50 protein-coding genes (2 of these 50 cut by a window edge) are annotated in these 57671 nt (G+C 57.6%); 34 read left to right on the top strand and 16 right to left on the bottom strand.

The genetic code is table 11. The annotated features are described in order from the left end of the window. On the top strand, positions 1–808 hold the 3' portion of the coding sequence (locus L463_RS03650) for a transketolase (RefSeq protein WP_015572264.1). It extends 23 nt beyond the left edge of the window; only the last 808 of its 831 coding nucleotides appear in the window; the start codon falls outside the window, past its left edge; it ends in the stop codon at positions 806–808. Next, on the top strand, positions 801–1754 hold the full coding sequence (locus L463_RS03655; RefSeq protein WP_015572265.1) for a transketolase family protein: 954 nt from the start codon (positions 801–803) through the stop codon (positions 1752–1754). Before L463_RS03650 ends, L463_RS03655 begins: the two co-directional genes overlap by 8 nt. Positions 1755–1862: 108 nt before the next feature. On the opposite strand, the gene pta is transcribed toward L463_RS03655, so the two are convergent. Together pta and ackA are read right to left on the bottom strand one after the other, a co-directional pair. Then, positions 1863–4004 carry a phosphate acetyltransferase gene (gene pta / locus L463_RS03660; RefSeq protein WP_032102735.1) on the bottom strand — a complete coding sequence of 714 codons (2142 nt, stop codon included), beginning with the start codon at positions 4002–4004 and terminating at the stop codon, positions 1863–1865. A gap of 75 nt (positions 4005–4079) precedes the next feature. Further along, positions 4080–5282, bottom strand: coding sequence for an acetate kinase (gene ackA, locus L463_RS03665; protein ID WP_015572267.1), 1203 nt, complete (start codon positions 5280–5282; stop codon positions 4080–4082). A gap of 337 nt (positions 5283–5619) precedes the next feature. On the opposite strand from ackA, the gene yfbV reads away from it, so the two are divergent. The 4 genes from yfbV to L463_RS03685 all read left to right on the top strand — a co-directional run bounded on the left by yfbV (position 5620) and on the right by L463_RS03685 (position 9241). Next, the gene (yfbV, locus tag L463_RS03670; RefSeq protein WP_017383434.1) at positions 5620–6075 is read left to right on the top strand and encodes a terminus macrodomain insulation protein YfbV; all 456 of its coding nucleotides are present in this window, start codon (positions 5620–5622) and stop codon (positions 6073–6075) included. 92 nt (positions 6076–6167) lie between these two features. Continuing rightward, positions 6168–6662: a YfbU family protein gene (locus tag L463_RS03675; protein WP_003861461.1), complete on the top strand. Its 495-nt coding sequence runs from the start codon at positions 6168–6170 to the stop codon at positions 6660–6662. Between the two features lie 11 nt (positions 6663–6673). Next, a complete protein-coding gene (locus L463_RS03680) occupies positions 6674–7333 on the top strand; it encodes a sugar phosphatase (protein WP_003861463.1) in 660 nt (219 codons plus the stop codon). Between the two features lie 75 nt (positions 7334–7408). Then, entirely contained in the window at positions 7409–9241 is a 1833-nt protein-coding gene (locus tag L463_RS03685) for an SLC13 family permease (protein WP_017693001.1), read from the top strand. Between the two features lie 80 nt (positions 9242–9321). Here the strand turns inward: L463_RS03685 and yfbR are convergent, their stop codons facing one another. After that, positions 9322–9921 carry a 5'-deoxynucleotidase gene (gene yfbR / locus L463_RS03690; protein ID WP_003861468.1) on the bottom strand — a complete coding sequence of 200 codons (600 nt, stop codon included), beginning with the start codon at positions 9919–9921 and terminating at the stop codon, positions 9322–9324. 116 nt (positions 9922–10037) lie between these two features. Then, on the bottom strand, positions 10038–11252 hold the full coding sequence (gene alaA / locus L463_RS03695) for an alanine transaminase AlaA (protein WP_003861471.1): 1215 nt from the start codon (positions 11250–11252) through the stop codon (positions 10038–10040). A 937-nt stretch (positions 11253–12189) separates the two neighbouring features. Here alaA and lrhA point away from each other — a divergent pair. The 14 genes from lrhA to nuoN all read left to right on the top strand — a co-directional run bounded on the left by lrhA (position 12190) and on the right by nuoN (position 28794). Next, positions 12190–13128, top strand: a complete 939-nt coding sequence (gene lrhA / locus L463_RS03700; protein WP_032102733.1) for a transcriptional regulator LrhA — start codon at positions 12190–12192, stop codon at positions 13126–13128. Positions 13129–13759: 631 nt separating this feature from the next. Next, the gene (gene nuoA / locus L463_RS03705; protein ID WP_003861475.1) at positions 13760–14200 is read left to right on the top strand and encodes an NADH-quinone oxidoreductase subunit NuoA; all 441 of its coding nucleotides are present in this window, start codon (positions 13760–13762) and stop codon (positions 14198–14200) included. A 15-nt stretch (positions 14201–14215) separates the two neighbouring features. Continuing rightward, positions 14216–14890, top strand: coding sequence for an NADH-quinone oxidoreductase subunit NuoB (gene nuoB, locus L463_RS03710; protein ID WP_003861482.1), 675 nt, complete (start codon positions 14216–14218; stop codon positions 14888–14890). A gap of 89 nt (positions 14891–14979) precedes the next feature. Continuing rightward, the gene (gene nuoC, locus L463_RS03715; protein ID WP_003861484.1) at positions 14980–16782 is read left to right on the top strand and encodes an NADH-quinone oxidoreductase subunit C/D; all 1803 of its coding nucleotides are present in this window, start codon (positions 14980–14982) and stop codon (positions 16780–16782) included. A 2-nt stretch (positions 16783–16784) separates the two neighbouring features. Next, on the top strand, positions 16785–17285 hold the full coding sequence (gene nuoE, locus L463_RS03720) for an NADH-quinone oxidoreductase subunit NuoE (protein WP_006176513.1): 501 nt from the start codon (positions 16785–16787) through the stop codon (positions 17283–17285). Next, positions 17282–18619, top strand: coding sequence for an NADH-quinone oxidoreductase subunit NuoF (gene nuoF / locus L463_RS03725; protein WP_003861487.1), 1338 nt, complete (start codon positions 17282–17284; stop codon positions 18617–18619). Before nuoE ends, nuoF begins: the two co-directional genes overlap by 4 nt. 54 nt (positions 18620–18673) lie before the next feature. Beyond that, a complete protein-coding gene (nuoG, locus tag L463_RS03730; RefSeq protein ID WP_032102731.1) occupies positions 18674–21397 on the top strand; it encodes an NADH-quinone oxidoreductase subunit NuoG in 2724 nt (907 codons plus the stop codon). After that, positions 21394–22371: an NADH-quinone oxidoreductase subunit NuoH gene (nuoH, locus tag L463_RS03735; protein WP_003861490.1), complete on the top strand. Its 978-nt coding sequence runs from the start codon at positions 21394–21396 to the stop codon at positions 22369–22371. The genes nuoG and nuoH overlap by 4 nt, the downstream gene beginning before the upstream one ends. A 14-nt stretch (positions 22372–22385) precedes the next feature. Beyond that, positions 22386–22928, top strand: a complete 543-nt coding sequence (gene nuoI, locus L463_RS03740; RefSeq protein WP_003861491.1) for an NADH-quinone oxidoreductase subunit NuoI — start codon at positions 22386–22388, stop codon at positions 22926–22928. Positions 22929–22938: 10 nt separating this feature from the next. Then, positions 22939–23493: an NADH-quinone oxidoreductase subunit J gene (gene nuoJ, locus L463_RS03745; protein ID WP_003861493.1), complete on the top strand. Its 555-nt coding sequence runs from the start codon at positions 22939–22941 to the stop codon at positions 23491–23493. Beyond that, on the top strand, positions 23490–23792 hold the full coding sequence (gene nuoK / locus L463_RS03750) for an NADH-quinone oxidoreductase subunit NuoK (protein ID WP_003861496.1): 303 nt from the start codon (positions 23490–23492) through the stop codon (positions 23790–23792). Before nuoJ ends, nuoK begins: the two co-directional genes overlap by 4 nt. Further along, positions 23789–25630 (top strand): NADH-quinone oxidoreductase subunit L, encoded by a 1842-nt coding sequence (gene nuoL, locus L463_RS03755; RefSeq protein WP_003861497.1) that lies wholly within the window; start codon positions 23789–23791, stop codon positions 25628–25630. Before nuoK ends, nuoL begins: the two co-directional genes overlap by 4 nt. Before the next feature lie 170 nt (positions 25631–25800). Beyond that, complete coding sequence (nuoM, locus tag L463_RS03760) at positions 25801–27330, top strand: NADH-quinone oxidoreductase subunit M (protein WP_003861498.1); 1530 nt, start codon at positions 25801–25803, stop codon at positions 27328–27330. 6 nt (positions 27331–27336) lie between these two features. Then, positions 27337–28794 (top strand): NADH-quinone oxidoreductase subunit NuoN, encoded by a 1458-nt coding sequence (gene nuoN, locus L463_RS03765; RefSeq protein ID WP_015572273.1) that lies wholly within the window; start codon positions 27337–27339, stop codon positions 28792–28794. Positions 28795–28958: 164 nt separating this feature from the next. Here nuoN and L463_RS03770 read toward each other — a convergent pair whose 3' ends face one another. Together L463_RS03770 and rbn are read right to left on the bottom strand one after the other, a co-directional pair. Beyond that, complete coding sequence (locus L463_RS03770; RefSeq protein WP_023295085.1) at positions 28959–29963, bottom strand: chemotaxis protein; 1005 nt, start codon at positions 29961–29963, stop codon at positions 28959–28961. Between the two features lie 64 nt (positions 29964–30027). Next, complete coding sequence (rbn, locus tag L463_RS03775) at positions 30028–30945, bottom strand: ribonuclease BN (protein WP_015572275.1); 918 nt, start codon at positions 30943–30945, stop codon at positions 30028–30030. 71 nt (positions 30946–31016) lie between these two features. Here rbn and L463_RS03780 point away from each other — a divergent pair, with 71 nt between their 5' ends. The 8 genes from L463_RS03780 to menE all read left to right on the top strand — a co-directional run bounded on the left by L463_RS03780 (position 31017) and on the right by menE (position 38928). Continuing rightward, positions 31017–31481: a GNAT family N-acetyltransferase gene (locus L463_RS03780; protein WP_017383427.1), complete on the top strand. Its 465-nt coding sequence runs from the start codon at positions 31017–31019 to the stop codon at positions 31479–31481. A gap of 50 nt (positions 31482–31531) precedes the next feature. Beyond that, positions 31532–31837: a stress response protein ElaB gene (gene elaB / locus L463_RS03785; RefSeq protein WP_017693006.1), complete on the top strand. Its 306-nt coding sequence runs from the start codon at positions 31532–31534 to the stop codon at positions 31835–31837. Between the two features lie 86 nt (positions 31838–31923). Continuing rightward, the gene (gene menF / locus L463_RS03790) at positions 31924–33219 is read left to right on the top strand and encodes an isochorismate synthase MenF (protein ID WP_032102729.1); all 1296 of its coding nucleotides are present in this window, start codon (positions 31924–31926) and stop codon (positions 33217–33219) included. Positions 33220–33307: 88 nt separating this feature from the next. Continuing rightward, on the top strand, positions 33308–34978 hold the full coding sequence (gene menD, locus L463_RS03795) for a 2-succinyl-5-enolpyruvyl-6-hydroxy-3-cyclohexene-1-carboxylic-acid synthase (RefSeq protein ID WP_023304148.1): 1671 nt from the start codon (positions 33308–33310) through the stop codon (positions 34976–34978). Continuing rightward, positions 34975–35751, top strand: coding sequence for a 2-succinyl-6-hydroxy-2,4-cyclohexadiene-1-carboxylate synthase (menH, locus tag L463_RS03800; protein ID WP_023304147.1), 777 nt, complete (start codon positions 34975–34977; stop codon positions 35749–35751). Before menD ends, menH begins: the two co-directional genes overlap by 4 nt. Next, positions 35748–36605: a 1,4-dihydroxy-2-naphthoyl-CoA synthase gene (menB, locus tag L463_RS03805; RefSeq protein ID WP_003859452.1), complete on the top strand. Its 858-nt coding sequence runs from the start codon at positions 35748–35750 to the stop codon at positions 36603–36605. The genes menH and menB overlap by 4 nt, the downstream gene beginning before the upstream one ends. Further along, complete coding sequence (gene menC / locus L463_RS03810) at positions 36605–37570, top strand: o-succinylbenzoate synthase (RefSeq protein WP_032102727.1); 966 nt, start codon at positions 36605–36607, stop codon at positions 37568–37570. Before menB ends, menC begins: the two co-directional genes overlap by 1 nt. After that, a complete protein-coding gene (gene menE, locus L463_RS03815; RefSeq protein ID WP_032102726.1) occupies positions 37567–38928 on the top strand; it encodes an o-succinylbenzoate--CoA ligase in 1362 nt (453 codons plus the stop codon). The genes menC and menE overlap by 4 nt, the downstream gene beginning before the upstream one ends. On the opposite strand, the gene L463_RS03820 is transcribed toward menE, so the two are convergent. From L463_RS03820 to L463_RS03830, 3 genes are read right to left on the bottom strand one after another with little or no spacing between them, the layout of a single operon-like run. Next, on the bottom strand, positions 38929–40443 hold the full coding sequence (locus tag L463_RS03820) for a tripartite tricarboxylate transporter permease (RefSeq protein WP_006811365.1): 1515 nt from the start codon (positions 40441–40443) through the stop codon (positions 38929–38931). Between the two features lie 11 nt (positions 40444–40454). Continuing rightward, complete coding sequence (locus L463_RS03825) at positions 40455–40886, bottom strand: tripartite tricarboxylate transporter TctB family protein (protein ID WP_003859443.1); 432 nt, start codon at positions 40884–40886, stop codon at positions 40455–40457. 11 nt (positions 40887–40897) lie between these two features. Then, positions 40898–41878 carry a Bug family tripartite tricarboxylate transporter substrate binding protein gene (locus L463_RS03830; protein WP_006811363.1) on the bottom strand — a complete coding sequence of 327 codons (981 nt, stop codon included), beginning with the start codon at positions 41876–41878 and terminating at the stop codon, positions 40898–40900. A 152-nt stretch (positions 41879–42030) separates the two neighbouring features. On the opposite strand from L463_RS03830, the gene tctD reads away from it, so the two are divergent. The 4 genes from tctD to L463_RS03850 all read left to right on the top strand — a co-directional run bounded on the left by tctD (position 42031) and on the right by L463_RS03850 (position 46067). Beyond that, positions 42031–42705, top strand: a complete 675-nt coding sequence (gene tctD / locus L463_RS03835; RefSeq protein ID WP_017693014.1) for a transcriptional regulator TctD — start codon at positions 42031–42033, stop codon at positions 42703–42705. Next, positions 42692–44101 carry a sensor histidine kinase gene (locus L463_RS03840; protein WP_032102724.1) on the top strand — a complete coding sequence of 470 codons (1410 nt, stop codon included), beginning with the start codon at positions 42692–42694 and terminating at the stop codon, positions 44099–44101. Before tctD ends, L463_RS03840 begins: the two co-directional genes overlap by 14 nt. A 129-nt stretch (positions 44102–44230) precedes the next feature. Further along, positions 44231–44773, top strand: coding sequence for a YfaZ family outer membrane protein (locus tag L463_RS03845; protein ID WP_017383419.1), 543 nt, complete (start codon positions 44231–44233; stop codon positions 44771–44773). A gap of 94 nt (positions 44774–44867) precedes the next feature. Next, positions 44868–46067 carry a nicotinamide mononucleotide deamidase-related protein YfaY gene (locus tag L463_RS03850; RefSeq protein WP_032673261.1) on the top strand — a complete coding sequence of 400 codons (1200 nt, stop codon included), beginning with the start codon at positions 44868–44870 and terminating at the stop codon, positions 46065–46067. Between the two features lie 31 nt (positions 46068–46098). Here L463_RS03850 and glpC read toward each other — a convergent pair whose 3' ends face one another. Genes glpC through glpA form a run of 3 tightly spaced genes read right to left on the bottom strand, consistent with a single transcriptional unit; the run spans position 46099 to position 50121 of the window. Further along, a complete protein-coding gene (gene glpC / locus L463_RS03855) occupies positions 46099–47289 on the bottom strand; it encodes an anaerobic glycerol-3-phosphate dehydrogenase subunit GlpC (RefSeq protein ID WP_032102722.1) in 1191 nt (396 codons plus the stop codon). Next, positions 47286–48503 (bottom strand): glycerol-3-phosphate dehydrogenase subunit GlpB, encoded by a 1218-nt coding sequence (glpB, locus tag L463_RS03860; protein ID WP_032102721.1) that lies wholly within the window; start codon positions 48501–48503, stop codon positions 47286–47288. The genes glpC and glpB overlap by 4 nt, the downstream gene beginning before the upstream one ends. Next, a complete protein-coding gene (gene glpA / locus L463_RS03865) occupies positions 48493–50121 on the bottom strand; it encodes an anaerobic glycerol-3-phosphate dehydrogenase subunit A (RefSeq protein ID WP_015572285.1) in 1629 nt (542 codons plus the stop codon). Before glpA ends, glpB begins: the two co-directional genes overlap by 11 nt. A 250-nt stretch (positions 50122–50371) precedes the next feature. On the opposite strand from glpA, the gene glpT reads away from it, so the two are divergent. Both glpT and glpQ read left to right on the top strand, forming a co-directional pair. Beyond that, a complete protein-coding gene (glpT, locus tag L463_RS03870) occupies positions 50372–51724 on the top strand; it encodes a glycerol-3-phosphate transporter (protein WP_003859423.1) in 1353 nt (450 codons plus the stop codon). A gap of 11 nt (positions 51725–51735) precedes the next feature. Continuing rightward, positions 51736–52797, top strand: a complete 1062-nt coding sequence (gene glpQ, locus L463_RS03875; RefSeq protein WP_032102719.1) for a glycerophosphodiester phosphodiesterase — start codon at positions 51736–51738, stop codon at positions 52795–52797. 83 nt (positions 52798–52880) lie between these two features. Here glpQ and yfaE read toward each other — a convergent pair whose 3' ends face one another. The 4 genes from yfaE to ubiG form a co-directional block, all read right to left on the bottom strand. After that, positions 52881–53135, bottom strand: coding sequence for a class I ribonucleotide reductase maintenance protein YfaE (yfaE, locus tag L463_RS03880; protein WP_003859419.1), 255 nt, complete (start codon positions 53133–53135; stop codon positions 52881–52883). Next, positions 53135–54265 carry a class Ia ribonucleoside-diphosphate reductase subunit beta gene (gene nrdB, locus L463_RS03885; RefSeq protein WP_026080618.1) on the bottom strand — a complete coding sequence of 377 codons (1131 nt, stop codon included), beginning with the start codon at positions 54263–54265 and terminating at the stop codon, positions 53135–53137. Before nrdB ends, yfaE begins: the two co-directional genes overlap by 1 nt. A 108-nt stretch (positions 54266–54373) precedes the next feature. After that, the gene (gene nrdA, locus L463_RS03890) at positions 54374–56659 is read right to left on the bottom strand and encodes a class 1a ribonucleoside-diphosphate reductase subunit alpha (RefSeq protein ID WP_023295072.1); all 2286 of its coding nucleotides are present in this window, start codon (positions 56657–56659) and stop codon (positions 54374–54376) included. Positions 56660–57008: 349 nt separating this feature from the next. Continuing rightward, positions 57009–57671 carry the 3' portion of a bifunctional 2-polyprenyl-6-hydroxyphenol methylase/3-demethylubiquinol 3-O-methyltransferase UbiG gene (gene ubiG, locus L463_RS03895; protein ID WP_006811346.1) on the bottom strand. It continues 66 nt past the right edge of the window, so the window shows 663 of its 729 coding nt (coding positions 67–729); its start codon lies beyond the right edge, outside the window; its stop codon occupies positions 57009–57011.

Here is a 57671-nt window from a genome sequence, read left to right as displayed (position 1 = left end):
CCTGGCGCGTCAGATCCGCCTTGAGACGCTGAAATCCCTTACGCAGCTGGGTTTTGGGCACTACGGTGGCAGCATGTCAGTCGTTGAAACGCTGGCCGTTCTGTACGGCGCGGTGATGAAAATTGACCCGGCCGATCCGGACTGGCCAGAGCGCGATTACTTTGTGCTGTCGAAAGGCCATGCGGGGCCGGCGCTGTACAGCACGCTGGCGATTAAGGGCTACTTCCCGATTGAAGAGCTGAGCACGCTGAACCAGAACGGGACGCGTCTGCCAAGTCACCCGGATCGCCTGAAAACACGCGGCGTGGATGCCACCACCGGTTCACTGGGGCAGGGGATCTCCATCGCTGGCGGCATGGCGCTGTCGCACAAGCTGGCAGGAAGGCCAAACCGGGTGTTTTGCATCGTTGGCGACGGAGAACTGAATGAAGGGCAGTGCTGGGAAGCCTTCCAGTTTATCGCTCACCATCGACTGAACAACCTGACGGTATTCGTGGACTGGAACAAACAGCAGCTCGACGGCGAGCTGGACGAAATCATCAGCGCCTTCGACCTGGAAGGCAAATTCCGCGCCTTTGGTTTTGACGTGGTGACGGTGAAAGGGGATGACATTCCGGCGCTGCTGGAGGTGACCGCGCCGATTCCTGAGGCTGATGCGCGTCCGCGGGTGGTGATCCTCGACAGCATTAAAGGGCAGGGGGTGCCATACCTTGAACAGCTCAGCAACTCGCATCACCTGCGATTAACCGAGGAGAGCAAAGCGGCGCTTAACGAGACGATTCGCCAACTGGAGGCTTCACATGATTAAGGTTGCACCGACAGGACAGAAAGATGCCGTTGAGATGCGTAAGGTCTACGCGGGTTTTGTGGCAAAACAGATTGAGGCCGGGAGCGAGATCATTGCGCTCGAAGCGGATCTGATGAGTTCGATGGCGATGGACGGCGTAGCGCGTGATTATCCACAGCACGTCATCAACTGCGGAATTATGGAGGCCAACGTGATTGGGACGGCCGCCGGGCTGTCGCTCACCGGACGTAAGCCGTTCGTTCATACCTTTACCGCTTTTGCCAGCCGTCGCTGCTTTGACCAGCTGTTTATGTCCCTGGACTACCAGCGCAATAACGTGAAGGTGATTGCCTCGGATGCGGGCGTGACGGCCTGTCACAACGGCGGGACGCATATGTCGTTTGAGGATATGGGCATCGTGCGCGGTCTGGCGCATTCAGTGGTGCTGGAGGTGACCGATGCGGTGATGTTCGAAGATGTGCTGCGTCAGCTCATCGACCTGGAAGGCTTCTACTGGGTAAGGACCATCCGTAAACAGGCGCCGAGCGTGTATGCCCCGGGGTCAACCTTCACCATCGGCAAGGGCAACGTGCTGCGCGAGGGAACCGATATTACCCTGATTGCTAACGGCATTATGGTGGCGGAAGCGCTGGAGGCGGCGCGCCAGCTGGAGCAGGAGGGGGTAAGCGCAGCGGTCATCGACATGTTTACCCTGAAGCCCATCGATCGGATGCTGGTGAAAAACTATGCCGAGAAAACCGGGCGTATTGTGACCTGCGAAAATCACAGCATTCACAACGGGCTGGGGTCGGCGGTGGCGGAAGTGCTGGTGGAAACCTGTCCGGTGCCTATGCGGCGGGTGGGGGTGAAGGAACGGTATGGTCAGGTGGGTACGCAGGACTTCTTGCAGAAGGAGTATGGCCTGACGGCACATGACATTGTGTCGGCGGCGCGGGAGCTGCTGTAATAAAAAAGGCGACCATTTGTGGTCGCCTCTCTTGCCGGATGGCGCTTCGCTTATCCGGCCTACAAAACCGTAGGCCCGGTAAGCGCTAGCGCCACCGGGCTTTTTAGCTTACTGCTGCTGCGAAGACTGGATCGCGGTCAGCGCGATGGTGTAGACGATATCGTCAACCAGCGCACCACGGGACAGGTCGTTCACAGGTTTGCGCATGCCTTGCAGCATTGGCCCGATGGAGATCAGGTCTGCTGAACGCTGTACCGCTTTATAGGTGGTGTTACCGGTGTTCAGATCCGGGAAGATGAACACGGTAGCGCGACCTGCAACCGGCGAGTTCGGCGCTTTGGATTTCGCCACGTCAGCCATTACCGCGGCATCGTACTGGAGCGGGCCGTCGATCATCAGATCCGGACGTTTTTCCTGTGCAATGCGGGTCGCTTCACGGACTTTCTCTACGTCACTACCTGCACCAGAGGTGCCGGTGGAGTAGGAGAGCATCGCGACGCGTGGTTCGATACCGAAGGCAATCGCGGAGTCCGCAGACTGGATAGCGATTTCTGCCAGCTGCTCTGCGGTTGGGTCCGGGTTGATCGCGCAGTCGCCGTAAACGTAAACCTGTTCAGGCAGCAGCATGAAGAACACGGAGGAGACCAGAGAGCTGCCCGGTGCAGTTTTGATCAGCTGCAACGGTGGACGGATGGTGTTCGCGGTGGTGTGAACCGCACCGGAAACCAGACCGTCAACTTCGTCCTGCTCCAGCATCAGCGTACCCAGCACCACGTTGTCTTCCAGCTGCTCGCGCGCAACGGCTTCGGTCATGCCTTTGTTCTTACGCAGCTCAACCAGACGGGCAACGTAGCTTTCGCGGACCACGTCAGGATCAACGATTTCGATGCCCGCGCCGAGCTCAACGCCCTGAGACGCCGCAACGCGGTTGATCTCACCCGGGTTACCCAGCAGCACACAGGTCGCGATACCGCGCTCTGCACAGATGGCTGCCGCTTTAACGGTACGTGGTTCGTCGCCTTCTGGCAGAACCACGCGTTTGCCCGCTTTACGCGCCAGCTCGGTCAGCTGGTAACGGAAGGCTGGAGGAGACAGACGACGGCTGCGCTCGGAGGTCGCCGTCAGGGATTCGATCCAGTCTGCGTTGATGTAGCCCGCAACGTATTCCTGAACTTTCTCGATACGCTCGTGGTCATCAACCGGCACTTCGAGGTTGAAGCTTTGCAGGCTCAGGGAGGTCTGCCAGGTGTTAGTGTTCACCATGAAGACTGGCAGGCCAGTGGCGAACGCACGTTCGCACAGCTTGCTTACGCGTGGGTCCATCTCGTAGGCACCGGTCAGCAGGATCGCGCCGATCTCCACGCCGTTCATCGCGGCCAGACAGGCTGCAACCAGCACGTCCGGACGGTCTGCGGAGGTTACCAGCAGGGAACCTGCACGGAAGTGCTCCAGCATGTGTGGAATGCTACGTGCGCAGAAAGTTACGGACTTCACGCGGCGGGTGTTGATATCGCCTTCGTTGATCACGGTGGCGTTCAGGTGGCGCGCCATATCGATTGCACGGGTGGCAATCAGATCGAAGCTCCATGGCACCGCGCCCAGAACTGGCAGCGGGCTGGAATCCTGCAACTTAGCCGGGTCAACTTTAATGACTTTCGCTTTGGAAGAGTCGTCAAAAATTTCGGACAGGTCAGGACGCGTACGGCCCTGCTCATCTACTGGCGCGTTCAGCTTGTTAACAATCACGCCGGTGATGCTGGTGTTTTTCGCACCGCCGAAGCTGCTGCGCGTCAGTTCGATACGCTCTTTCAGCTGCTCTGGGGTATCCGTGCCCTGAGACATCACGAAAACAATCTCTGCGTTGAGGGTTTTCGCGATTTCAAAGTTCAGAGACTGGGCAAACTGGTGTTTACGGGTCGGGACCAGGCCTTCAACCAGCACCACTTCCGCGTCCTGCGCGTTTGCGTGGTAGTTGGCAATGATCTCTTCCATCAGCACGTCTTTCTGGTTGCTGGAGAGCAGAGATTCAACGTGGCTCATCTTCAGCGGTTCAGCCGCTGGCAGATTGGAGTTCTTGCGAACGATGGTGGTGGTCTGGTCTGGCGCATCGCCACCGGCACGTGGCTGGGCGATAGGCTTAAAGACGCTCAGACGAACGCCTTTGCGTTCCATAGCGCGGATCACGCCGAGGCTGACGCTGGTCAGGCCGACGCTGGTTCCGGTAGGGATCAGCATAATAGTACGGGACACGGTTTATCCTCTTTCGTTACCGCCGCGTTGGGCGGGTTACAAAACAGCACCGCCAGCATTGCTGGCGGTGTGGAATCAGGCAGTCAGGCGGTGCGCGTCTTGCGCGATGACCAGCTCTTCGTTAGTTGGGATAACGATAGCAGGGCGGGTGCCTTCTTTGTTGATGAAGCCAGACTTGCCGAAGCGGGCAGCCAGGTTACGCTCATGATCAACTTCGAAGCCCAGAACGCCCAGTTTGCCCAGGGACAGTTCACGTACCATTGCCGCGTTCTCACCGATACCGCCGGTGAAGATAACAGCATCCAGACGGCCTTCCATCAGCGCGGTGTAAGAACCGATGTACTTCGCCAGACGGTGGCAATAAACGTCCATTGCACGTTTAGCGTCAGCTTTTTCTGCGTAGTTGTCTTCAACGTAACGGCAGTCGCTGGTGACCTCGGTCAGGCCCAGCAGGCCAGACTCTTTGGTCAGCATTTTGTTGATGTCGTCAACGCTCATGCCCAGGGTGTCGTGCAGGTGGAAGATGATCGCCGGGTCGATATCACCGGAACGGGTACCCATCACCAGACCTTCCAGCGGGGTCAGACCCATAGAGGTGTCAACACACTTCCCGTTGCGGATAGCGGAAACAGAACCACCGTTGCCCAGGTGGCAGGTGATGATGTTGACTTCTTCAACCGGCTTGTTCAGCACTTTTGCGGCTTCCTGAGTCACATAGAAGTGGCTGGTACCGTGAGCGCCGTAACGACGGACGCCGTGCTCTTTGTACAGGCTGTATGGCAGAGCATAGAGGTAAGACTCTTCCGGCATGGTCTGATGGAACGCGGTATCAAACACGGCCACGTTTTTATCTTTCAGACTCGGGAAGGATTTCAGTGCTTCAGCGATACCGATCAGGTGAGCCGGGTTATGCAGCGGTGCGAAAGACGCAGAGTCTTTGATACCCTGGATCACGGAGTCGTCGATTACCACGGAACTGGTGTATTTTTCGCCGCCGTGGACGATACGGTGACCAATTGCGGTCAGCTGAGCAGACAGTTCTGGTTTTTGTGCCAGAATAGTGTTAACGATAAAGTTCAGCGCTTCACTGTGAGCGGCGCCTGCACCTAAAGCCGCTTCTTGTTTGCTGCCGTCCATCTTCCACTTGATACGTGCTTCAGGCAGATGGAAACATTCGGCCAAACCAGAGAGGTACTCGTCACCGTTGAGCGCATCGATGATGGCGAATTTCAGTGAGGAGCTACCGCAGTTCAGAACCAGTACTAACTTACTCGACATGGAAGTACCTATTATTGATACGTGGCTAAAAAAACGTCAGTGAGTCTAAAAGCGTAACGCATGCTGACCCAGACATTTATGATTAACATCATGCCAAACAAACATTCTGGCAGGATGGAAGAAATACCTATGATTTTAAGCCATTTTGAACATTTTTCAGACAATGGCATAATATGCGATAATTTGACGAGTTAACGCTTATCGTCTACGGCCCTATCAGGCTGGCACAGGATACCCGATACGGGGTAGCGATGACAAAATATTTTGAACGTTGTCATAGCCTGTTGTGGTTTTGCACGAAAATTTTAATTTTTATATGTGAAGTTGAGGTACAGCCATGTCGACACCCGAAATCCCGTCCGTGAACTTTTTTAGTCTGTTTCGTCGGGGACAGCATTACGCAAAGACATGGCCGATGGAAAAGCGCCTCGCGCCCATGTTTATTGAAAATCGCACTATTCGCGCCACGCGCTATGCGATTCGCTTTATGCCCCCGATTGCCGTTTTTACCCTGTGCTGGCAGATAGCGTTAGGTGGACAGCTTGGCCCTGCCGTCGCGACGGCGCTTTTTGCGTTAAGCCTGCCGATGCAGGGGCTATGGTGGTTAGGCAAACGTTCCGTCACGCCACTTCCGCCTTCTGTTTTACACTGGTTTTATGAAGTGCGTGGAAAACTGGAGGAGGCGGGCCAGGCGCTGGCACCGGTTGAAGGCAAGCCAGACTATCAGGCGCTGGCGGATACCCTCAAGCGTGCGTTTAAACAGCTTGATAAAACATTCCTCGATGACTTGTGATTGATCATCGAAACGACGACCAAAAGAAGGCACAGTAACAATCAGTTACCGTGTCTTTTTTTTACAGTGCAATGCGCTACAGGAGTCGAAAGATGGAAATGACCCATGCTCAACGTCTGATTTTGTCTAACCAGTACAAGATGATGACTATGCTTGATCCCGATAACGCTGCGCGCTACAGCCGCCTGCAAACCATTGTTGAACGTGGTTTTGGCTTGCAGATGCGCGAACTGGATCGCGAATTTGGCGAACTGAAAGAGGAAACCTGCCGTATCGTTATCGACATCATGGAGATGTACCATGCGCTGCATGTGTCCTGGACCAATCTGAAGGACCAGCAGACCATTGACGAGCGCCGCGTGACGTTCCTGGGCTTTGATGCTGCGACGGAAGCGCGCTATCTGAGCTATGTACGCTTTATGGTGAATACCGAAGGGCGTTACACCCATTTTGATGCGGGTACGCACGGCTTCAACGCCCAGACCCCGATGTGGGATAAGTATCAACGTATGCTGAGCGCGTGGCACGCCTGTCCGCGTCAGTACCATTTAAGCAGCAACGAAATTCAACAAATCATTAATGCCTGACGGAGGTGTGTGTGCAGTGTAAAGGTTTTCTGTTTGATCTGGACGGTACGCTGGTGGATTCGCTACCGGTGGTGGAGCGCTCGTGGTGCCACTGGGCCGACCGGCATGGCATCGACCATCAGGACGTACTGAATTTCATCCATGGCAAACAGGCCATTACCTCATTGCGGCACTTCCTTGCGGGACGTTCTGAGGAAGAGATTCAGGCGGAGTTCCGCTATCTTGAGCAGATTGAAGCTACCGATACCGAAGGCATCACCGCGCTGCCCGGTGCGCGTGAACTGCTTGAGCACCTGAATGAAGCGCAGATCCCGTGGGCTATCGTCACCTCCGGCTCGGTTCCCGTCGCGCATGCCCGTCATAAGGCGGCAGGTTTACCGACGCCGGACGTCTTCATTACCGCTGAGCGCGTGAAGCGCGGCAAGCCTGAACCGGATGCGTTTCTGCTCGGCGCAGAACTGCTTGGCCTTGCGCCAGCGGAGTGCGTGGTGGTGGAAGACGCGGCGGCAGGCGTGCTGGCCGGGCTGAACGCCGGAAGCCACGTCATTGCCGTTAACGTCCCGGCGGGTTCCCCCCGGCTGGAAGAGGCGGATTTCGTGCTTAACACCCTGACCGCCATCGACGTCTCGAAGGCGTCAGACGGAGTTGTAACCGTCTCGCTAAAAATGTAATCCCATGATATAGCCCCGCATTACCGGGGCTTTTTTATGGCAGAATTGCTTCTCCTCCACTGACAAGGACATGTTGTGAACGGTGAACTGATTTGGGTCCTGAGCCTGCTGTTAATCGCCATCATTCTTTTTGCCACGGGCAAGGTGCGCATGGATGCCGTCGCCCTGTTTGTGATTGTCGCATTCGTTCTGAGCGGTACCCTTTCCCTGCCGGAAGCCTTTTCCGGGTTTAGCGATCCCAACGTTATTTTGATTGCCGCCCTGTTTATTATTGGCGACGGGCTGGTACGCACCGGCGTGGCGACGATGATGGGGTCGTGGTTGGTTAAGGTGGCGGGCAGCAGCGAAACCAAAATGCTGATTTACCTGATGCTGACGGTCGCCGGGCTGGGCGCGTTTATGAGCTCTACGGGCGTCGTGGCCATCTTTATTCCGGTCGTGCTGAGCGTCTGCATGAGGATGCAGATCTCCCCGTCGCGGCTGATGATGCCGTTGAGCTTCGCCGGGCTCATCAGCGGCATGATGACGCTGGTCGCAACGCCGCCGAACCTCGTCGTGAACAGCGAACTGATCCGTGAGGGGCTTGAGGGGTTTAGCTTTTTCAGCGTTACGCCGATCGGGCTGGTGGTACTGGTGATGGGCATTATCTATATGCTATTGACCCGTTTCGCGCTGAAAGGGGAGAAGCAGGATAAAGCCAAAGAGGGCTGGAAGCGGCGCTCTTTCCGCGATCTGATTAAAGAGTATCGTCTGACCGGGCGTGCCCGACGTCTGGCTATCCGCCCGGGATCGCCCATGGTGGGGCAGCGGCTGGATGACCTTAAGCTACGCGAACGCTATGGCGCGAACGTCATCGGGGTTGAGCGCTGGCGTCGTTTTCGTCGGGTGATCGTTAACGTGAACGGGGTGTCAGAGTTTCGCGCGCGTGACGTCCTGCTGATTGATATGTCCACCGCAGACGTGGATCTGCGGGAGTTTTGTAGCGAGCAGCTGCTGGAGCCGATGGTCCTGCGCGGCGAGTATTTCTCTGACCAGGCGCTGGATGTGGGAATGGCCGAGGTGTCGCTGATCCCGGAATCGGAGTTATTGGGTAAAACCGTGCGTGAAATCGGCTTTCGTACCCGCTATGGCCTCAACGTGGTGGGCCTGAAGCGCGATGGCGTAGCCCTTGAAGGGGCGGTGGTGGATGAGCCGATCCTGCTGGGGGATATCTTCCTCGTGGTCGGCAACTGGAAACTGATTAGCCAGCTCGGGCAGAAAGGCCGCGATTTTGTGGTGCTGAATATGCCGATTGAAGAGAACGATGCATCACCGGCGCACAGCCAGGCGCCCCATGCGATTTTTTGCCTGGTATTGATGGTCGCGCTGATGCTGACGGACGAGATCCCTAACCCGGTGGCGGCGATAATCGCCTGTCTGTTAATGGGCAAATTCCGCTGTATTGACGCCGAAAGCGCTTACAAAGCGATTCACTGGCCGAGCATCATTCTCATCGTCGGGATGATGCCCTTCGCCCTGGCGCTACAGAAAACCGGCGGGGTGGATTTGATCGTGAAAGGCTTAATGGACGCGGGCGGGGGATATGGTCCGTACCTGATGATGGTTTGCCTGTTCGTCATGTGCGCCACCATTGGTTTGTTCATCTCCAATACCGCAACGGCGGTGCTGATGGCGCCCATTGCGCTGGCGATGGCAAAATCGATGGGCGTTTCGCCGTATCCGTTTGCGATGATGGTTGCGATGGCGGCGTCCGCGGCATTTATGACGCCGGTCTCTTCCCCGGTCAATACGCTGGTGCTGGGGCCCGGGAATTATAGGTTCAGTGATTTCGTGAAGCTGGGTGTGCCGTTCACCGTGCTGGTGATGGTGGTGTGCGTGGTATTGATACCGGTCCTGTTTCCGTTCTGAGCATTTTGCCGGGTGGCGGCAACGCCTTACCCGGCCTACAACCCCGTAGGCCCTGCAAGCGCAGCGCCGCTGGGCGAAAATCAGAGTGGCGAATCCTGGCTAATCTCATCCAGCGACAAATGGAAGCTCGGCACAAACACGCGCATAAAGTAGTCCATCTCTTCGCTGCGACGGGATTCCAGCGTTTTTTCCAGACGCGTTTTTGCCAGTAAAAATTCGTTATTCCCGGCGGATAACTCTTCCAGACACTTCAGGTAGGCGCACAGCGCATCGGCCTGCTTAACCAGGGATTTCTCCTCTTCCGTATACTGATGCTCATCGATCAGCGGCCCGAAGATATCGCGCAGCTCTTCAGGCACCATGTCGATCAGCTTCTGCTGGGCAATCTTCTCAATGGCCTTATATTCCTGGGCAATCTGCGAGTTGAAATATTTCACCGGCGTAGGCAGATCCCCGGTCAGCACTTCCGATGCATCGTGATACATCGCCAGCAGGGCGATACGTTCGGCATTCACCTGCCCGTTGAATTTGCGGTTTTTAATCGCGGCCAGCGCGTGCGCGACCATGGCAACCTGCAAACTGTGCTCAGACACATTTTCAGTACGCACATTGCGCATCAGCGGCCAGCGGTTGATGAGTTTCAGGCGGGAGAGGTGGGCAAAGAAATGACTCTGACTCATAGGTTACCTTATGTCTTCACTGCGACAGACTTCATTGTGCGGGGAGGGGAGGGAAGATGCAAATTTGCGGATGGTGAAGCCGGGTAAGCGCAGCGCTACCCGGCGGAAAGCCAGCGTTACTGATGGTACCCGGAGAGGAAGCGCCCGAAGCGGCTGATGGCCATCTCGAGATCGTCTTCGCGCGGCAGCGTCACGATACGCACGTGGTCCGGCCACGGCCAGTTAAACGCCGTCCCCTGAACCAGCAGCACTTTTTCTTGTAGCAGGAAGTCGAGCACCATTTTCTGATCGTCGTGAATATTGAAGCGCTTCGCGTCGATTTTCGGGAACATATACAGCGCGCCGTTAGGCTTCACGCAGGAGACGCCCGGAATATCATTAATCAATTCCCATGCGCGGTTGCGCTGTTCATACAGGCGGCCGCCTGGAACGATAAACTCGCTGATGCTTTGATAGCCGCCGAGAGCTGTCTGGATCGCATGTTGCGCCGGTACGTTGGCGCACAGACGCATGGATGCCAGCATCTCCAGCCCTTCAATGTAGCCTTTCGCATGTTTTTTCGGACCGTTCAGTACCATCCAGCCCTGACGGAAACCGGCAACGCGGTAAGTTTTAGACAGTCCGTTAAAGGTGACCGTCAGCAGATCGGGCGCCAGCGCGGCGATAGAGTGGTGCTGCGCCGCGTCGTACAGGATCTTGTCGTAAATCTCGTCGGCAAAGATGATCAGGTTGTGCTGGCGGGCGATCTCGACGATCTCCATCAGCAGCTCTTTTGAATAGACCGCACCCGTCGGGTTATTCGGGTTAATGATCACGATACCCCGGGTGCGCGGGGTAATTTTGGCGCGAATATCATCCAGATCCGGGAACCAGTCAGAGGATTCGTCGCACAGGTAGTGCACCGCTTTACCGCTGGACAGGGACACCGCAGCCGTCCACAGCGGATAATCCGGGGCAGGAACCAGCATTTCATCGCCGCTGTTCAGGAGCGCCTGCATCGCCTGAACGATCAGCTCCGAGACACCGTTGCCAATGTAGATATCTTCAACGGTGACGTCGCGCATACCGCGAGCCTGATAGTGCTGCATGATGGCTTTACGGGCGGAATAAAGCCCTTTTGAATCGCAGTAGCCTTGTGCAGTGGGCAGGTTACGGATCACATCCACCAGGATCTCATCCGGCGCTTCAAAACCAAATGGCGCGGGGTTGCCGATGTTGAGTTTCAGAACCTTATTGCCTTCCTCTTCAAGGCGTTTTGCCTCTTTTAGTACCGGGCCACGGATGTCGTAACAGACGTTGTCGAGCTTGCTGGATTTTTCGATAGGGGACATGAACCTTTAACCTTTTCGCTATTATTGCAACTTCCTGCCGTGGAAGTGAGCACGGAACAATGTACTCCCACCGCGCTTCGTTTTGAAGGGCGCACAGAAGAAGATTTCGTCCAACCGGGCAATGCCGCGGTGATCGCTTACTCTAACGACGGAGTGATTTTGTGCCTGAATTTATCGTGATAAAGAGGGGTGTTGGGTTGTTTGTGCTAAAAATTTCATATAAAGATGGATATTATTCTGGAATAAATAAAAAGACGATTCTGGCTGATGCATTAGTCCCCCTGAGTGACCATTCGTAAAACCTGAATGCTGAGATACCGATTGCCATATTAGCAAAGCCAGGTTAAAAGTTACTCATGTGAAATTAATGTTAAGGGTTATTAATGAATGGCCTGAATCTAAATTAAACTTTATTTATTATTAACGACGAAAATGCAACTTTCGTTAATTTTAATAAAAAGAGTGTAGTTGCTTATCATTGGCGGTAAATCCTTAATATTGCAATAAGACTTATAAATATAGTGGATTTGGGTTAAGATGTGTTTCGGGAATGCAGCATAGCGATAGGCCTGTTACGTATATCGGATACTGCTTTCCTGTATTAATCGATTGTTATTGTTAAAATTATCTCTGGCTGATTGGGTAAGTCACATCTTGCTACGTTGCCAACGCTGCGATATAGATGGCAGAAAACATGTCTTACTCTTTATGGTATTAACATCGACCTGCAAACAACGAAATATCCTGGACGCAAGAGAATAAAAATAACGTCATGAAACGTGATTTCTGACTGGTGATATACCGCAGTACAATAACTATCTGTCAGGCAGTCTGCCGGGCCGGGATGCGAGGGAAACTCTTCAGAAGGAATTGCTTAACTGTTACACACAGCTTCAACCCGGGCAGCTCCGCACGAGCAACCTGAAAGTGAAAAGATATGATAAATGCAAATCGTCCGATAATGAATCTCGACCTCGATCTGCTGAGAACGTTTGTTGCGGTCGCCGATCTCAACACTTTTGCAGCAGCTGCTGCCGCCGTTTGCCGTACCCAGTCCGCCGTGAGTCAGCAAATGCAGCGGCTGGAACAACTGGTTGGTAAAGAGCTTTTTGCGCGTCATGGACGTAATAAGCTTTTAACAGAACATGGTATTCAGCTTCTGGGTTATGCCAGAAAGATACTGCGCTTTAATGATGAAGCCTGTATGTCATTAATGTTTAGCAACCTTCAGGGAGTGTTAACATTAGGGGCGTCAGATGAATCAGCAGATACCATTTTACCCTTCCTTCTCAACCGAATTAGCTCGGTTTATCCGAAGCTTGCCTTGGACGTTAGCGTTAAACGCAATGCCTTCATGGTTGAGATGCTGAAAGAAAACGAGGTTGACCTGGTGGTCACCACGCATCGACCTGGCCAGTTTGACAGCCTGACGCTGCGTACTTCTCCAACGCACTGGTACTGTGCCGCGGAGTATGTATTGCAGAAAGGTGAGCCGATACCCCTGGTCCTGCTGGACGATCCGAGTCCGTTCCGCGATATGGTGCTGGCTGCGCTCAACGAAGCCAGTATTCCATGGCGCCTGGCGTACGTGGCGTCAACCTTGCCCGCAGTGCGAGCGGCGGTGAAGGCCGGGCTTGGCGTAACGGCCCGTCCGGTGGAGATGATGAGCCCCGATCTGCGTGTGCTGGGTCAATCCGAGGGACTCCCGTCGTTGCCGGATACGGAGTACCTGCTGTGCCATAACGCCGCCAGCAACAACGAGCTGGCAAAAGTGGTGTTCGAGGCAATGGAAAACTACCACAATCCATGGCAGTACGCGCCTGTTACTCCCGAAGGAGGGGACGACTCCCTGATCGTGGAAGGGGATTTTGAGTGATCATTCCCTCAAAATTCTCGTAACAAAATGTAAGTGCAAAAAAGAGCCACTCGCGTGATTTTTTCCTGCGAGTGGTTTTTTTTGCTATTCATAACCGTGAACGGAGCAGGGATAAAGCAAATACCGCTTATTTATCAATGCAGAAAATGTTTTTGGTTAAGATGTAAACAATACCTGTTCTAACTTACCTCATACCCCGCCGATGTTAAAAAAACAGGAAATATGTTGCTGTTTTTTGGATTGAATTAACAAAAGCGTGTCTCAGATCAAGAAAATACTCCCATTTAGGGGGAGGAATCGTTGGCAAATCCTGTCAAAATAGGAGGGTTATTTTTTTTACTTCCAAAACGGACACGATTCAACAAGATGCATTTGACGGAAAGTCATGTACCCACCAGGGTTAAAGGGCACCAAATGTTAATGAGAATCGCACGTTGTAATTTAATGTGAAGAAACCTTTGTTAAAGTTGACAAAAGGTTATAGAAAGGAGTAAAAAACCCCATCATTTTGCTGTCTATGTCTCATTTCTGACAGTTAGTGTAAGGTTATTTTGTTCCTCCCCATGAATCGATGTGATGCCCATCTGCCAGCAAGAGCAGTGTCGTCGGTATCACTTTTGATGAGTAAGCAATGAGTATGTCAACATCCACAGAAGTCATCGCTCATCACTGGGCATTCGCAATCTTTCTTATTGTAGCCATTGGCCTGTGCTGCCTGATGTTAGTCGGCGGCTGGTTCCTGGGCGGTCGCGCCCGCGCAAGGCACAAAAACACACCTTTCGAATCAGGTATTGATTCAGTAGGTACCGCTCGCTTACGCCTGTCTGCCAAGTTCTACCTGGTAGCCATGTTCTTCGTCATTTTTGACGTGGAAGCGCTTTACCTCTTCGCGTGGTCTACCTCCATTCGCGAAAGTGGTTGGGTGGGCTTTGTCGAGGCCGCAATTTTCATTTTAGTGTTACTGGCCGGTCTGGTTTATCTGGTGCGTATTGGCGCGCTGGACTGGACACCTGTGCGTTCACGCCGTGAACACATCAACCCGGAAAACAGTATCTCTAATCGTCAGCAGTAACAGCGAGGCAATAAGATGGATTATACGCTCACCCGCATAGATCCTAACGGTGAGAATGACCGTTACCCCCTGCAAAAACAGGAGATCGTAACCGACCCCCTGGAGCAAGAAGTCAACAAAAGCGTGTACATGGGCAAGCTCGAACATGCCATGCACGACATGGTCAACTGGGGTCGTAAGAACTCCATCTGGCCATACAACTTTGGCCTTTCTTGCTGCTACGTTGAAATGGTGACGTCATTCACTGCGGTGCATGACGTTGCGCGTTTTGGGGCCGAGGTACTGCGTGCTTCTCCACGTCAGGCTGACCTGATGGTGGTGGCCGGGACCTGCTTTACCAAGATGGCACCGGTTATTCAGCGTCTTTATGACCAGATGCTGGAGCCAAAATGGGTTATCTCCATGGGCGCATGTGCAAACTCCGGCGGTATGTACGACATTTATTCCGTTGTGCAGGGCGTTGATAAGTTCATTCCGGTGGATGTGTACATCCCGGGCTGCCCGCCGCGTCCAGAGGCCTATATGCAGGCGCTGATGCTGCTCCAGGAGTCAATTGGTAAAGAACGCCGCCCGCTTTCATGGGTTGTTGGCGATCAGGGTGTCTATCGCGCGAACATGCAGTCTGAGCGCGAGCGTAAACGTGGTGAACGTATTGCCGTCACCAACCTGCGTACGCCTGACGAAATTTAATTTGCGCCTGTGGGCCTGGAGAACACCTTCGCATATCACTACTCAAATAGCGCGAAGCCAGGCTTAACAGTCACCACGGACCATTTGCAATGGTGAACAATATGACCGACTTAACCGCGCAAGAAGCCGCCTGGCAGACCCGGGATCATCTCGATGACCCCGTCATTGGCGAACTGCGCAACCGTTTTGGGCCGGATGCCTTTACTGTTCAGGCCACCCGCACCGGGGTACCCGTTGTTTGGGTGAAGCGTGAGCAATTACTGGAAGTTGTCGATTTCCTCAAGAAATTGCCAAAACCTTACGTCATGCTGTTTGACTTACACGGCATGGACGAACGTCTGAGAACGCACCGCCAGGGTCTCCCTGCTGCGGATTTTTCCGTTTTCTACCACCTGATCTCAATAGACCGCAACACCGATATCATGCTCAAGGTGGCATTGTCTGAAAACGACATGCATCTGCCGACGATCACCAAACTTTTCCCGAACGCCAACTGGTACGAGCGTGAAACCTGGGAAATGTTCGGCATGACCTTTGACGGTCACCCGCATCTGACGCGCATTATGATGCCGCAGACCTGGACCGGCCACCCGCTGCGTAAAGACTACCCGGCACGCGCCACTGAATTCGACCCGTTTGAGCTGACCAAAGCCAAGCAGGATCTGGAGATGGAAGCGCTGACCTTCAAGCCGGAAGACTGGGGCATGAAGCGCGGCACCGAAAACGAGGACTTCATGTTCCTCAACCTCGGTCCAAACCACCCCTCTGCGCACGGTGCATTCCGTATTATCCTTCAGCTTGACGGTGAAGAAATTGTCGACTGCGTCCCTGACATCGGCTACCACCACCGTGGTGCCGAGAAGATGGGCGAGCGTCAGTCCTGGCACAGCTACATTCCGTACACCGACCGTATCGAATACCTCGGCGGCTGCGTGAACGAAATGCCATACGTGCTGGCCGTTGAGAAGCTGGCAGGCATCACCGTCCCGGATCGCGTTAACGTGATTCGCGTGATGCTGTCTGAACTGTTCCGTATTAACAGCCACCTGCTGTACATCTCCACGTTCATTCAGGACGTCGGCGCGATGACGCCGGTCTTCTTCGCCTTTACCGACCGTCAGAAAATCTACGATCTGGTGGAAGCGATTACCGGTTTCCGTATGCACCCGGCCTGGTTCCGCATCGGCGGTGTGGCGCACGATCTGCCACGCGGCTGGGACCGTCTGCTGCGTGAATTCCTCGACTGGATGCCGAAACGTCTGGCGTCTTACGAGAAAGCCGCGCTGCGTAACTCCATCCTGAAAGGCCGTTCTCAGGGCGTTGCTGCCTACGGCGCGAAAGAAGCGCTGGAGTGGGGAACCACAGGTGCAGGTCTGCGTGCGACCGGGATTGATTTCGACGTGCGTAAAGCCCGTCCTTACTCTGGTTACGAGAACTTCGACTTTGAAGTCCCGGTTGGCGGCGGCGTATCCGACTGCTATACCCGCGTGATGCTGAAAGTGGAAGAGCTGCGCCAGAGCCTGCGCATCCTTGAGCAGTGCCTCAACAACATGCCGGAAGGCCCGTTCAAGGCGGATCACCCGCTGACGACGCCGCCACCGAAAGAGCGCACGCTGCAACATATCGAAACCCTGATCACCCACTTCCTGCAAGTTTCCTGGGGCCCGGTCATGCCGGCACAGGAATCCTTCCAGATGATTGAAGCGACCAAGGGTATCAACAGCTACTACCTCACCAGCGACGGCAGCACCATGAGCTACCGCACCCGCGTGCGTACGCCAAGCTTCGCGCACTTGCAGCAGATCCCGGCCGCCATTCGCGGCAGTCTGGTCTCCGACCTGATTGTGTATCTGGGTAGTATCGATTTTGTTATGTCAGATGTGGACCGCTAATTATGCACGAGAATCAACAACCACAAACCGAGGCTTTTGAGCTGAGTGAAGCAGAGCGTGCCGCCATTGAGCACGAGATGCACCACTACGAAGACCCACGTGCGGCGTCCATTGAAGCGCTGAAAATCGTACAGAAACAGCGTGGTTGGGTGCCGGATGGGGCGATCTACGAGATCGCAAAAGTGCTGGGTATTCCGGCGAGTGACGTAGAAGGCGTAGCCACGTTCTACAGCCAGATCTTCCGTCAGCCGGTAGGCCGCCATGTGATCCGCTACTGTGACAGCGTGGTCTGCCACATCACCGGTTATCAGGGCATTCAGGCTGCGATTGAGAAGAAACTCAATATCAAGCCGGGCCAGACCACCTTCGACGGACGCTTTACTCTGCTGCCAACCTGCTGCCTGGGTAACTGCGACAAGGGGCCGACCATGATGATTGATGAGGACACTCACAGCCATCTGACGCCGGAAGCGATTCCTGACCTGCTGGAGCAGTACAAATGAAAACTGTAATTCGTACTGCTGAGACGCATCCGCTGACCTGGCGTCTGCGTGATGACAAACAGCCGGTCTGGCTCGACGAATATCAGAGCAAAAACGGCTATGCCGGCGCGCGTAAAGCCCTCGGCGGCATGGCGCCGGACGACATCGTTAACGCGGTGAAAGAGTCTGGCCTGAAAGGCCGCGGCGGCGCGGGCTTCTCCACCGGTCTGAAGTGGAGCCTGATGCCGAAAGATGAATCCATGAACATCCGTTACCTGCTGTGTAACGCCGATGAAATGGAGCCGGGTACCTATAAAGACCGCCTGCTGATGGAACAGCTGCCGCACCTGCTGGTGGAAGGCATGCTGATCTCCGCGTTCGCGCTGAAAGCGTACCGTGGCTACATCTTCCTGCGCGGTGAATACATCGAAGCGGCTGAAAACCTGCGTCGCGCGATTGCCGAAGCCACTGAAGCCGGTCTGCTGGGTAAAAACATCCTGGGCACCGGGTTTGACTTCGAGCTGTTCGTGCACACCGGTGCCGGACGTTATATCTGCGGTGAAGAAACCGCGCTGATTAACTCCCTGGAAGGCCGCCGCGCGAACCCGCGCTCCAAGCCACCGTTCCCGGCAAGCTCCGGCGTATGGGGTAAACCGACCTGCGTAAACAACGTCGAAACCCTGTGTAACGTTCCTGCGATTCTCGCCAACGGCGTGGAATGGTATCAGGGCATCTCTTCAAGCAAAGATGCCGGAACCAAGCTGATGGGCTTCTCCGGTCGCGTTAAAAATCCTGGCGTCTGGGAACTGCCGTTCGGTACCACCGCGCGCGAAATTCTTGAAGACTACGCCGGCGGCATGCGCGATGGCCTGAAATTCAAAGCCTGGCAGCCGGGTGGGGCAGGGACTGACTTCCTGACCGAAGCCCACCTTGACCTGCCAATGGAGTTCGAAAGCATTGGTAAAGCAGGCAGCCGTCTGGGTACGGCGCTGGCGATGGCCGTCGACCACGAGATCGGCATGGTATCCCTGGTGCGTAACCTGGAAGAGTTCTTCGCCCGCGAGTCCTGCGGCTGGTGTACACCGTGCCGTGATGGTCTGCCGTGGAGCGTGAAGATCCTGCGTGCTATCGAACGTGGCGAAGGCCAGCCTGGCGATATCGAGACACTTGAGCAACTGTGTCGATTCTTAGGGCCAGGTAAAACCTTCTGTGCCCACGCACCGGGCGCCGTCGAGCCGCTGCAAAGCGCGATTAAATATTTCCGCGACGAATTCGAAGCAGGCATCAAGCAGCCGTTCAGCAATACCCATTCGATCAATGGTATTCAGCCGAACCTGCTGAAAGCGCGCTGGTAAAAACAGAATTTTGATTAACGCTCGGTTTCGGCCGAGCCAACTGGAAGCATGCTAATGGCTACGATTCATGTAGACGGCAAAGAATACGAAGTCAACGGGGCGGACAACCTGCTGGAAGCTTGTCTGTCTCTTGGCCTCGATATTCCGTACTTTTGCTGGCATCCGGCGCTGGGCAGCGTCGGTGCTTGCCGCCAGTGTGCGGTGAAGCAATATCAAAACGCGGAAGACACGCGTGGTCGCCTGGTGATGTCCTGTATGACGCCAGCCGCCGAAGGCACTTTTATTTCGATTGATGACGAAGAAGCCAAACAGTTCCGTGAAAGCGTGGTGGAGTGGTTGATGACCAACCACCCGCACGACTGTCCGGTGTGTGAGGAGGGCGGTAACTGCCACCTTCAGGATATGACCGTCATGACCGGTCACAGCTTCCGTCGCTATCGCTTTACCAAGCGTACCCACCGTAACCAGGATCTGGGGCCGTTCATCTCTCACGAAATGAACCGCTGCATCGCCTGCTACCGCTGCGTGCGTTACTACAAAGATTATGCAGACGGTCAGGATCTGGGCGTATATGGCGCGCATGACAACGTCTACTTCGGTCGTCCGGAAGACGGTACGCTGGAAAGCGAATTCTCCGGTAACCTGGTAGAAATCTGTCCGACCGGCGTATTTACGGATAAAACCCACTCTGAACGTTACAACCGTAAATGGGACATGCAGTTTGCGCCAAGCATCTGCCAGCAGTGCTCCCTCGGCTGTAACACCAGCCCGGGTGAACGTTACGGCGAACTGCGTCGTATCGAAAACCGTTACAACGGTACCGTTAACCACTACTTCCTCTGCGACCGCGGTCGTTTCGGCTATGGCTATGTGAACCTGAAAGACCGTCCGCGTCAGCCGGTTCAGCGCCGTGGCGACGACTTCATTACCCTCAACGCCGAGCAGGCGATGCAGGGCGCGGCAGATATTCTGCGTCAGTCGAAGAAAGTGATCGGCATCGGCTCCCCGCGCGCCAGCATCGAAAGCAACTTCGCGCTGCGCGAGCTGGTTGGGGCGGAAAACTTCTATACCGGTATCGCCCAGGGCGAGCAGGAACGTCTCCAGCTGGTGCTGAAAGTGCTGCGTGAAGGCGGCATTCATACGCCTGCGCTGCGCGAAATCGAATCCTATGATGCGGTTCTGGTGCTCGGTGAAGACCTGACGCAGACTGGCGCACGCGCGGCTCTGGCGGTTCGTCAGGCGGTGAAAGGCAAAGCACGTGAAATGGCAGCGGCGCAGAAAGTGGCTGACTGGCAGATTGCGGCCATCCTTAACATCGGCCAGCGCGCGAAGCATCCTCTGTTTGTGACTAACGTTGACAACACCCGTCTGGACGATATCGCCGCGTGGACCTACTGCGCGCCGGTTGAAGATCAGGCGCGCCTCGGCTTTGCCATTGCCCACGCGCTGGACAGCAACTCGCCGGCCGTTGAACTGGATCGCGACCTGCAAAACAAGGTCGACGTGATTGTTCAGGCACTGGCGGGGGCGAAGAAACCGCTGATTATTTCCGGTACCAACGCCGGTAGCGCTGAAATCATTCAGGCCGCAGCGAACGTTGCCAAAGCCCTGAAGGGCCGTGGCGCTGACGTCGGTGTGACTATGATTGCCCGTGCGGTGAACAGCATCGGTCTGGGTATGATTGGCGGCGGCTCGCTGGAAGACGCGTTAAGCGAACTGGAATCCGGTGCCGCTGACGCCGTTGTGGTGCTGGAAAACGACCTGCATCGCCATGCTTCTGCCGCTCGCGTTGACGCCGCGCTCTCCAGAGCGCCGCTGGTGATGGTTATCGACCATCAGCGCACCGCGATCATGGACAAAGCGCACCTCGTGCTCTCTGCGGCAAGCTTCGCAGAAAGCGACGGGACGGTGATCAACAACGAAGGCCGCGCCCAGCGTTTCTTCCAGGTTTATGACCCGGCCTACTACGACAGCAACACCGTGATGCTGGAAAGCTGGCGCTGGCTGCACTCTCTGCACAGCACCGTGCAGAGCCGTGAAGTGGACTGGACGCAGCTCGACCACGTTATCGACGCGGTTGTTGAGAAACTGCCTCAGCTGGCGGGCATTAAAGACGCCGCGCCTGACGCAAGCTTCCGCATTCGCGGCCAGAAACTGGCGCGTGAGCCGCACCGCTACAGCGGTCGTACCGCGATGCGCGCCAACATCAGCGTGCACGAACCGCGTCAGCCGCAGGACAAAGACACCATGTTTGCCTTCTCGATGGAAGGGAACAACCAGCCGTCTGCGCCGCGTTCGCAAATCCCGTTTGCATGGGCACCGGGCTGGAACTCCCCGCAGGCATGGAACAAGTTCCAGGCTGAAGTGGGCGGTCACCTGCGCCACGGCGATCCGGGCGTGCGTCTGATTGAAGCCTCCGAAACCGGTCTGGACTTCTTCACCACCGTTCCGGCGAGCTTCCAGGCGCAGGAAGGTCACTGGCGTATTGCACCGTACTACCATCTGTTCGGTAGCGACGAAATGTCCCAGCGTTCTCCGGTATTCCAGCAGCGTATGCCGCAGCCGTACATCAAGCTCAACCCGGCGGATGCCGCGAAGCTTGGCGTTAACGCGGGTGCGAACATTGCCTTTAGCTACGACGGCCAGACAATCAGCCTGCCGCTGATTATTTCTGAACGCCTGTCAGCAGGGCAGGTGGGTCTGCCGATGGGTATGCCTGGCATCGCGCCGGTCCTGGCGGGTGCGCATCTTGATAACCTTCAGGAGGCAAAAGCATGAGTTGGTTAACGCCGGATCTTATCGACATCCTGCTGAGCATTCTGAAAGCGGTTGTGATTCTGCTGGTGGTCGTCACCTGCGGCGCGTTCATGAGCTTTGGTGAACGTCGTTTGCTCGGTCTGTTCCAGAACCGTTACGGACCGAACCGCGTGGGCTGGGGTGGTTCACTCCAGCTGGTCGCGGACATGATCAAGATGTTCTTTAAAGAGGACTGGGTTCCGCGCTTCTCGGACCGCGTGATCTTTACGCTGGCGCCGATGATCGCCTTCACCTCGCTGCTGCTGGCGTTTGCTATCGTTCCGGTCAGCCCGACCTGGGTGGTGGCTGACCTGAACATCGGCATTCTGTTCTTCCTGATGATGGCAGGCCTCGCGGTTTACGCGGTGCTGTTCGCAGGCTGGTCCAGTAACAACAAATACTCGCTGCTGGGTGCGATGCGTGCTTCCGCGCAGACGCTGAGCTACGAAGTGTTCCTGGGTCTCTCTCTGATGGGCGTGGTGGCGCAGGCCGGTTCATTTAACATGACCGACATCGTCAACAACCAGGCCGACATCTGGAACGTTATCCCGCAGTTCTTTGGGTTTATTACCTTTGCCATCGCGGGCGTGGCGGTGTGTCACCGTCACCCGTTTGACCAGCCAGAAGCCGAACAGGAACTGGCCGACGGTTACCACATTGAATATTCCGGTATGAAGTTCGGTCTGTTCTTTGTGGGCGAGTACATCGGTATCGTCACCATTTCCGCGTTGATGGTAACGCTGTTCTTTGGTGGCTGGCATGGCCCGTTCTTACCGCCGTTCATCTGGTTCGCGCTGAAAACCGCGTTCTTCATGATGATGTTCATTTTGATTCGCGCAGCGTTACCGCGTCCGCGTTATGACCAGGTAATGTCCTTCGGCTGGAAAGTGTGCCTGCCGCTGACGCTCGTCAACTTGTTGGTAACGGCGGCTGTCATTCTCTGGCAGCAGCCATAAGGGGCTTTGAGATCATGACCTTAAAAGAATTATTGGTAGGTTTCGGCACTCAGGTACGCAGTATCTGGATGATCGGCCTGCATGCGTTTGCCAAACGCGAAACCCGGATGTACCCGGAAGAGCCGGTATATCTGCCGCCGCGCTACCGTGGACGTATCGTGCTGACGCGCGACCCGGACGGTTCCGAGCGTTGCGTTGCCTGTAACCTGTGTGCGGTAGCGTGTCCGGTGGGCTGTATCTCTCTGCAAAAAGCAGAGACGGTAGACGGCCGCTGGTACCCTGAGTTCTTCCGCATCAACTTCTCACGCTGCATTTTCTGCGGTCTGTGTGAAGAAGCGTGCCCAACCACGGCGATTCAGCTGACTCCAGACTTCGAGCTGGGTGAGTACAAGCGTCAGGATCTGGTGTACGAGAAAGAGGATCTGCTGATTTCCGGTCCGGGCAAATACCCGGAATATAACTTCTACCGGATGGCGGGTATGGCAATCGACGGCAAAGATAAAGGCGAAGCAGAGAACGAAGCTAAGCCTATCGACGTCAAGAGCCTGTTACCGTAAGGAGAGGGCAATGGAATTCGCTTTTTATATCTGTGGCCTTATCGCCATCCTGGCTACGCTGCGAGTGATCACGCACACCAATCCGGTGCATGCGCTGCTGTATTTAATCATTTCGCTGCTGGCTATTTCCGGGGTGTTCTTTGCGCTGGGCGCGCACTTCGCTGGTGCGCTGGAAATCATCGTCTACGCCGGGGCCATCATGGTGCTGTTTGTGTTCGTGGTGATGATGCTGAACCTGGGCGGCTCTGAAATTGAGCAGGAACGTCAGTGGTTAAAACCGCAGGTGTGGATTGGCCCGGCGATTCTGTCGGCCATCATGCTGGCGGTGATTGTTTACGCCATTCTGGGCGTCAACGACCAGGGTATCGACGGGACGCCAATCAGCGCGAAAGCCGTGGGTATCACCCTGTTTGGTCCGTACGTTCTGGCGGTTGAGCTGGCCTCAATGCTGCTGCTGGCGGGTCTGGTTGTGGCCTTCCACGTTGGCCGCGAAGAGCGTGTCGGCGAGGTGCTGAGCAACCGCACTGACGACCGCGCGAAAAGAAAAACGGAGGAACGCGCATGATCCCCTTAACACATGGACTGATCCTCGCTGCGATTTTATTCGTTCTGGGCTTAACCGGTCTGGTTATCCGCCGCAATCTGCTGTTTATGCTGATCGGTCTGGAAATCATGATCAACGCTTCCGCGCTGGCCTTTGTGGTCGCCGGTAGCTACTGGGGCCAGACCGATGGTCAGGTGATGTACATTCTCGCCATCAGCCTCGCGGCTGCTGAAGCGAGTATTGGCCTGGCGCTGTTGCTACAGCTCCATCGTCGCCGCCAGAACCTGAACATCGATTCAGTAAGTGAGTTGCGTGGATGAACATGCTTGCCTTAACCATTATTTTTCCGCTGATTGGCTTCGTGCTGCTGGCGTTTTCTCGCGGCCGCTGGTCTGAGAATCTGTCTGCCACCGTGGGCATTGGCTCTATCGGCCTGGCTGCGCTGGTCACAGCGTATGCGGGTATCGACTTCTTTAACAATGGACGTCAGGCCTACAGCGTACCGCTGTGGAACTGGATGTCGGTCGGTAACTTCAACATCGGTTTCAACCTGGTGCTGGATGGTCTGTCTCTGACCATGCTCTCCGTGGTCACCGGCGTCGGCTTCCTGATCCACATGTTCGCCTCCTGGTACATGCGCGGTGAAGAGGGATACTCCCGCTTCTTCGCCTACACCAACCTGTTTATCGCCAGCATGGTGGTTCTGGTGCTGGCCGATAACCTGCTGCTGATGTATCTGGGCTGGGAAGGCGTGGGTCTGTGTTCTTACCTGCTGATCGGTTTCTACTACACCGATCCGAAGAATGGCGCAGCGGCCATGAAAGCGTTCGTCGTGACCCGTGTGGGTGACGTGTTCCTCGCTTTCGCGCTGTTCATTCTCTACAACGAACTGGGCACGCTGAACTTCCGCGAAATGGTGGAACTGGCGCCGGCGCACTTCGAAGCAGGCAACAACATGCTGTGGTGGGCAACGCTGATGCTGCTGGGTGGCGCTGTGGGTAAATCCGCGCAGCTGCCGTTGCAGACATGGCTGGCCGACGCGATGGCGGGTCCAACCCCTGTCTCCGCGTTGATCCACGCCGCGACCATGGTCACCGCCGGTGTCTACCTGATTGCGCGTACCCATGGCCTGTTCCTGATGACCCCGGAAATTCTGCATCTGGTGGGTATTGTCGGTGCGGTTACGCTGGTGCTGGCAGGCTTTGCCGCGCTGGTGCAGACCGACATCAAGCGCGTGCTCGCGTACTCCACCATGAGCCAGATTGGTTACATGTTCCTGGCGCTGGGCGTTCAGGCGTGGGACGCGGCCATTTTCCACCTGATGACGCACGCGTTCTTTAAAGCGCTGCTGTTCCTCTCATCCGGTTCGGTGATTCTGGCCTGCCACCACGAGCAGAACATCTTCAAGATGGGCGGACTGCGTAAGTCTATCCCGCTGGTGTATGTCTGCTTCCTGGTAGGCGGCGCGGCGCTGGCGGCACTGCCGCTGATCACCGCGGGCTTCTTCAGTAAGGACGAAATCCTGGCGGGCGCCATGGCGAATGGTCATATCAATCTGATGGTTGCGGGTCTGGTCGGTGCGTTTATGACCTCCCTGTACACCTTCCGTATGATTTTCATCGTCTTCCACGGTAAAGAACAAATTCACGCTCACGCAGGGAAGGGGATTACCCACCACCTGCCGCTGATTGTGCTGCTGGTCCTGTCCACCTTCGTTGGCGCGATGATTGTGCCACCGTTGCAGGGCGTACTGCCGGCGACAACCGAGCTTGAGCACGGTCGCGTTCTGACGCTTGAAATCACCTCCGGCGTAGTGGCTATCGCGGGCATCCTGATTGCCGCATGGCTGTGGCTGGGCAAACGCACGCTGGTGACTGCCGTTGCCAACAGCGCGCCGGGCCGTCTGCTGGGCACCTGGTGGTACAACGCATGGGGCTTCGACTGGCTGTACGACATGATCTTCGTGAAGCCGTTCCTGGGCATTGCATGGCTGCTGAAGCGCGATCCACTGAACAGCCTGATGAATATCCCGGCGATCCTCTCTCGCTTTGCAGGTAAAGGCCTGCTGTTCAGCGAGAACGGTTATCTGCGCTGGTATGTGGCGTCCATGAGCATCGGTGCAGTTGTCGTACTGGCGCTGCTGATGGTGTTGCGTTGATTTTGAGTTAGCGGGGATTGTCGGGTGGCGCTAGCGCTTACCCGACCTACGGACCGTAGGCCCGGTAAGCGAAGCACCACCGGGCAAAAGGCCCCGTACTCAAACGTGAATTTTGTCGAATTCGTTGAAAATCGGTCCCTGAGGGACTTTAACAAGGAATAAAAATCGCCATGTTACTACCCTGGCTAATATTAATTCCCTTCATCGGCGGCTTCCTGTGCTGGCAGACCGAACGCTTTGGCGTGAAGATGCCGCGCTGGATCGCGCTGATCACCATGGGATTGACGCTCGCGCTTGGTCTGCAACTCTGGTTGCAGGGTGGCTACTCACTGACCCAGTCCGCGGGCCTTCCGCAGTGGCAGTCTGAGTTCATTCTGCCGTGGATCCCACGTTTCGGTATTACGATCCACCTCGCGATTGACGGTCTGTCGCTGCTGATGGTGGTGCTGACCGGTCTGCTCGGCGTTCTGGCGGTACTCTGCTCCTGGCGAGAAATCGAAAAATACCAGGGCTTCTTCCACCTGAACCTGATGTGGATCCTGGGCGGCGTGATCGGCGTGTTCCTGGCCATCGACATGTTCCTGTTCTTCTTCTTCTGGGAGATGATGCTGGTGCCGATGTACTTCCTGATCGCGCTGTGGGGCCACAAGGCATCCGACGGTAAAACGCGTATCACGGCGGCCACCAAGTTCTTCATCTACACCCAGGCGAGTGGTCTGGTGATGCTGATTGCCATCCTGGCGCTGGTATTCGTGCATTACAATGCGACCGGCGTCTGGACCTTCAACTACGAAGATCTGCTGAAGACCCCGATGTCCCACGGCGTGGAATACCTGCTGATGCTCGGCTTCTTCATCGCCTTCGCGGTGAAAATGCCGGTCGTACCGCTGCACGGCTGGCTGCCGGACGCGCACTCTCAGGCGCCAACGGCGGGTTCCGTTGACCTGGCGGGTATCTTGCTGAAAACGGCGGCCTACGGTCTGCTGCGTTTCTCCCTGCCGCTGTTCCCGAACGCCTCCGCAGAGTTCGCGCCGATTGCCATGTGGCTTGGCGTGATCGGTATCTTCTACGGTGCGTGGATGGCCTTCACGCAGTACGACATCAAACGTCTGATTGCTTACACCTCCGTTTCCCACATGGGCTTCGTGCTGATTGCCATCTACACCGGCAGCCAGCTGGCGTACCAGGGCGCGGTGATCCAGATGATTGCGCACGGCCTGTCCGCTGCCGGTCTCTTCATCCTGTGCGGTCAACTGTATGAACGTCTGCATACCCGCGACATGCGTATGATGGGCGGTCTGTGGGGCAAAATGAAATGGCTGCCAGCGCTCTCCATGTTCTTCGCGGTGGCGACTCTGGGTATGCCGGGTACCGGTAACTTCGTCGGCGAGTTTATGATCCTGTTCGGCAGCTTCAACGTGGTACCGACGATCACCGTCATCTCCACCTTTGGTCTGGTATTTGCCTCCGTGTACTCGCTGGCGATGCTGCACCGCGCTTACTTCGGTAAAGCGAAGAGTGAAATTGCTGCACAAGAACTGCCGGGGATGTCGCTGCGTGAGCTGTTCATCATCCTGCTGCTGGTCGTACTGCTGGTGCTGTTGGGCTTCTATCCGCAGCCGATTCTGGATACCTCGCACTCCGCGATGGGTAACATCCAGCAGTGGTTTGTTAATTCTGCTTCTACTACAAGGCCGTAATTCGCCATGACAATAACTCCACAACAACTGATCGCGCTGCTACCGCTGCTGATCGTCGGATTGACGGTGGTGGTTGTGATGCTCTCCATTGCGTGGCGACGCAATCACTTCCTGAATGCGACCCTGTCCGTTCTGGGTCTGAACGCTGCGTTAGTTTCCCTCTGGTTTGTTGGCCAGGCGGGAGCGATGGACGTCACGCCGCTGATGCGCGTTGACGGTTACGCCATGCTCTACACCGGTCTGGTGCTGCTGGCGAGCCTGGCAACCTGTACCTTTGCGTACCCGTGGCTCGAAGGTTACAACGACAACAAAGAAGAGTTTTACCTGCTGGTACTGATTGCCGCACTGGGCGGTATTCTGCTGGCGAACGCGAACCACCTGGCCGCGCTGTTCCTCGGTATTGAGCTGATCTCACTCCCGCTGTTCGGCCTGATTGGTTACGCTTTCCGCCAGAAGCGCTCTCTGGAAGCGGCAATCAAGTACACGATCCTGTCTGCTGCCGCGTCGTCGTTCCTGCTGTTTGGTATCGCGCTGCTGTACGCACAGACGGGTAATCTCTCCTTCATGGCGCTCGGTAAGAGCCTTGGCGACGGCATGATGCATGAGCCGCTGCTGCTGGCGGGTCTGGGCATGATGATTGTTGGCCTTGGCTTTAAACTCTCACTGGTTCCGTTCCACCTGTGGACGCCAGACGTATACCAGGGTGCCCCTGCACCAGTCTCGACCTTCCTGGCGACGGCGAGCAAAATCGCTATCTTCGGTGTGGTCATGCGTCTGTTCCTGTACGCCCCGGTGGGTGACAGCGAAGCGGTCCGCGTGGTGCTGGGCATTATCGCGTTCGTGTCCATCATCTTCGGTAACCTGATGGCGCTGAGCCAGACCAACATCAAGCGTCTGCTGGGCTACTCCTCTATCTCCCATCTGGGTTACCTGCTGGTGGCGCTGATTGCGCTGCAAAGCGGTGAGATGTCGATGGAAACTGTGGGCGTCTATCTGGCCGGTTACCTGTTTAGCAGCCTCGGCGCGTTCGGCGTGGTGAGCCTGATGTCCAGCCCGTACCGTGGCCCGGATGCGGATTCCCTGTTCTCCTACCGTGGTCTGTTCTGGCACCGTCCGATTCTGTCTGCGGTAATGACCGTGATGATGCTCTCTCTGGCGGGTATCCCGATGACGCTGGGCTTTATCGGTAAGTTCTACGTGCTGGCCGTCGGTGTGCAGGCGGGTCTGTGGTGGCTGACGGCGGGTGTCGTTATCGGCTCCGCGATTGGTCTCTACTACTACCTGCGCGTAGCGGTGAGCCTGTACCTGAGCGCGCCTCAGCAGCTCAACCGCGATGCGCCGTCTAACTGGCAGTACAGCGCGGGGGGCATTGTGGTGCTCATCTCCGCGCTGCTGGTGCTGATCTTCGGTATCTATCCGCAGCCGCTGATTGATATCGTGCAGCGCGCGATGCCGCTGATGTAAAAACAAAAAACCCGCCTCGGCGGGTTTTTTATTGTTTTCTCCCTCTCCCCGTGGGAGAGGGCCGGGGTGAGGGCACCAGCCCGCACAGAGTAAAACATGCCCAGCGGCGCTACGCTTGCAGGGCCTACGGGTCCTGTAGGTCGGGTAAGCGTAGCGCCACCCGACTAAGCCAGCTGCTTGCGGCTAATCAACGGCCCTTCAATCTTCTTCATCGAGCGGTCCAGCACCTCTTCAATCACCGACGACAGCTCATTCAGCTCAAACTTCGCCACGTAGCCGTCGGCCTTCACCTTGCGAATATGATCTTCGTTCGCGTTGCCGGAAAGAGACGAGTGGATCACCACCGGAATATCTTTCAGTACCGGGTCGGATTTGATTTTGCGCGTCAGCGTAAATCCGTCCATCTCCGGCATTTCGAGGTCGGTTAATACCAGGGCAATCTTTTCGGTAACGGGAACGCCCTCGGCCTGTGCCTGCGCAGCCAGCTGAGTGATTTTCTCCCACGCGTCTTTGCCGGTGATATGCAGCTGGGCCGGGATCTCCATCGCCTGCAATCCCTTCTCCAGCATTGAGCGCGCTACTTTTGAATCTTCTGCAACAATCGCGACAGAGCCAGGCTTGATGTTGAATTTGGTGGTTTCCAGATGGGTGGCGTGCAGATCGTGGTTCGCCGGGGTGATGTCGTACAGGATCTGCTCCACGTCCAGCACCATCGCCAGATCGTTGGTATCGGTCTTCTCGTCCAGACAGGCAATGCTGGTGATGTAGCGACCGCTGACGGCGGTTTCCGCGGCGTGCACCTGCTTCCAGTCCAGACGCATGATGTTTTCCACCGATTCTACGGCAAACGCCTGCACGCTGCGGGCATATTCGGTGATCAGCAGGATGTTCAGCCCGGTGGCTGGTTTGCAGCCGGCGACGGCGGCCAGATCGATCACCGGGATCACCTGGTCGCGAATGTTCACCATCCCCATCAGCGGAGACTTCATTCCCGCCGGTTTGGTGAAGGTCGGCATCGGCACAATTTCGCGCAATTTGAATACGTTGATGCCGAACAGCTCGGATTTATTTTCGTTCAGAGAGGTGCCAAGACGGAACAGCAACAGTTCAAAACGGTTGGACAGGGTCAGGTTTGCCCTGTCATCAATATCTTTCTGGAAATTATCCATTCTACCCTCAAGAGAAATGCTGGCCTTTTAATCGTTATCGGCACGCTGAGGGAAAAATGAAGGACTAAACGCTGACCTGAGCAAAATCTTCCGCCAGCTCGCATGCCGGAAATACTTCCCGGCACTCTGCCAGCAGGCTTTCAGCGCCGCGGACGTCATAGCGTGAGCTGACGTGAGTAACAATCAGTTTCCGGACGCCAGCCTCACGTGCCAGCTGCGCCGCCTGACGCGTAGAGCTGTGCCCCCGGCTGTTGGCTTTTTCTTCCATCGCCGCTTCCAGCGTCGCCTCATGCACCATCACATCTACACCTCTGGCAAGCCTGAGCGCCGAAGGGCAGGGGGCGGTATCCCCAAAAATAGCCAGTTTTTTGCCCGGCTGCGGTGGGGCGAGGTAATCCTGACCGTTGATGACGCGCCCGTCTTCCAGCGTGACGGTCTCGCCGTGCTTCAGACGCTGGAACAGCGGGCCTGGTTTCACCCCATCGGCCTGCAACGCGGCGGCGTTCAGCGCCCCGGGCTTGTCATGCTCCTCAACGCGATAGCCGTAGCATTCCACCGGATGGTTAAGCGGGTAAGCGCGCACCAGGTAATCTCCGTCATCGAACACCAGACCCTCGCCGATCTCTAACACCTCCAGCGGATAATCGGTCCACGAGCCGCTCAGGCGCAGCGTGGTTTCAACGAATTCCTGAATACCCGCGGGGCCATAAATGGTCAGCGGGTTAGCGTTACCGGCCATCGAACGGCTGCACAGCAGGCCCGGCAGGCCAAACAGATGGTCGCCGTGCAGATGGGTGATAAATATTTTATCCACTTTCCCCGGGTGGTATGAGGTATGCAGCAGCTGATGTTGCGTACCCTCGCCGCAGTCAAACAGCCACAGCCCACCGCGGGTAGGATGCTTAAGATCCAGCAGAATCGCCGTCACGTTTCGTGAGCGGGTTGGCACCCCGGCGGACGTACCCAGAAAAATCAGTTCCATAACGCAATCAGCCCTTTGCCGAATGGGAATGGGTTTAGTATAACGTGATGAACACCAGGAAGGAGAAACACATGATCCAGTGGCAAGATCTACACCACAGCGAACTGACCGTGCATTCACTCTACGCCCTGCTCAAGCTGCGCTGCGAAGTCTTTGTGGTTGAACAAACCTGCCCGTATCAGGATATCGACGGCGATGACCTGGTCGGCGAGAACCGGCACATCCTTGGCTGGCGCGATAACGAGCTGGTGGCGTATGCGAGGATTCTGAAAAGCGAAGAGGATTTTGACCCTGTCGTCATTGGCCGCGTCATTATCAGCGGCCGCGCGCGCGGTGAAAAGCTGGGCTATCAGCTGATGGAAAAAACGCTGGACGCATGCCAGAAACAGTGGCCGGACAAGGCGTTATACTTGGGCGCGCAGGCGCATTTGCAATCATTCTATGGCCATTTTGGTTTTACCCCGGTCACGGACATTTACGACGAAGACGGCATCCCACACATCGGCATGGCGCGCGAAGCGAAACAGGCGCAATAGCAATACGTTGTCTATAGTTACCGGACTGGTGTACTAACATGGAGAAAAATATGTCATTTCAATCCTGGGATACCCGAGTCGACGACGACCTGACGCTGCTAAGCGAAACGCTGGAAGAAGTGCTGCGTTCTTCCGGCGATCCTGCCGATCAGAAGTACATTGAGCTCAAAGCCCGCGCCGAGCAGGCGCTGCATGACGTGAAAAACCGCGTCAGTAACGCCTCCGACAATTACTACTACCGCGCCAAACAGGCGGTTTATCGTGCCGACGATTATGTGCATGAAAAACCGTGGCAGGGCATTGGGGTCGGTGCGGCCGTAGGGCTGGTGCTGGGTCTGCTGTTAGCCCGTCGTTAAGCCGGTAAACCACTCCCTACACGTGGGTACTGCTATTTATCGTCAGTACCCCGTATAATATAAGGCTTTAACAGGGAGAGGTTCGCGTGCACTCGATTTTCCTCGCGCTGCAAAGCCTGCGCACTCAGCTTGCGCAAGCATTGCCAGCTACACCCGGTTTACGCCATTTCGATGTCTCTTTCCCGTTAAACGACGCCTTCGATCCGCTGGCCTGGCTCGGTGTGCAGCGATGCTATCCTCAGTTTTACTGGCAACAGCGCAGCGGTGATGAAGAACTTGCCGCGCTCGGAAGCCTCGCCCATTTCGATTCTCTGGCCTCGGCCTCGCGGTTTTTGCACACCCACGACGTAGCCAATGACACCCGTATCTGCGGCCTGAACGCCTTCAACCCGGCGCAGGGCAAGCTGTTTTTACCGCGCCTTCTCTGGCGACGGTCTGGCGGGGTCGCCACGCTGCGTCTGCAACTGTGGAGCGAAACGTCGCTGCGGGAAGATGTCCGTGAGGCGCTGAATTTTGTCGATAACCTGTGCGACGCCGCGCCGATCCGCCCGTTGTCCGTGCAGATTGTGCAGGAAACCCATCATCCGGAAAAACCGGAATGGCTGGCGTTGATTCGTCAGGCGACGGATACCCTTGCTCGCGGCGATTTTGAGAAAGTGGTCCTCGCACGTGCTACAGACGTGCATTGCCAGCAGCCCGTGAACGCCATCGCGCTGATGGCTGCCAGCCGCGCGCTAAACCTCAACTGCTATCATTTTTGTATGGTCTTTGACGCCAGCAACGCGTTCCTCGGCTCGACGCCTGAACGCCTGTGGCGGCGACGCGGCACGCTGCTGCGCACTGAAGCGCTGGCAGGCACCGTCGCCAGCCATTCTGACGATAAGCAGGCCCAGCGTCTGGGCGACTGGCTGATGAATGACGACAAAAATCAGCGGGAAAATATGCTGGTGGTGGAAGATATCTGCCAGCGTCTTCAGCACCATACCCGGACGCTGGAGATCCTGCCTGCGCAGGTGCTGCGTCTGCGCAAGGTGCAGCATTTACGTCGCTGTATCTGGACCGAACTTAAACAGCCTGACGACGAGCAGTGCCTGCATATTCTGCAACCGACGGCGGCGGTGGCCGGGCTGCCGCGACAGGCGGCGCGAGAATTTATTGCGAAAGTGGAGCCGTTTGACCGGGAGTGGTACGCCGGGTCGGCGGGCTATTTATCGCGCGATCAAAGCGAATTCTGTGTGGCATTACGCTCCGCCCGCGTTCACGACGCTGCGCTGCGTCTTTATGCGGGGGCGGGCATCGTCAGCGGCTCCGATCCGGAGCAGGAGTGGCAGGAGATCGAAAACAAGGCCGCCGGGCTGCGTTCCCTTCTCCTAAGGGATTAATACTGATTCGTGCAATCCCGATTCATATCAAAATTCTGACTTTTTCTATTATTTATACTGTGTCGCATTCTTGATACTGGACAATCTCATGTCAGTAAGTTCTTTTAACCGACGCTGGGCGGCGGTGATCCTTGAAGCCCTGACCCGTCATGGTGTCAGGCATGTGTGTATTGCCCCGGGCTCTCGCTCCACGCCGCTCACCCTTGCTGCCGCGGAAAACCGGGCTTTTATTCACCACACCCATTTTGATGAGCGGGGTCTGGGCCATCTGGCGCTCGGGCTGGCGAAAGTCAGCAAAGCGCCCGTGGCGGTGATAGTCACCTCCGGCACGGCGGTGGCGAACCTGTATCCGGCGCTGATAGAAGCGGGATTAACCGGCGAAAAGCTGATTTTACTCACTGCCGACCGTCCCCCGGAACTTATTGACTGCGGTGCTAATCAGGCGATTCGTCAGCCTGGCATTTTTGCCTCGCATCCTTCACAGACGGTCTCGTTGCCGCGCCCCACCCAGGATATTCCCGCCAGCTGGCTGGTCTCAACCCTCGACCACGCCATGAACGCACTGCGCAGCGGCGGGCTGCACATTAACTGCCCGTTTGCCGAGCCGCTGTACGGTGAAATGAACGATACTGGCCTCGTCTGGCAACAGCAGCTGGGAGACTGGTGGGAGAGCGAAAAACCCTGGCTGCGCGAGCAGACGCATCTGGAAAGCGCAAAACAGCGCGACTGGTTCTTCTGGCGCCAGAAGCGCGGCGTGGTGATTGCCGGGCGGATGAGTGCGGCGGAAGGCAAGCTGGCGGCGGAGTGGGCACAAACGCTTGGCTGGCCGCTGATTGGTGACGTGCTTTCCCAGACGGGCCAGCCGCTGCCCTGCGCCGACCTCTGGCTGGGTAACGCGAAAGCGGTTACCGAACTGGCGCAGGCGCAGATTGTCGTCCAGCTGGGATCGAGCCTGACGGGGAAGCGTCTGCTCCAGTGGCAGGCCACCTGTACCCCAGAAGAGTACTGGCTGGTGGATCCGCTCGAAGGACGCCTTGACCCGGCGCACCATCGCGGCCGCCGCCTGGTGAGCAACATTGACAGCTGGCTGGAATTGCATCCGGCGGAAAAACGCAAACCCTGGGCGGTGGAGATCCCGGCGCTGTCACGTCAGGCGTGGGAACTCACCAAAGCGCAGTGCGAGGCGTTCAGTGAAGCCGGGCTGGCGCACCGTATCCGCAAATATCTTCCCGAGCAGGGACAACTTTTTGTCGGTAACAGCCTGGTGGTGCGCCTGATTGACGCCTTTTCGCAGCTGCCGGCGGGTTATCCGGTGTACAGCAACCGGGGCGCGAGCGGCATTGACGGCCTGATCTCCACCGCCGCTGGCGTACAGCGGGCCAGCGCGAAATCCACGCTGGCGATTGTGGGGGATCTCTCAGCCCTCTACGATCTCAACGCGCTGGCGCTCCTGCGTCGGGCGTCGGCCCCGTTCGTGCTGATTGTTGTGAACAATAACGGCGGGCAGATTTTCTCGTTGCTGCCGACGCCGCAAAGCGAGCGTGAGCGCTTCTATCTGATGCCGCAAAACGTGCAGTTCGAACACGCCGCCGCCATGTTCAGCCTGAAGTACCATCGCCCGGAAAACTGGGACGCGCTGGAGACGGCGCTGAACACCGCCTGGCGGCAGCCTGGCGCGACGCTGATTGAGCTGGTGGTAAACGATGCTGACGGCGCGCAGAAGCTGCAACATCTGCTTGCGCAGGTGAGTCACCTGTGATCCTCGCAGGCTTCTCCCAGCCAGGAAAACCAGGCTACCCCTGGCTGGTTTTCCTGCACGGTTTTTCCGGCGACTGTCGCGAGTGGCAGGCTGTCGGGGCGTCGCTGCATGACTACCCCCGGCTCTACCTTGACCTGCCCGGGCACGGTGGTTCAGCGGATACGGGCGTGACGGGGTTTGCAGAGGTAAGTGAATTGCTCTCGCATACCCTTGTTAGTTACAACATACTAAGATACTGGCTCGTGGGGTACTCCCTCGGCGGCCGCATTGCGATGTTCCATGCCTGCCAGCATCCTGCGGGGTTAGACGGGGTGATTGTGGAAGGTGGACACCCGGGCCTGCAAGACGCCGATGCGCGCCAGGCGCGGCTGATCGCTGACCGCCGCTGGGCGTCACGCTTTCGCAGTGAGCCGCTGGAGGCCGTCTTTGCCGACTGGTATCAACAGCCGGTCTTTGCCTCCCTTACGGATGATCAGCGCAGGGCGCTGATCGCGCTGCGCTGCCGGAACAACGGCCCGAGGCTGGCAGAGATGCTGGAAGCCACCTCGCTTGCCGTTCAGCCTGATTTACGTCCCGCGCTCACCGCGCGTGATTTTTCTTTTGACTATCTCTATGGCGAACGTGACGGGAAGTTTGCAGCCATCGCCGCTGAACTTAACGTCACGCGTCATGCTATCCCTCACGCCGGACACAACGCTCACCGGGACACCCCGGAAGCTGTTGCCGCGAGTCTGGCTCAGATACTGCGTTATCGAACAAAGGACACGCTATGATCTATCCTGATGAACACATGCTTTACGCGCCGGTTGAATGGCAGGACTGCTCCGAAGGCTACACCGACATTCGTTACCACAAATCCGCCGATGGTATCGCCAAAATCACCATCAACCGTCCACAGGTGCGCAACGCATTTCGTCCGCTGACCGTAAAAGAGATGATCCAGGCGCTGGCGGATGCCCGCTACGACGACACTATCGGCGTCATCATCCTCACCGGGGAAGGGGAGAAAGCCTTCTGCTCCGGCGGCGATCAGAAAGTCCGCGGTGACTACGGCGGATACCAGGATGATGCGGGCACGCACCACCTGAACGTGCTGGATTTCCAGCGCCAGATCCGCACCTGTCCAAAACCGGTGGTCGCGATGGTGGCAGGGTATTCCATCGGCGGCGGTCACGTGCTGCACATGATGTGTGACCTGACGATCGCGGCGGAAAATGCCATTTTCGGTCAGACTGGCCCGAAAGTCGGCTCTTTCGACGGCGGCTGGGGCGCGTCCTATATGGCGCGCATTGTCGGTCAGAAAAAAGCCCGCGAAATCTGGTTCCTGTGCCGTCAGTACAACGCCCAGGAAGCGCTGGATATGGGGCTGGTTAACACCGTGGTGCCGATCGCCGATCTGGAAAAAGAGACCGTGCGCTGGTGTCGCGAAATGCTGCAAAACAGCCCAATGGCGCTGCGCTGCCTGAAAGCGGCCCTCAACGCCGACTGTGACGGTCAGGCGGGCCTTCAGGAGCTGGCAGGTAACGCCACCATGCTGTTCTATATGACCGAAGAGGGTCAGGAAGGGCGCAACGCGTTCAACGAAAAACGCCAGCCGGACTTCAGCAAATACAAACGGAACCCGTAATGCGTTGCGCGCAGGTTTACCGCTGGCAGATACCGATGGACGCGGGCGTGGTGCTGCGTGAACGGCGGTTAAAAACCCGTGACGGCTTTTTCGTGCATCTCCGGCAGGGCGAGCGGGAAGGGTGGGGCGAAATCGCCCCGCTTCCGGGCTTTAGCCTGGAAACGCCGGACGAGGCGCAGGCTGCGCTGATGGCCTGGACGTACGAATGGCGTGAGGGAGCAGTTCCGGCGCTGCCGGACGTTCCTTCCGCCGCGTTCGGCATCAGCTGTGCGCTGGCAGAGCTGGACGGCAGTTTACCGGACGCGGCGAACTATTGCGCCGCGCCGCTCTGTACCGGCGATCCGGATGAACTTTTCGCGCTCCTTTCCGCGATGCCTGGCGAGAAGGTGGCGAAAATAAAGGTTGGCCTGTACGAAGCAGTGCGCGACGGAATGGTGGTTAACCTGTTACTGGAAGCCATTCCCGATCTACACCTGCGCCTGGACGCCAACCGCGCCTGGACGCCGCTCAGGGCGCAACAGTTTGCGAAGTACGTCAACCCGGCGTACCGCAGCCGCATCGCGTTTCTCGAAGAGCCGTGCAAAACGCGCGACGACTCGCGCGCCTTTGCCCGGGAAACCGGCATTGCCATTGCCTGGGATGAGAGCCTGCGCGAAGCCGATTTCGCGTTTGCCGCCGAGCCGGGCGTCAGGGCCGTGGTGATTAAGCCAACGCTGACCGGCAGCCTCGACAAGGTGCGCGAGCAGGTTGCGGCGGCCCATGCCGCAGGGCTGACGGCGGTGATCAGTTCATCCATCGAATCCAGCCTCGGCCTGACGCAGCTGGCGCGCATCGCTGCATGGTTAACGCCGGACACCGTTCCCGGTCTCGATACGCTAAACCTGATGCAGGCCCAGCTGATTCGTCAGTGGCCTGGCAGCACCTTGCCGTGCCTCGACGTCGGGGCGCTGGAGCCATTGCGATGAGTTTTACCGACTGGCCGTGGCGGCACTGGCGCACCCGGAGTGCCAATAAACCCGCGCTGCGTTTAGACGATATAACGCTCAGCTGGTCTCAGCTGGGCGAGCGTATCGATCGTCTCGCAGCCGGTTTTCAGTCTCAGGGCGTTACGGACGGTGATGGCGTCATGCTGCTCGCCCACAACCACCCGCAGACCCTGCTGGCCTGGCTGGCGCTGCTTCAGTGCGGCGCCCGCATTTTGCCGGTGAACCCTCAGCTTCCCCGTCCGCTGCTGGACGTCCTCCTGCCGCAGATGACCCTGCGCTTTGCGCTGGTGCTTAACGGTGAGTATGACGGTCTGCCCGGTCTGGTATTAAGAGAGGGCGAGGGGCAGGGCGGCGTCACGTGGCGGGTAGAACGGCTGGCCTCAATGACGCTCACCTCTGGCTCCACCGGCTTGCCGAAAGCGGCGGTGCACACCTGTGCCGCCCACCTTGCCAGCGCAAAAGGGGTGCTGGCGCTGATGCCTTACGGCGATAGCGACGACTGGCTGCTCTCTCTGCCGCTGTTTCACGTCTCCGGTCAGGGGATTTTGTGGCGCTGGTTGCAGGGCGGAGGCCGTCTCACCGTGCGTGAAAAACAGCCGCTGGAACAGGCGCTACAGGGCTGTACCCACGCCTCGCTGGTGCCAACGCAGCTGTGGCGGCTGCTTAATTCACACCATCCCGTCGCGCTGAAAGCCGTGCTGCTCGGCGGGGCGGAAATCCCCGTTGCGCTGACCGAACAGGCGCGCGAGCAGGGGATCCGTACGTTCTGCGGCTACGGTCTGACCGAGTTCGCCTCCACCGTCTGCGCCAAAGAGGCCGACGGCGCGCCGGACGTGGGCAGCGCGCTGCCGGGCAGAGACGTTCAGGTGGTGAACGGTGAAGTCTGGATCCGGGCGGAAAGCATGGCGGCGGGCTACTGGCGAGACGGCGCATTATTGCCGCTGGTCAATGAGCAGGGCTGGTTCGCCACCCGCGATCGCGGCGAGTGGCATGACGGACGCCTGACCATTCTGGGCCGAATGGACAATCTCTTTTTCAGCGGCGGAGAAGGGATCCAGCCCGAAGCGCTGGAGCGCGTTATCGCCACGCATCCGCAGGTAAGCCAGGCGTTTGTCGTTCCGCTGGATGATGCCGAGTATGGGCAACGTCCGGTGGCGGTAGTGGAATGCGAGCCGGGCACGGATATCACGCTGCTGCCGGAGTGGGTTCAGGGCAGGCTGGCGCGCTTTGAGCAGCCGGTACACTGGCTGGCGCTGCCGTCAGAACTGAAAAATGGCGGGATTAAAATCTCCCGCCAGGCGTTAAAGCAGTGGGTCAATGCCCTGTTGAGGGGCTAATCAGCCGATATCCGGCTGCGGTTTGTGCTGGCGTCGGCGGACCCAGCGCAGCACCGGCGGCACGACAATCACCATAATCGCCATTGCCAGCAGGATCTTCGTCACGCTGCTCTCCCACAGGATCCCCATGTTGCCATTGCTGATGGAGAGGGCGCGGCGCAGGTTCTGCTCCAGCATTTCCCCCAGCACAAACCCTAAAATCAGCGGCGACATCGGGAAGTGCATCTTGCGCAGAATGTAGCCCAGCACGCCGAGCAGCACCATCAACACCAGGTCGAAGGTGGTGCTGTGCACCGCGTACACCCCAACCGCAGAGACGGCGGCGATGGCCGGGACCAGGAACCACAGGGGAATGGTCAGCATGCGGGTGAACAGGCCGATCAGCGGGATGTTCATTACCAGCAACATCACGTTGGCGATCAGCAGGGCGGCAATTAAACCCCAGACGATATCGGGCTGCTCGGTAAACATCGCCGGACCCGGGGTGATGTTATAGAGCGTCAGCGCGCCCATCATTACCGCCGTGGTGCCGGAGCCCGGCACGCCGAGGGTCAGCATCGGGATAAACGAGCCGCAGGCCGAGGCGTTATTCGCCGCCTCCGGCGCCGCCACGCCGCGGATATCGCCTTTGCCGAAGCTGTCGCTGTTACCGCTCAGCTTTTTCTCGGTCATGTAGGTGATGGCGCTGGCGATAGTAGCCCCCGCGCCGGGCAGAATGCCGACGAAGAAACCGATCACCGACGAACGCAGGGTGGCGCCAATACACTGCGCCCCCTCTTTGGCATTAAAGAGCATACGTCCGGTTTTACGCACCAGCGTCTGCCCGCTGCTGGTATGCTCCAGCATCAGTAAGATTTCTGAGACAGAGAACAGACCAATCACCACGACGATAAACTGCACGCCGTCGGAGAGATGAACGCTGTCGAAGGTAAAACGATAAACCCCGGTGTTGGCATCCACGCCGACGGTCGCCAGACTGAGGCCAATCAACGCAGACAAAAACGACTTCAGCGGATTCTGCGCCATCATGCTGCCGAGACAGGCGATGGCGAACACCATCAGGGCAAAATACTCGGCCGGACCAAACGCCAGCGACCACTGGGCCAGCGCCGGGGCGAAGAGGATGATGCCGCCAATGGCGATCATGGAGCCAAAGAACGAGCTGACGGCAGAAATAGAGAGCGCCACGCCGCCGCGCCCCTGCTGCGCCATCGGGTAGCCATCCAGCGCGGTCATAATGGCGGCGGCATCGCCGGGCACGTTAAGCAGAATCGAGGAAATACGCCCCCCGTATTCGCAGCCGATATAGACCGTCGCCAGCAGGATCAGCGCCGATTCCGCAGGCAGGTGCAGCGCAAAGGCCAGCGGCAGTAAAATCGCCACGCCGTTGATAGGGCCAAGGCCCGGCAGCAGGCCGACGATGGTCCCGACGAAACAGCCGATCAGGGCGATCACCAGGTTTTCCGGGGTCATCGCTACCGCGAACCCCTGAGAGAGATAGATCCAGGTATCCATAGCGTGCTCCGTTAGTTAAACCATGCGCCGAGCGGCAGGGTCACGTCCAGCAGGCGGTCGAAGGCGTACCAGAGTAAAATGCCCAGTACGACCCCGGAGATCCCCGCCGCAGGCAGCGAGGCGTTAAACAGTATGCCAATCACCATCGTCAGCAGGGCGGTGGCAATCGGGAAGCCGAGCCACTCAAAGCCCCACGCGTACATCAGCAGGACAATTACCATTACCAGCAGACGTTGCAGCGTACGGCGTGGCGGCCACTCTACGGTATCCGGATGGCGCAGCAGCAGCGCCACCGAACAGAGCAGCATCAGGCCGACAATGCCGACGGGGAAGGGGCGTGGCCCCACGGGTTCATAGCTGTATTCGCTGTGGATCTGCCAGGCGACGAACATGCCGCCAATGCAGAGCAGCAGCCATATCCCGGCAAAAATGCGATCGCTCATAGCGCCTCCGGTTATTTCGCCAGACCAAAGGCTTTCGCCTGTTCGCGGTAGTCATTCACCTGTTTTTTGACATACTCGTCCAGCTGCTTGCCGTTCAGGTTGAACTCAAACAGCCCGCGCAGATCGCGCTGTTTTTTGAACTCCTCGGTTTGCTGAAGTTTTGCGAAGGTATCCACCCACCACTGGTACTCGGCGTCGGTCACTTTTGGCCCGACGAAGAAGCCGCGGATGATCGGCCAGACCAGGTTATAACCCTGCTCTTTAGCGGTTGGGACGTCTGCCAGCTGGCCCGGCAGACGGTTTTCCGAGAAGACCGCCAGCACGCGGATCTTATCCCCGCTCAGGTAGGGCACCATTTCGCTGAGATCGCCCGATACCGCCTGGACGTGATTGCCCATCAGCGCCGTCACCGGCTCGCCGCCGCCTTCAAAGGCCACGTAACGCATCTTGTGCGGATCCACTTTGGCCTGCTGCGCCAGCAGCGCGGCTTTCATCCAGTCCTGGCTGCCGATAGAGGCGCCCGCGCCAATGACCACGCTGTTCGGATCTTTTTCCATGGCGGTCAGCAGATCTTTCAGGGATTTCCACGGAGAGTCCGCGCGCACGGCGATCATGCCGTAATCGGTGCCTACGGTGGCGAGCCAGCGCACGTCATTCACGTCATAACGACCAAATTTCCCCTGCGACAGGTTTAGCAGCGAACCGCCGGAGAAGGCCACCACGGTGCCCGCTTCGGCAGGGCGCTGCGCGACGATGGCGTTATAGGCTACCGCGCCCACGCCGCCGGGCATGTAGGTGACGCGCATCGGTTTTTCAATGGCCTTCGTCTCCAGCAGGCTGACCTGAATCAGCTTGCAGGTCAGGTCGAAGCCGCCGCCGGGTTTGGCCGGGGCGATACATTCGGTACGGGATGGCGCGTCCTGCGCCTGGACGACAGAGGCACTCAACAGCAATACGCTTGCAGCAAGGGTAGAAAGTAATTGTTTTTTCATCGTTTATCCTCACGCCGGAGAACCGGGAGTACGGGTACGGGTGTATTTTTTCTGATTATGTGAACCACCTTGTAGCGGTTCCGTTGCGTGATTGTTAAAACAATAACCTTTCATTTCCCTTTCACTGCGACACCAACTTTACAGGATGTGATATGCGTCTCTTACTGGCGGAAGATAATCGTGAGCTGGCTCACTGGCTGGAAAAAGCGCTGGTACAAAACGGATTTGCCGTGGATTGCGTCAATGATGGACGGGCGGCCGATCATCTTTTGCAGGGAGAAAACTATGCCGTCGCGATCCTTGATATCGGCATGCCCGGCTTCGACGGGCTGGAGGTGGTGCATCGCCTGAGAAAGCGCGGGCAGACGCTGCCGGTGCTGTTTCTTACCGCCCGCAGCAACGTGGCAGACAGGGTGAAGGGGCTGAATGCCGGGGCGGATGACTACCTGCCGAAACCGTTCGAGCTGGAGGAGCTTGATGCCCGCCTGCGCGCGCTGCTGCGCCGCAGCGAAGGACGAACCCAGGAGCGCCAGCGGCTGGGAGAGCTGGAGTACGATGATGAAGGCTTTTTTCTGCTTCGCGATGAACCCCTTTCCCTCACGCCGCGCGAACTCTCTTTGCTGAAGGTGCTGATGCACCGCCGGACCCGTCCCGTCTCCCGGCAACAGCTTTTCGACCAGGTATTCAGCCTGAACGACGACGTCAGCCCCGAGAGCATCGATCTCTATATTCACCGCCTGCGTAAGAAGCTGACCGGCAGCGGCGTGCGGATCACCACCCTGCGGGGGCTGGGCTACGTGCTGGAGTGCGGCGATGAAGTGGGTTAAGCCGCAGTCGCTTTACCTGCAACTTTTGCTTTTTCTGGGTTTGCCGCTGCTGCTGTTATGGGGGCTGTCAGCCTTTAACAGCTACGTTAGCGCGCTACAGGCGGCGACGCAGGCCTATGACCGCACGCTGTTATCCTCGGCGCGCACGGTGTCAGAGCGGCTGGTGGTGCACAACGGCAAGCTCCAGGTGAACGTGCCCTGGGTCGTGCTCGACAGCTTTGAGCTGAACATGAACGATCGCCTCTATTACAAGGTCGTGGACCCTGACGGGCGGACGATCTCCGGCTATGACGATCTGCCGAATATGCCCCCCTCCACGTCGCGCACCTCCCACTATCCGGCGCTGGCGTGGTTTTATCATACCGAGTATCGCGGGCAGGCGATCCGCGTGGCGAAGCTGCTCCAGCCGGTTAACGAGGACAGTGTGTTCGGCATGGCGGAAATCTACGTCGCCGAAACGTTGCAGTCGCGGCGCTATCTGGCCACTCAGCTGCTGTTTTCCTCGCTCGTGTCGCAGGGGCTGCTGGTGCTGCTGACGCTGGTCCTGACCGCCTGGCTGCTGCGTCGCGTGCTGCGCCCGATGCGGCAGCTCTCTTCGCTGATGGTGCGCCGTGAGCCCGGGCTGCTGGCCCCGCTGCCGGAGCTGCTGCCCTGGTCGGAAACGCGGCTGCTGATTGTGGCATTTAACCGCTATATCGACAGGTTGCGCGGCGTGCTTTCGCGGCAGGCGCGCTTTAATGCCGACGCCTCACACCAGCTCAAAACGCCGCTGGCGGTGCTGAAAACCCAGGTATCGGTTGCCCTGACGCGTGACGATCCGGCGCTGTGGCAGGAGAGCTTACGGGCGATGAACGTCACGCTGGATAACACCATCGTGCTGACGGAAAGGCTGTTGCAGCTTTCGGCGGTGAAGCGAAAAGAGCAGGGGGAGCGACAGTTTGCGCCTGTCGATCTGGTACAGGTGGTGCAAAACTGCTGCTTTTCCCGGCTGGCGCAGGCGCGAAGTAAGGGTATCGATCTCGGCTATGACGGCGTACAGCAGCCGGTAATGATTGAGGGGGATGACGTGCTGCTGGGCGAACTTTGCGCCAACCTGCTGGAGAACGCGATCAAATACACGCCGGAGCAGGGCGTCGTGACGGTGTACCTGCGCACGGCTAACGATGCCGTTGAGCTGAGCGTGGAGGACAGCGGACCGGGCATTGCTGAAGACCAGATCTCCCAGGCCATGCTGCCGTTTCATCGGCTGGATAACGTGGGCGATGCCGCCGGGTCCGGCATTGGCCTGGCGCTGGCTAACGATATTGCCCGCCTGCACCGCAGCCATCTTCAGCTGATGCCCAGTGAAAATCTGGGTGGGCTGAGCGTGAAAATGCGCTTTCTGATGCTGGTATAAATGCCGATATTATCAAATCGTTACAAACTAATTGCCCGCCGCACGCGGAGTCCATTGATCACACAGGCAGTCAGGTTAAAATCTCGCGGTTTTTGGACATCTCTGAATAAATTGTGCGGGATCACGACAATGAAAAAAGTGGCATTAATGGGCTTAAGCGGCCTGATGTTTGTTTCAGCAGCGGCAAACGCAATTTCCTTCAACGGCTCGGCGGGACAAGATTATACCCATCTGGGCTTTGGTCTTGGCACGGATAGCGCAGGCCTGGCAATGACCGGCGGCTGGACGCACAACGACGACGATGGGGATGCGGCAAGCCTGGGCCTCGGCTTCAACGTGCCGTTGGGTCCCTTCCTGGCGACCGTCGGCGGTAAAGGCATTTACACCAACCCGAACGACGGCGACGAAGGCTACGCGGCGGCAGTGGGTGGCGGCTTGCAGTGGAAAATTGGCGACAGCTTTGGCCTGTTCGGTGAGTACTACTACTCCCCGGATTCCCTCTCCAGCGGTATCGACAGCTATCAGGAAGCTAATGCCGGCGCGCGCTGGACCATCATGCGTCCGATCACCATCGAAGCGGGCTATCGCTATCTGAACCTGGCCGGTAAAGACGGCAACCGCGACAACGCCCTGGCAGACGGCCCGTACATTGGCGTGAGCGCCGGTTTCTAATCCTCTCGGCGCGGCGTTCAGTCGCGCCAGTTTCTCTCTTCCCCCGGTCTTCGATTGCGCTATAGTGTTTTGACCATTGAAATGGGAGAACACAATGATAAATGTGGAAATGTTATCCACTGGCGACGAAGTGCTGCATGGGCAAATCATTGATACCAATGCCGCCTGGCTCGCCGATCTCTTCTTTGAGCAAGGATTACCGTTAACGCGCCGCAACACCGTAGGTGACAATCTTGAGTCGCTGGTCAACGTTCTTCGCGAGCGCAGCGAACGCTGCGACGTGCTGATTGTGAACGGCGGGCTGGGACCCACCAGCGACGATCTCAGCGCGCTGGCCGCCGCCACGGCCAAAGGCGAAGGCCTGGTTCTGCACGAGGCGTGGCTGGCACAGATGGAGCGCTTTTTCTCCGGGCGTGGCCGCGTGATGGCCCCCAGCAACCGCAAGCAGGCTGAAATTCCCGCCAGCGCGGAACTGATTGATAACCCGGTCGGCACCGCCTGCGGGTTTGCCGTTCAGCTGAACCGCTGCCTGATGTTCTTCACCCCGGGCGTCCCGTCGGAATTTAAAGTGATGGTCGAGCAGCAGATCCTGCCGCGCCTGCGCGCGCGCTTTACGCTGCCTGAACCGCCGCTGTGCCTGCGTCTGACCACCTTTGGTCGCTCGGAAAGCGATCTGGCCCAGAGCCTCGAACACCTGCAACTGCCTCCCGGCGTGTCGATGGGCTATCGCTCCTCCATGCCGATTATTGAACTGAAGCTGACCGGACCGGCGTCAGAGAAAGCCGCCATGCTGGCGCTGTGGCCGGAAGTGCAGCGCGTCGCCGGGGAAAGCCTGATTTTCGAAGGAACGGAAGGGCTGCCGGCGCAGATCGCAGCGCATTTGCAGTCCCGCCAGCTGAGCGTGACGTTAAGCGAGCAGTTTACCGGTGGGCTTCTGGCGCTTCAGCTTACCCGGGCGGGTGCGCCGCTGCTGGCCAGTGAAGTGGTGCCGTTCCAGCAGGAGACGCTGGCGCAGACCGCGCGCTGGGCGTCCGAGCGCAGAGTGAAGCATTTCGCCGGGCTGGCGCTGTTTGTGGGCGGGCTGGATGAGGAGCACCTCAACTTTGCCCTGGCAACGCCGGAAGGGATGCACGCCCTGCGGGTCAGGATGAGCATTACCCGCCACAGCCTGGCCGTGCGTCAGGAGGTGTGCGCGATGATGGCGCTGAACATGCTGCGCCGCTGGCTGAACGGGAAAGAGGTCGCCAGCGAGCACGGCTGGATCAACGTCGTCGAATCGCTGTTCGTGGAGTGAGAGTGTGCCGGGGCCGTGTCCCCGGCAACGGTTACGCCAGCGCTTTTGCCAGCAAGGTAATGGGATGTTCACAGCGTTTGCTGGTGGACATCTCGATCTGCCACTTGCAGGTTTCGCAGTCCGTCACCACGATATCTGCGCCGCTCTTTTCAATCTGCCGGAACAGCGGCGCGCCAATGGCCTGTGACGTTGGGTAGTTTTCACGCTTGAAGCCGTACGTGCCTGCGATGCCGCAGCAGCGTGAGTCCAGCACCGTCAGCTCCAGCCCCGGTATCAGCCGCAGCAGCTCAAGCGTATAGATCGACCAGCCCATCTTCTCCATATGACATGGCGTGTGATACACCACCTTCAGCGGCAATTTGCCCAGCGGTAACGTCTGCCCGCTGTCCAGTTTGCGCCAGAGAAAACGGGTCGCCAGCTCAATGTGCTCGCGCAGGCCGGTGTTATCTACATCCAGCAGATGCGGATATTCATCGCGCAGCGTGAAGGTACAGGTTGACGACGTCGCCAGTACCGGTATGCCTTTGTCGACGATCGCCTCGCGTAAAAAGGTGACGTTGCTGCTCGCCTGCTTGCGCGCTTTGTCGATGAAACCGTTGGCAATCAGCGGAACGCCGCAGCACTTTTCTTTGCTCAGCAGCTGAACGCCCGTTCCCATGGCGTTCAGCACTTTCAGCAGGTCTTTTCCCAGCTGCGGATGGTTGTAGTTCACGTAGCAGCCGTGGAAGAAGGCGACCTGCTCAGAGAACTGCGCCTGTTCTGCCGCCACGGATTTAAACCAGCGGCGGAAGGTGCCGTGAGAATATTTCGGCAGACTGCGGTGATGGTCGATTTTGAGCGTCGCATCCAGCAGCCTGCGCACCGGCTTCAGGGCGGTGGCGGCATTGACGACCGGCGCGAAAGGCGTCGAGAGGCTACCCATCAGATCGGTGTGGCTCAGTATCGCGTCACGCAGCGTCGGTTTTTGCGTACTGTAGCGGGCGCGGGCGCGCTGGATGATATCGCCTATTTTCACGTCCGACGGGCAGGCAACTTCGCAGCGTTTGCAGTTGATGCAGTATTTCAGCGCCTCGTCGTAGAGCGCGCCATCCTTCAGGCGCAGACGCTCCCCGTCGGGACCGGCCTGTTTCGGGCCGGGATAGCGCGGATCGACGCCGCTGACCGGGCAAACCGTGGTGCAGACCGTGCATTTGATACAGCTTTCAAATTGGGTGTCGTTCATTGTGCTCCCTCCCTGCGCTGGATAATCTGCTCCGCGACATGCAGCGCAGTGACGGCGCAGACGCCGCCACCGCAGCCCTGCGCCACGGGATCGTACCCGCCCAGAACCGAGCCGATGGCGTAAAGATTTTCAACCGGTTCCCCGCCCAGCCGCGGGCGCAGTTGGCTGTCGACGATCACGCCGAACTGCTGCCAGGGCTGCGGGGTGAAGAAATCGCTTTGATACCAGTCCGCGCGGGAAGCGCTTTGCCGGACGTCCAGACCGAGGATCGCCTCACGCACGCCATCCCGGCTGCTCAGCAGACCGTTACTGAAGAAACTGCCACTTGCCAGCACCGTAAAGCGTGCGCGAAGCGGGATGTCGCCGTGGTTGCGGGTCCAGATTTCGCTTACCGCGCCCTCAGCCAGGGTGATTTTTTTCACCTCGTCGCCTGCCATCCAGACGCCACCCTGGGCAACAAACTGACGCTGAAGCTGGGTGTGCAGACGAATGCCGGGCACGGAAGGGGGGAGCGTCGGCAGTAAACCGAGCGTACAGGGCAGGCGCGCCGAGAGCCAGCGCCAGAGCCGGTTGTCCGTTAAGCCAAAACAGGCGGGCATAAACAGGGCGTCGCAGGTCTTGCCGAGCGGTTGAAGCGCCGCGTACAGCTGCGGCCAATAACTTTCATTATCCAGCAGGCGGGCAATGTTCACCGCACGAAACTCGCTGGGGTTTTCGCGCAGCACGTCGAGTTCGGGGAGATCAATCTCCGCCGTATCCACCTTAACACCCTGCTGTCTGAGAGACGCGGCGGCCAGATGTGGCTGGAAATCGAGGAAGCCGCTGATCCCCACCACCCGCACGCGCTCGGCAGCGATGGGGGCGACAGGCACCTCTTCCGGGCTAAGCCAGGCGGCGCGCAGGGTGCCGAGCGGCGTGACGCGCTGATGATTTTGCTCGGCGTCACCCTGCATGCGTGCGCCGCAGGTGGTGAGCAGGTGTTCGGTTTCGCAGGCAAAGCGGGCCATATTCTCTGCGCCCGTCAGGCGGTAGGGATGTTCAGGCGGCAGATCGGCGAACGATAGCGCGCCCAGTAAATCCAGCGAGCCGGAAGAGAAGTGCAGGGCACTCTGACCGCGAGTGACAATGGCGCAGCGCAGACCCCGCTGCGTCAGTTTGAGGCCGCACAGCAGGCCCGCCAGCCCCCCACCCACAATCACGGTATCAAATTTCATGGTTGTGCTCCTTCTCCAGACCGCAAAGCCCCTGATAGACCCAGCGGGTAAACTCGCTTTCGCGCAGGGCATCGCCCCAGGCGACGGGCTGAATGCCTTTCCAGCGCTCGTTTAAAAAATCGCTGAGCTGGGCAAGCGACTGGGTTGACGTGGTGGCGTGAAAACGTTGCAGCAGCCCGGCGGCACGGCAGGCGCACAGCTCCCCCTGACAGGTGCCCATCCCGACGCGCGTGCGGCGGCGTAAATCGAGCAGGTTGTTCACCGTCAGGTTTTCCACGGCATACTGCACCTCGCCTGCGGTCACGGCTTCGCATTCGCACACCAGGCTGCGGCTGAGTCGCCCTTCACCGAGCCAGGTTGGGGTGCGGTCGCCGTGACGGTAAATCGCCGAACCGCGAAGCGGGGCAGGGAGTGAAATGATTTTGTGCAGCGTTTTTTCTGTCGATTGCTGCGAGCCGGGCAGAGCCTGTTCCGCCGTCACGCACGGTGCGGTGTTGCCGAGCTTACGGCAGACGGCATCGGTGGCCCACTGGGCCATCAGCCGGTAGGTCATCAGCTTGCCGCCGGTAATGGTGATAAACCCGTCCATGCCGTCGCGTTCGGCGTGATCGAGCAGCACGATGCCGCGGCTGACGTTACGCCCGCTCGGATCGTTATCGCTGGCGACAAGGGGACGCACGCCCGCGTAGGCACGCAGAATACGCGTCTGCGCCATCACCGGGGCCAGCTTTTCCCCTTCGCGCAGCAGGATATCCACCTCTTCAGCGGTGACGCGGTTGTAATCAATTTCGCTGTAGTCCACATGCATTGAGGTCGTGCCGATTAACGAAATGGTGTCCCCCGGCACGAGGATATCGGCGTCAGACGGTTTACGGCAGCGGTTGATGACATGGTTATTGATGCGGTGGTCGAGGATCAGCAGCGAGCCTTTCGCCGGGAACATGCGCACCGACAGGTCCGCGTATTCCGCGATGCGCTGGCCCCAGATCCCCGCCGCGTTGACCACGACGGCGGCATACAGCTCGCGGTGTTCGTTGTACTGCGCATCAAACACGCGCACCCCGCGCACGGTATTACCTTCACGAATAAGCCCGGTGACGTGATGCCCGGTCAGGATCTGGGCGCCATGTTCCCGCGCGTCGAGCATATTGGCGGCGGTCAGGCGGAAAGGATCAACGGTTCCGTCCGGTACTTTTACCGCGCCCAGTAACGCCGGGTTTACCGAGGGTTCAAGACGGCGCGCCTGCGCAGGATCGATCGCCTCGGCCTGAATGCCTGCCGCCGTGCAGGCGGTGATAAAGGTTTGCTGAAAGCCGAGGTCATCTTCTGGAAGGGTGATAAAAAGACCGTTGGTCGGTTCAACGCAGTGGCGGGCGATGCGCCTGAGGATCTGGTTTTCAGCGATACACTCGCGCGCTGACTCAGCGTCAGTGACCGCATAGCGGGCGCCGCTGTGCAACAGACCGTGGTTACGTCCCGTCGCGCCGGTGGCGATATCGTGGCGTTCCAGAAGCGTGACGCTCAATCCCCGCAGGGCGCAGTCGCGTGCGATGCCGGCACCCGTCGCGCCACCGCCAATGATAATCACATCGCTGAAGCGTGGATCGTGAATTGTCATTGCCTTTCCTCTATGTTCGTTTTTTAGCATTTAGCCACATTGATCGTGTGGTTTGTTTGATTTCGAACATAAACGCGCGAAATTCGAAAGTGAAACGTGATTTCATGCGCTTTTTTGCGCATTCTGTCATATTTCTGTAACAATCTGTGCGTTGATTCACAGTAACATTCACCGTGATTTCTTAACATCGCCGCCTCTGTAGCCGGGCGCGAGATGCCCGGTCATTTTTTGAAAGGCCACGGAGGCTGTTATGCTCAGTATCTTTAAACCTGCGCCACATCGGGCGCGACTGCCAGAGGCAGAGATTGATCCTCTCTACCGCCGTCTGCGTTGGCAAATCTTCCTCGGGATCTTCTTCGGGTATGCGGCGTACTATCTGGTACGTAAAAACTTTGCGCTCGCCATGCCGTACCTGGTGGAGCAGGGCTTCTCTCGCGGCGATCTGGGATTTGCGCTGTCGGGGATCTCCATCGCGTACGGTTTTTCGAAGTTCATTATGGGGTCGGTGTCGGATCGTTCGAATCCGCGCGTGTTCCTGCCCGCCGGTCTGATCCTCGCGGCAGCGGTGATGCTGTTCATGGGCTTTGTGCCGTGGGCGACCTCCAGCATTGCCATCATGTTCGTGCTGCTGTTCCTCTGCGGCTGGTTCCAGGGGATGGGATGGCCGCCATGCGGACGCACCATGGTTCACTGGTGGTCACAGAAAGAGCGTGGTGGAATTGTTTCGGTCTGGAACTGTGCGCATAACGTCGGGGGCGGGCTTCCGCCGCTGCTGTTCCTGCTGGGGATGGCCTGGTTCAACGACTGGCATGCCGCGCTCTATATGCCAGCCTTTGGCGCCATTCTGGTGGCGATTATCGCCTTCGCTCTGATGCGCGACACCCCACAGTCCTGCGGCCTGCCGCCGATTGAAGAGTACAAAAACGACTACCCGGATGATTACAGCGAGAAGCACGAAGAAGAGCTGACGGCAAAGCAGATCTTCATGAAGTACGTGCTGCCGAACAAGCTGCTGTGGTACATCGCGGTGGCAAACGTATTTGTCTACCTGCTGCGCTACGGCATCCTCGACTGGTCGCCAACCTACCTGAAAGAGGTGAAGCACTTCGCGCTGGATAAATCCTCCTGGGCCTATTTCCTGTATGAATACGCGGGCATTCCCGGCACGCTGATCTGTGGCTGGATGTCGGACAAAGTGTTTAAGGGCAACCGTGGGGCGACGGGCGTGTTCTTTATGACGCTGGTCACCATCGCGACGGTCGTTTACTGGCTTAACCCGCCGGGGAATCCGGGTGTGGATATGGCCTGTATGATCGTCATCGGCTTCCTGATTTATGGTCCGGTTATGCTGATTGGTCTGCATGCCCTGGAGCTGGCGCCGAAGAAAGCGGCAGGCACGGCGGCAGGCTTTACCGGTCTGTTTGGCTACCTCGGCGGTTCGGTCGCTGCGAGCGCCATCGTCGGCTACACCGTCGACTTCTTCGGCTGGGATGGCGGCTTTATGGTGATGATTGGCGGCAGCGTGCTGGCTGTTCTGCTGCTGGTTGTTGTGATGATTGGTGAAAAACGTCACCACGCCGAAGTGCTGGCGCGTCGTCAATAAGGAGCATTGCGATGAAATTAACTCAGTTAGCGACAGGTCTGCTGCTGGCGGGCCTGATGACAGGCTCCGCGCTGGCGGCGGATAAGATCGTGATCGCCCACCGTGGCGCCAGCGGTTATCTGCCGGAGCATACGCTGCCGGCAAAAGCGATGGCCTATGCCCAGGGCGCGGATTATCTGGAGCAGGATCTGGTGATGACGAAGGACGACCAGCTGGTCGTTCTGCATGACCACTATCTTGACCGCGTGACGGACGTGGCGGAACGTTTCCCGGATCGCGCCCGTAAAGATGGTCGCTACTACGCCATCGACTTCACGCTGGCGGAGATCCGCTCGCTGAAGTTTACCGAGGGCTTCGAGATTGAAAACGGTAAGAAGGTACAGGTCTATCCGGGACGTTTCCCGATGGGCAAGTCTGACTTCCGTATTCACACCTTCGAAGAGGAGATCGAGTTTGTTCAGGGGCTGAACCACTCGACAGGAAAAAATATCGGTATCTACCCGGAAATCAAAGCGCCGTGGTTCCACCATCAGGAAGGGAAGGACATTGCCGCGAAGACGCTGGAGGTACTGAAAAAGTACGGCTACACCAGCAAGCAGGATAAGGTTTTTCTGCAATGTTTCGACGCCGCGGAACTGAAGCGCATCAAAACCGATCTGGAGCCGAAAATGGGGATGGATCTCAATCTGGTGCAGCTGATTGCGTATACCGACTGGAATGAAACCCAGGAAAAACAGCCGGACGGGAAGTGGGTGAACTACAGCTATGACTGGATGTTTAAGCCGGGCGCGATGAAGCAGATTGCGCAGTACGCCGACGGCATCGGGCCGGATTACCACATGCTGGTGGCGGAAGGCTCAACGCCGGGTCACGTGAAGCTGACGGCGATGGTGAAAGAGGCGCATGCGAGCAAGATGCAGGTGCATCCGTATACCGTACGCGCAGACCAGCTGCCGGAGTATGCGACGGACGTGAATCAGCTTTACGACGTGCTGTATAACCAGGCGGATGTGGACGGGTTGTTTACGGATTTCCCGGATAAAGCGGTGAGCTTTTTGAAGGATAAACGCTGAAATTGCCGGGTGGCGGCTGCGCCTTACCCGGCCTACGAACTGCGGTTTTGTAGGTCGGGTCAGCGAAGCGCCACCCGACATAATTACATCTCGATCTCAATATCGCCTTTTGCCCGGCAGCAGCAGGGCAAAATTTCCCCTTCGCTGATAAAGGCCAGCGGTTCGGTCAGCCAGTCTACCTGGCCTGCGACCAGACGGCAGCGGCAGGAGCCGCAGTAGCCTTCACGACACTGGTACTCTACTTCTACCTGATGCGCTTCAAGCGCCACCAGCAGAGAAGGGTGCTCTTCCTGGCACAACACCTCTGTACCAGAAAGGCTCAGCGTTACGCGGCTCATCAGAGCTGGAAATCGCTCAGGTCGTCGGTGTTGACTTCAGAATCAATCTGACCGACCAGATAAGAACTCACTTCCACTTCCTGCGGCGCAACCTGCACATTATCGGACACCAGCCAGGTGTTGATCCACGGAATCGGGTTAGAGCGCGTCTGGAATGGCAGATCGAGACCCACAGCCTGCATGCGGATGTTAGTGATGTACTCCACGTACTGGCACAGAATGTCTTTGTTCAGGCCAATCATGGAGCCGTCGCGGAACAGGTAGTCTGCCCACTCTTTCTCCTGCTGGGCGGCCAGCACGAACAGATCGTAGCATTCCTGCTTGCACTCTTCGGCAATCGCAGCCATTTCCGGGTCGTCCGCGCCGCTGCGCAGCAGGTTCAGCATGTGCTGAGTCCCGGTCAGATGCAGGGCTTCGTCACGGGCGATCAGGCGGATGATTTTGGCGTTGCCTTCCATCAGCTTGCGCTCGGCAAAGGCGAAGGAGCAGGCGAAGCTCACGTAGAAGCGGATCGCTTCCAGCGCGTTAACGCTCATCAGGCACAGGTACAGCTGCTTTTTCAGGGCCCGCAGGTTTACGGTAATGGTTTTGCCGTTCACGTTATGCGTGCCTTCGCCCAGCAGATGCCAGTAGCTGGTCATCTCGATCAGCTCGTCGTAGTAGTGCGCAATGCCTTCCGCGCGCTTCTGGATCTGCTCGTTGGTGACGATATCGTCAAACACCACCGCCGGATCGTTCACGATGTTGCGGATGATGTGGGTGTAAGAGCGGGAGTGGATCGTCTCGGAGAACGCCCAGGTTTCTACCCAGGTTTCCAGCTCAGGAATCGAGATCAGCGGCAGCAGCGCCACGTTCGGACTACGGCCCTGAATGGAGTCCAGCAGCGTCTGGTACTTCAGGTTGCTGAGGAAGATGTGCTTTTCGTGTTCCGGCAGCGCCTGGAAATCGATACGGTCGCGGGAAACGTCAACTTCTTCCGGACGCCAGAAGAAGGAGAGTTGCTTTTCAATCAGCTTTTCGAAGATGTCATATTTTTGCTGATCGTAGCGTGCCACGTTGACCGGCTGGCCGAAGAACATCGGCTCTTTGAGCTGGTCGTTTTTCGTCTGTGAAAAGGTGGTATATGCCATTGCGGTGAGTCCTGTGGTGTTATTTCCCCTCACCCCGGCCCTCTCCCACAGGGAGAGGGGGAAAGAGTTCCCTCTCCCTGTGGGAGAGGGTTAGGGTGAGGGAATTTATTAGATCTTACATGCGCCGCTTTCGCAGCCATCGTCCTGAATTGACGGCACCAGGTCGTCCTGGGCGTCTTCCGCACCATCACGGGTGTTGTGATAGTACAGCGTTTTCACGCCAAATTTGTAGGCGGTGAGCAGGTCCTTCAGCAGTTGCTGCATCGGAACCTTGCCAGACGGGAAGCGCGTTGGGTCGTAGTTGGTATTGGCAGAGATCGACTGGTCGATAAACTTCTGCATGATACCCACCAGTTGCAGATAGCCGTCGTTGTTTGGCATTTCCCACAGCAGCTCGTAGTTGTCACCCAGCGTTTCGTAATCCGGCACCACCTGACGCAGCACGCCGTCTTTCGACGCTTTGATGCTGACGTGGCCGCGCGGTGGCTCAATACCGTTGGTGGCGTTGGAGATCTGCGAAGAGGTCTCGGACGGCATCAGGGCAGAGAGCGTGGAGTTACGCAGGCCGTGAGTTTTAATGGACTCGCGCAGGCCTTCCCAGTCGAGATGCAGCGGCTCGCTGACGATCGCATCCAGGTCTTTTTTGTAGGTGTCGATCGGCAGAATGCCTTTCGCGTAGGTGGTTTCGTTGAACCACGGGCACGCGCCTTGCTCTTTCGCCAGCTCGTTAGAGGCTTTCATCAGGTAGTACTGGATCGCTTCGAACGTCTGGTGCGTCAGATTGTTGGCGCTGCCGTCGGAGTAACGCTTGCCGTTTTTCGCCAGCCAGTAGGCGAAGTTGATCACGCCGATACCTAAAGTGCGACGGCCCATTGCGCCGCGTTTTGCCGCCGGGATTGGGTAATCCTGGTAATCCAGCAGGGCGTCGAGCGCACGAACCGCCAGCACCGCCAGCTCTTCCAGCTCGTCCAGGCTCTTAATCGCACCCAGGTTGAACGCGGACAGCGTACAGAGCGCGATTTCACCGTTTTCGTCGTTCACGTCTTCCAGCGGTTTGGTCGGCAGGGCGATCTCCAGGCACAGGTTGGACTGGCGCACTGGGGCAACCACCGGATCGAACGGGCTGTGGGTGTTGCAGTGGTCAACGTTCTGGATGTAGATACGGCCGGTAGAAGCACGTTCCTGCATCATCAGGGAGAACAGATCGACCGCTTTCACGCGCTGCTTGCGGATGCTGTCGTCTTTTTCATATTTGGTGTACAGACGCTCGAATTCGTCCTGATCGGCGAAGAACGCGTCGTACAGACCCGGGACGTCGGACGGGCTGAACAGGGTGATGTCTTCCCCTTTCAGCAGACGGGTGTACATCAGCTTGTTGATCTGCACGCCGTAGTCCATGTGGCGCACGCGGTTGCCTTCCACGCCGCGGTTGTTCTTCAGAACCAGCAGACTTTCCACTTCCAGGTGCCACATTGGGTAGAACAGGGTCGCTGCACCACCACGCACGCCGCCCTGAGAGCAGGATTTTACTGCCGTCTGGAAGTGCTTGTAGAACGGAATACAGCCGGTGTGGAACGCTTCACCGCCGCGGATCGGGCTGCCCAGCGCACGGATACGACCGGCGTTGATGCCGATACCGGCACGCTGGGAGACGTATTTCACGATGGCGCTGGAGGTCGCGTTGATGGAATCCAGGCTGTCACCACACTCGATCAGTACGCAGGAGCTGAACTGACGGGTAGGGGTACGCACGCCAGACATGATTGGCGTAGGCAGAGAAATCTTGAACGTAGAGACCGCATCGTAGAAACGCTTCACGTAGTCCAGACGGGTTTCACGCGGGTAATTAGAGAACAGGCAGGCGGCCACCAGAATATAGAGGAACTGGGCGCTCTCGTAGATTTCGCCCGTCACACGGTTCTGAACCAGGTATTTACCTTCGAGCTGCTTCACCGCCGCGTAGGAGAAGTTCATGTCGCGCCAGTGATCGATAAACCCGTTCATCTGCTCGAACTCTTCTTCCGTATAGTCTTCCAGCAGATGCGTGTCGTATTTGCCCAGCTCGACCATTTTCACTACGTGATCGTAAAGCTTCGGCGGCTCGAACTGGCCGTAGGCTTTTTTACGCAGGTGGAAAATCGCCAGACGCGCAGCGAGGTACTGATAATCCGGTGCGTCGCGGGAGATCAGATCTGCCGCGGCTTTGATAATGGTTTCGTGGATATCAGACGTTTTGATGCCGTCGTAGAACTGAATGTGAGAACGCAGTTCAACCTGGGAGATAGATACGTTGTTCAGTCCTTCTGCTGCCCAGTCGAGAACTCGATGGATTTTGTCCAGATTGATACGCTCGGTGGTACCGTCGCGCTTTGTCACCAGCAGACTCTGATTCATGTGGGTTTTTACCTGTCCGTGAAATAAAAAAATATCCCCCGCTTATCCACAGAATCGTCTTGTGACTAACTCTGTGGATAAATACTACATATAGGGGTTTTGCGATAAGAAGAACGCTATATGGTGAGTATTCTAGTATCGAATCTTTTCAGCACAAGGGTTGATTTTGACGTTAAATTGAGGTTGTGAAAGGGTAAAAAAGGCTAAGTCCTCGTGCCGTAAGGCCTGGAAGAGATGTCAATAATTAAGAAAAAAAATTCAAAATTTGATCGAGTGCTGATTTCTTCAACGGGAGGTCAGAATTGCGCAACATGATGTCGCGCAATCATTATAAGAATAACGGATGACGTTAGTCGTTTTTGGCGGTTGTGTGCAACATATAGTTAACATCCACACCTGGGGCCAGTTTGAATTTATCCGTCAGCGGATTGTAGTGCAGGCCCGTCATGTGCTGCTCCTTAAGCCATGTCTGGTCAACCCAGCCCAGCAGTTCGGCAGGCTTGATGAACTTCTTCACGTCGTGCGTCCCTTTCGGCACCATGCGCAGCACGTATTCCGCGCCTACCACGGCCATCAGCCAGGCTTTGCCGTTGCGGTTGATGGTCGAGAAGAAGACCTGTCCACCCGGTTTCACCAGTTTTGCACAGGCGCTGACCACCGACTGCGGATCGGGAACGTGCTCCAGCATCTCCATGCAGGTCACCACGTCATACTGGTGCGCATGTTTTGCCGCGTGCTCTTCCACGGTTTCCTGGACATATTCTACCTGTACGCCGGACTCCAGCGCATGAAGACGCGCAACCTGTAGAGGTTCGAAGCCCATGTCCAGACCGGTGACGGTGGCCCCTTCACGCGCCATACTTTCCGCCAGGATGCCGCCGCCGCAGCCGACGTCGAGCACTTTCTTACCGAACAGACCGCCGGAACGCTCCGCGATATAGCCCAGACGCAGCGGGTTAATACGATGCAGAGGTTTGAACTCACCTTCGAGATCCCACCAGCGGGACGCCAC

The sequence above is a fragment of the Enterobacter sp. BIDMC 27 genome (assembly GCF_000534415.1).
In the GTDB taxonomy this organism is placed as follows: domain Bacteria; phylum Pseudomonadota; class Gammaproteobacteria; order Enterobacterales; family Enterobacteriaceae; genus Enterobacter; species Enterobacter hormaechei_C.
Note: the sequence above shows the minus strand (reverse complement) of the source record. Positions and strands in the feature narration are given on the sequence as shown.

What these genes read in the sequence shown, in the direction of transcription:
- nuoC (WP_003861484.1), top strand. Translation starts at nt 14,980, where the DNA reads ATGGTGAACAATATGACCGACTTAACCGCGCAAGAAGCCGCCTGGCAG.
- nrdB (WP_026080618.1), bottom strand. Translation starts at nt 54,265, where the DNA reads ATGGCATATACCACCTTTTCACAGACGAAAAACGACCAGCTCAAAGAG.
- nuoJ (WP_003861493.1), top strand. Translation starts at nt 22,939, where the DNA reads ATGGAATTCGCTTTTTATATCTGTGGCCTTATCGCCATCCTGGCTACG.
- yfbR (WP_003861468.1), bottom strand. Translation starts at nt 9,921, where the DNA reads ATGAGTCAGAGTCATTTCTTTGCCCACCTCTCCCGCCTGAAACTCATC.
- tctD (WP_017693014.1), top strand. Translation starts at nt 42,031, where the DNA reads ATGCGTCTCTTACTGGCGGAAGATAATCGTGAGCTGGCTCACTGGCTG.
- nuoL (WP_003861497.1), top strand. Translation starts at nt 23,789, where the DNA reads ATGAACATGCTTGCCTTAACCATTATTTTTCCGCTGATTGGCTTCGTG.
- yfaE (WP_003859419.1), bottom strand. Translation starts at nt 53,135, where the DNA reads ATGAGCCGCGTAACGCTGAGCCTTTCTGGTACAGAGGTGTTGTGCCAG.
- L463_RS03770 (WP_023295085.1), bottom strand. Translation starts at nt 29,963, where the DNA reads ATGGATAATTTCCAGAAAGATATTGATGACAGGGCAAACCTGACCCTG.
- glpQ (WP_032102719.1), top strand. Translation starts at nt 51,736, where the DNA reads ATGAAATTAACTCAGTTAGCGACAGGTCTGCTGCTGGCGGGCCTGATG.
- elaB (WP_017693006.1), top strand. Translation starts at nt 31,532, where the DNA reads ATGTCATTTCAATCCTGGGATACCCGAGTCGACGACGACCTGACGCTG.
- glpT (WP_003859423.1), top strand. Translation starts at nt 50,372, where the DNA reads ATGCTCAGTATCTTTAAACCTGCGCCACATCGGGCGCGACTGCCAGAG.
- menC (WP_032102727.1), top strand. Translation starts at nt 36,605, where the DNA reads ATGCGTTGCGCGCAGGTTTACCGCTGGCAGATACCGATGGACGCGGGC.
- nrdA (WP_023295072.1), bottom strand. Translation starts at nt 56,659, where the DNA reads ATGAATCAGAGTCTGCTGGTGACAAAGCGCGACGGTACCACCGAGCGT.
- glpA (WP_015572285.1), bottom strand. Translation starts at nt 50,121, where the DNA reads ATGACAATTCACGATCCACGCTTCAGCGATGTGATTATCATTGGCGGT.
- nuoI (WP_003861491.1), top strand. Translation starts at nt 22,386, where the DNA reads ATGACCTTAAAAGAATTATTGGTAGGTTTCGGCACTCAGGTACGCAGT.
- L463_RS03655 (WP_015572265.1), top strand. Translation starts at nt 801, where the DNA reads ATGATTAAGGTTGCACCGACAGGACAGAAAGATGCCGTTGAGATGCGT.
- nuoF (WP_003861487.1), top strand. Translation starts at nt 17,282, where the DNA reads ATGAAAACTGTAATTCGTACTGCTGAGACGCATCCGCTGACCTGGCGT.
- L463_RS03820 (WP_006811365.1), bottom strand. Translation starts at nt 40,443, where the DNA reads ATGGATACCTGGATCTATCTCTCTCAGGGGTTCGCGGTAGCGATGACC.
- glpC (WP_032102722.1), bottom strand. Translation starts at nt 47,289, where the DNA reads ATGAACGACACCCAATTTGAAAGCTGTATCAAATGCACGGTCTGCACC.
- nuoM (WP_003861498.1), top strand. Translation starts at nt 25,801, where the DNA reads ATGTTACTACCCTGGCTAATATTAATTCCCTTCATCGGCGGCTTCCTG.
- nuoG (WP_032102731.1), top strand. Translation starts at nt 18,674, where the DNA reads ATGGCTACGATTCATGTAGACGGCAAAGAATACGAAGTCAACGGGGCG.
- yfbV (WP_017383434.1), top strand. Translation starts at nt 5,620, where the DNA reads ATGTCGACACCCGAAATCCCGTCCGTGAACTTTTTTAGTCTGTTTCGT.
- L463_RS03845 (WP_017383419.1), top strand. Translation starts at nt 44,231, where the DNA reads ATGAAAAAAGTGGCATTAATGGGCTTAAGCGGCCTGATGTTTGTTTCA.
- menB (WP_003859452.1), top strand. Translation starts at nt 35,748, where the DNA reads ATGATCTATCCTGATGAACACATGCTTTACGCGCCGGTTGAATGGCAG.
- nuoH (WP_003861490.1), top strand. Translation starts at nt 21,394, where the DNA reads ATGAGTTGGTTAACGCCGGATCTTATCGACATCCTGCTGAGCATTCTG.
- L463_RS03830 (WP_006811363.1), bottom strand. Translation starts at nt 41,878, where the DNA reads ATGAAAAAACAATTACTTTCTACCCTTGCTGCAAGCGTATTGCTGTTG.
- ackA (WP_015572267.1), bottom strand. Translation starts at nt 5,282, where the DNA reads ATGTCGAGTAAGTTAGTACTGGTTCTGAACTGCGGTAGCTCCTCACTG.
- nuoK (WP_003861496.1), top strand. Translation starts at nt 23,490, where the DNA reads ATGATCCCCTTAACACATGGACTGATCCTCGCTGCGATTTTATTCGTT.
- nuoN (WP_015572273.1), top strand. Translation starts at nt 27,337, where the DNA reads ATGACAATAACTCCACAACAACTGATCGCGCTGCTACCGCTGCTGATC.
- L463_RS03840 (WP_032102724.1), top strand. Translation starts at nt 42,692, where the DNA reads ATGAAGTGGGTTAAGCCGCAGTCGCTTTACCTGCAACTTTTGCTTTTT.
- nuoE (WP_006176513.1), top strand. Translation starts at nt 16,785, where the DNA reads ATGCACGAGAATCAACAACCACAAACCGAGGCTTTTGAGCTGAGTGAA.
- L463_RS03850 (WP_032673261.1), top strand. Translation starts at nt 44,868, where the DNA reads ATGATAAATGTGGAAATGTTATCCACTGGCGACGAAGTGCTGCATGGG.
- alaA (WP_003861471.1), bottom strand. Translation starts at nt 11,252, where the DNA reads ATGTCCCCTATCGAAAAATCCAGCAAGCTCGACAACGTCTGTTACGAC.
- L463_RS03675 (WP_003861461.1), top strand. Translation starts at nt 6,168, where the DNA reads ATGGAAATGACCCATGCTCAACGTCTGATTTTGTCTAACCAGTACAAG.
- L463_RS03825 (WP_003859443.1), bottom strand. Translation starts at nt 40,886, where the DNA reads ATGAGCGATCGCATTTTTGCCGGGATATGGCTGCTGCTCTGCATTGGC.
- glpB (WP_032102721.1), bottom strand. Translation starts at nt 48,503, where the DNA reads ATGAAATTTGATACCGTGATTGTGGGTGGGGGGCTGGCGGGCCTGCTG.
- menD (WP_023304148.1), top strand. Translation starts at nt 33,308, where the DNA reads ATGTCAGTAAGTTCTTTTAACCGACGCTGGGCGGCGGTGATCCTTGAA.
- L463_RS03780 (WP_017383427.1), top strand. Translation starts at nt 31,017, where the DNA reads ATGATCCAGTGGCAAGATCTACACCACAGCGAACTGACCGTGCATTCA.
- rbn (WP_015572275.1), bottom strand. Translation starts at nt 30,945, where the DNA reads ATGGAACTGATTTTTCTGGGTACGTCCGCCGGGGTGCCAACCCGCTCA.
- menE (WP_032102726.1), top strand. Translation starts at nt 37,567, where the DNA reads ATGAGTTTTACCGACTGGCCGTGGCGGCACTGGCGCACCCGGAGTGCC.
- lrhA (WP_032102733.1), top strand. Translation starts at nt 12,190, where the DNA reads ATGATAAATGCAAATCGTCCGATAATGAATCTCGACCTCGATCTGCTG.
- nuoA (WP_003861475.1), top strand. Translation starts at nt 13,760, where the DNA reads ATGAGTATGTCAACATCCACAGAAGTCATCGCTCATCACTGGGCATTC.
- nuoB (WP_003861482.1), top strand. Translation starts at nt 14,216, where the DNA reads ATGGATTATACGCTCACCCGCATAGATCCTAACGGTGAGAATGACCGT.